The organism is Pseudoalteromonas sp. SG43-8 (genome assembly GCF_014164245.1).
GTDB classification, from domain to species: Bacteria; Pseudomonadota; Gammaproteobacteria; order Enterobacterales; family Alteromonadaceae; genus Pseudoalteromonas; species Pseudoalteromonas distincta.
Window position 1 is genome coordinate 1 of the sequence record NZ_JACJEX010000006.1, and the last position, 57671, is coordinate 57671.

General features: G+C 39.7%; 53 protein-coding genes and 1 tRNA gene (1 of these 54 running past the window's edge). 24 read left to right on the plus strand and 30 right to left on the minus strand.

The window, feature by feature from the left end; translation table 11 throughout:
- Positions 1-294: 294 nt before the first annotated feature.
- A complete protein-coding gene (locus tag H5122_RS12375; RefSeq protein ID WP_182682424.1) occupies positions 295-1440 on the minus strand; it encodes an iron-containing alcohol dehydrogenase in 1146 nt (381 codons plus the stop codon).
- 185 nt (positions 1441-1625) lie between these two features.
- On the opposite strand from H5122_RS12375, the gene H5122_RS12380 reads away from it, so the two are divergent.
- Positions 1626-2522 carry an AraC family transcriptional regulator gene (locus H5122_RS12380; RefSeq protein ID WP_182682423.1) on the plus strand — a complete coding sequence of 299 codons (897 nt, stop codon included), beginning with the start codon at positions 1626-1628 and terminating at the stop codon, positions 2520-2522.
- Between the two features lie 75 nt (positions 2523-2597).
- A complete protein-coding gene (locus tag H5122_RS12385) occupies positions 2598-4202 on the plus strand; it encodes a diguanylate cyclase (RefSeq protein WP_182682422.1) in 1605 nt (534 codons plus the stop codon).
- Between the two features lie 96 nt (positions 4203-4298).
- On the opposite strand, the gene H5122_RS20220 is transcribed toward H5122_RS12385, so the two are convergent.
- The 3 genes from H5122_RS20220 to H5122_RS12395 form a co-directional block, all read right to left on the minus strand.
- Positions 4299-4424 (minus strand): hypothetical protein, encoded by a 126-nt coding sequence (locus tag H5122_RS20220; protein WP_259395781.1) that lies wholly within the window; start codon positions 4422-4424, stop codon positions 4299-4301.
- Positions 4421-4618: a hypothetical protein gene (locus H5122_RS20225; RefSeq protein WP_259395780.1), complete on the minus strand. Its 198-nt coding sequence runs from the start codon at positions 4616-4618 to the stop codon at positions 4421-4423. The genes H5122_RS20220 and H5122_RS20225 overlap by 4 nt, the downstream gene beginning before the upstream one ends.
- A gap of 436 nt (positions 4619-5054) precedes the next feature.
- A complete protein-coding gene (locus tag H5122_RS12395; RefSeq protein ID WP_010554617.1) occupies positions 5055-5474 on the minus strand; it encodes a VOC family protein in 420 nt (139 codons plus the stop codon).
- Positions 5475-5747: 273 nt separating this feature from the next.
- Here H5122_RS12395 and H5122_RS12400 point away from each other — a divergent pair, with 273 nt between their 5' ends.
- From H5122_RS12400 to H5122_RS12425, 6 genes are all read left to right on the plus strand, one after another.
- Entirely contained in the window at positions 5748-6053 is a 306-nt protein-coding gene (locus tag H5122_RS12400; protein ID WP_002962854.1) for a hypothetical protein, read from the plus strand.
- Positions 6050-6439, plus strand: coding sequence for a hypothetical protein (locus H5122_RS12405; RefSeq protein WP_002962855.1), 390 nt, complete (start codon positions 6050-6052; stop codon positions 6437-6439). Before H5122_RS12400 ends, H5122_RS12405 begins: the two co-directional genes overlap by 4 nt.
- A 170-nt stretch (positions 6440-6609) precedes the next feature.
- Complete coding sequence (locus tag H5122_RS12410) at positions 6610-7092, plus strand: DUF3015 domain-containing protein (protein WP_182682421.1); 483 nt, start codon at positions 6610-6612, stop codon at positions 7090-7092.
- Positions 7093-7171: 79 nt separating this feature from the next.
- Positions 7172-9010, plus strand: coding sequence for a DUF4105 domain-containing protein (locus tag H5122_RS12415; RefSeq protein WP_182682420.1), 1839 nt, complete (start codon positions 7172-7174; stop codon positions 9008-9010).
- 206 nt (positions 9011-9216) lie between these two features.
- Positions 9217-9981 (plus strand): ABC transporter substrate-binding protein, encoded by a 765-nt coding sequence (locus H5122_RS12420; protein ID WP_182682419.1) that lies wholly within the window; start codon positions 9217-9219, stop codon positions 9979-9981.
- 252 nt (positions 9982-10233) lie between these two features.
- A complete protein-coding gene (locus H5122_RS12425) occupies positions 10234-11331 on the plus strand; it encodes a polysaccharide lyase family 7 protein (protein ID WP_182682418.1) in 1098 nt (365 codons plus the stop codon).
- On the opposite strand, the gene H5122_RS12430 is transcribed toward H5122_RS12425, so the two are convergent.
- Positions 11332-11733 (minus strand): NUDIX hydrolase, encoded by a 402-nt coding sequence (locus H5122_RS12430; protein ID WP_007378216.1) that lies wholly within the window; start codon positions 11731-11733, stop codon positions 11332-11334.
- A 186-nt stretch (positions 11734-11919) separates the two neighbouring features.
- Between H5122_RS12430 and H5122_RS12435 the strand changes: the two genes are divergently transcribed.
- Positions 11920-13803, plus strand: a complete 1884-nt coding sequence (locus tag H5122_RS12435) for a propionyl-CoA synthetase (protein WP_182682417.1) — start codon at positions 11920-11922, stop codon at positions 13801-13803.
- Between the two features lie 169 nt (positions 13804-13972).
- Complete coding sequence (locus H5122_RS12440; RefSeq protein ID WP_182682416.1) at positions 13973-14830, plus strand: MBL fold metallo-hydrolase; 858 nt, start codon at positions 13973-13975, stop codon at positions 14828-14830.
- Between the two features lie 269 nt (positions 14831-15099).
- On the opposite strand, the gene H5122_RS12445 is transcribed toward H5122_RS12440, so the two are convergent.
- The 7 genes from H5122_RS12445 to H5122_RS12475 all read right to left on the minus strand — a co-directional run bounded on the left by H5122_RS12445 (position 15100) and on the right by H5122_RS12475 (position 23855).
- Positions 15100-15444, minus strand: a complete 345-nt coding sequence (locus tag H5122_RS12445) for a PDZ domain-containing protein (protein ID WP_182682415.1) — start codon at positions 15442-15444, stop codon at positions 15100-15102.
- Between the two features lie 332 nt (positions 15445-15776).
- A complete protein-coding gene (locus tag H5122_RS12450; protein ID WP_182682414.1) occupies positions 15777-15980 on the minus strand; it encodes a hypothetical protein in 204 nt (67 codons plus the stop codon).
- 211 nt (positions 15981-16191) lie between these two features.
- Positions 16192-17484, minus strand: a complete 1293-nt coding sequence (locus tag H5122_RS12455) for a HAMP domain-containing sensor histidine kinase (protein WP_182682413.1) — start codon at positions 17482-17484, stop codon at positions 16192-16194.
- Positions 17481-18164: a response regulator transcription factor gene (locus H5122_RS12460; RefSeq protein ID WP_182682412.1), complete on the minus strand. Its 684-nt coding sequence runs from the start codon at positions 18162-18164 to the stop codon at positions 17481-17483. The genes H5122_RS12455 and H5122_RS12460 overlap by 4 nt, the downstream gene beginning before the upstream one ends.
- On the minus strand, positions 18164-21352 hold the full coding sequence (locus H5122_RS12465) for an efflux RND transporter permease subunit (RefSeq protein ID WP_182682411.1): 3189 nt from the start codon (positions 21350-21352) through the stop codon (positions 18164-18166). The genes H5122_RS12460 and H5122_RS12465 overlap by 1 nt, the downstream gene beginning before the upstream one ends.
- Positions 21352-22497: an efflux RND transporter periplasmic adaptor subunit gene (locus tag H5122_RS12470; RefSeq protein WP_182682410.1), complete on the minus strand. Its 1146-nt coding sequence runs from the start codon at positions 22495-22497 to the stop codon at positions 21352-21354. The genes H5122_RS12465 and H5122_RS12470 overlap by 1 nt, the downstream gene beginning before the upstream one ends.
- Positions 22494-23855: a TolC family protein gene (locus tag H5122_RS12475; RefSeq protein ID WP_182682409.1), complete on the minus strand. Its 1362-nt coding sequence runs from the start codon at positions 23853-23855 to the stop codon at positions 22494-22496. Before H5122_RS12475 ends, H5122_RS12470 begins: the two co-directional genes overlap by 4 nt.
- A gap of 153 nt (positions 23856-24008) precedes the next feature.
- On the opposite strand from H5122_RS12475, the gene H5122_RS12480 reads away from it, so the two are divergent.
- The 4 genes from H5122_RS12480 to H5122_RS12495 all read left to right on the plus strand — a co-directional run bounded on the left by H5122_RS12480 (position 24009) and on the right by H5122_RS12495 (position 31399).
- Positions 24009-24701, plus strand: a complete 693-nt coding sequence (locus tag H5122_RS12480) for a hypothetical protein (protein WP_259395779.1) — start codon at positions 24009-24011, stop codon at positions 24699-24701.
- Positions 24702-24899: 198 nt separating this feature from the next.
- Positions 24900-27644 carry a cadherin-like domain-containing protein gene (locus tag H5122_RS12485; RefSeq protein ID WP_182682407.1) on the plus strand — a complete coding sequence of 915 codons (2745 nt, stop codon included), beginning with the start codon at positions 24900-24902 and terminating at the stop codon, positions 27642-27644.
- 16 nt (positions 27645-27660) lie between these two features.
- On the plus strand, positions 27661-30339 hold the full coding sequence (locus H5122_RS12490) for a TonB-dependent receptor plug domain-containing protein (RefSeq protein WP_182682406.1): 2679 nt from the start codon (positions 27661-27663) through the stop codon (positions 30337-30339).
- Positions 30332-31399: a cytochrome-c peroxidase gene (locus H5122_RS12495; protein WP_182671544.1), complete on the plus strand. Its 1068-nt coding sequence runs from the start codon at positions 30332-30334 to the stop codon at positions 31397-31399. Before H5122_RS12490 ends, H5122_RS12495 begins: the two co-directional genes overlap by 8 nt.
- On the opposite strand, the gene H5122_RS12500 is transcribed toward H5122_RS12495, so the two are convergent.
- Positions 31394-32311, minus strand: coding sequence for a LysR family transcriptional regulator (locus tag H5122_RS12500; RefSeq protein WP_220487786.1), 918 nt, complete (start codon positions 32309-32311; stop codon positions 31394-31396). The genes H5122_RS12495 and H5122_RS12500 overlap by 6 nt on opposite strands.
- Positions 32312-32391: 80 nt before the next feature.
- Here H5122_RS12500 and H5122_RS12505 point away from each other — a divergent pair, with 80 nt between their 5' ends.
- From H5122_RS12505 to H5122_RS12515, 3 genes are all read left to right on the plus strand, one after another.
- Positions 32392-33531, plus strand: a complete 1140-nt coding sequence (locus tag H5122_RS12505) for an alkene reductase (RefSeq protein WP_182682405.1) — start codon at positions 32392-32394, stop codon at positions 33529-33531.
- Positions 33532-33776: 245 nt separating this feature from the next.
- A complete protein-coding gene (locus H5122_RS12510; RefSeq protein WP_182682404.1) occupies positions 33777-34541 on the plus strand; it encodes a DUF6515 family protein in 765 nt (254 codons plus the stop codon).
- Between the two features lie 170 nt (positions 34542-34711).
- The gene (locus H5122_RS12515; protein WP_182682403.1) at positions 34712-35212 is read left to right on the plus strand and encodes an RDD family protein; all 501 of its coding nucleotides are present in this window, start codon (positions 34712-34714) and stop codon (positions 35210-35212) included.
- 80 nt (positions 35213-35292) lie between these two features.
- Here the strand turns inward: H5122_RS12515 and lptG are convergent, their stop codons facing one another.
- Together lptG and lptF are read right to left on the minus strand one after the other, a co-directional pair.
- Positions 35293-36360: an LPS export ABC transporter permease LptG gene (gene lptG / locus H5122_RS12520; protein WP_182682402.1), complete on the minus strand. Its 1068-nt coding sequence runs from the start codon at positions 36358-36360 to the stop codon at positions 35293-35295.
- Entirely contained in the window at positions 36357-37469 is a 1113-nt protein-coding gene (lptF, locus tag H5122_RS12525; protein WP_138489600.1) for an LPS export ABC transporter permease LptF, read from the minus strand. The genes lptG and lptF overlap by 4 nt, the downstream gene beginning before the upstream one ends.
- 309 nt (positions 37470-37778) lie before the next feature.
- Here lptF and pepA point away from each other — a divergent pair, with 309 nt between their 5' ends.
- From pepA to H5122_RS12540, 3 genes are all read left to right on the plus strand, one after another.
- Positions 37779-39290, plus strand: a complete 1512-nt coding sequence (pepA, locus tag H5122_RS12530) for a leucyl aminopeptidase (protein ID WP_024595639.1) — start codon at positions 37779-37781, stop codon at positions 39288-39290.
- 149 nt (positions 39291-39439) lie between these two features.
- Positions 39440-39886, plus strand: a complete 447-nt coding sequence (locus tag H5122_RS12535; RefSeq protein WP_002962020.1) for a DNA polymerase III subunit chi — start codon at positions 39440-39442, stop codon at positions 39884-39886.
- Positions 39887-39939: 53 nt separating this feature from the next.
- Entirely contained in the window at positions 39940-42795 is a 2856-nt protein-coding gene (locus tag H5122_RS12540) for a valine--tRNA ligase (RefSeq protein ID WP_182682401.1), read from the plus strand.
- A 113-nt stretch (positions 42796-42908) separates the two neighbouring features.
- Here H5122_RS12540 and H5122_RS12545 read toward each other — a convergent pair whose 3' ends face one another.
- Positions 42909-44171 (minus strand): outer membrane protein transport protein, encoded by a 1263-nt coding sequence (locus tag H5122_RS12545; RefSeq protein ID WP_182682400.1) that lies wholly within the window; start codon positions 44169-44171, stop codon positions 42909-42911.
- Between the two features lie 283 nt (positions 44172-44454).
- Between H5122_RS12545 and H5122_RS20230 the strand changes: the two genes are divergently transcribed.
- Positions 44455-44778, plus strand: a complete 324-nt coding sequence (locus H5122_RS20230; RefSeq protein ID WP_076914930.1) for a hypothetical protein — start codon at positions 44455-44457, stop codon at positions 44776-44778.
- Here the strand turns inward: H5122_RS20230 and H5122_RS12550 are convergent.
- On the minus strand, positions 44738-45952 hold the full coding sequence (locus tag H5122_RS12550) for an HD-GYP domain-containing protein (RefSeq protein ID WP_182682399.1): 1215 nt from the start codon (positions 45950-45952) through the stop codon (positions 44738-44740). The genes H5122_RS20230 and H5122_RS12550 overlap by 41 nt on opposite strands.
- A gap of 336 nt (positions 45953-46288) precedes the next feature.
- On the opposite strand from H5122_RS12550, the gene H5122_RS12555 reads away from it, so the two are divergent.
- Positions 46289-48052, plus strand: coding sequence for a lysophospholipid acyltransferase family protein (locus H5122_RS12555; RefSeq protein WP_182682398.1), 1764 nt, complete (start codon positions 46289-46291; stop codon positions 48050-48052).
- A 107-nt stretch (positions 48053-48159) separates the two neighbouring features.
- Here the strand turns inward: H5122_RS12555 and H5122_RS12560 are convergent, their stop codons facing one another.
- From H5122_RS12560 to H5122_RS12570, 3 genes are all read right to left on the minus strand, one after another.
- Positions 48160-48864, minus strand: a complete 705-nt coding sequence (locus tag H5122_RS12560; protein WP_182682397.1) for an NRDE family protein — start codon at positions 48862-48864, stop codon at positions 48160-48162.
- A 1-nt stretch (position 48865) separates the two neighbouring features.
- Positions 48866-49399 (minus strand): DinB family protein, encoded by a 534-nt coding sequence (locus H5122_RS12565; RefSeq protein WP_182671535.1) that lies wholly within the window; start codon positions 49397-49399, stop codon positions 48866-48868.
- Between the two features lie 211 nt (positions 49400-49610).
- Positions 49611-49685 (minus strand) — tRNA-Arg (locus H5122_RS12570).
- A gap of 247 nt (positions 49686-49932) precedes the next feature.
- Here H5122_RS12570 and H5122_RS12575 point away from each other — a divergent pair.
- Entirely contained in the window at positions 49933-50115 is a 183-nt protein-coding gene (locus tag H5122_RS12575) for a hypothetical protein (protein ID WP_002963040.1), read from the plus strand.
- Between the two features lie 3 nt (positions 50116-50118).
- Here H5122_RS12575 and H5122_RS12580 read toward each other — a convergent pair whose 3' ends face one another.
- The 3 genes from H5122_RS12580 to H5122_RS12590 form a co-directional block, all read right to left on the minus strand.
- On the minus strand, positions 50119-50925 hold the full coding sequence (locus H5122_RS12580; protein WP_182682396.1) for a phosphotransferase: 807 nt from the start codon (positions 50923-50925) through the stop codon (positions 50119-50121).
- Between the two features lie 3 nt (positions 50926-50928).
- Positions 50929-51546 carry a nicotinamide riboside transporter PnuC gene (pnuC, locus tag H5122_RS12585; protein WP_182673986.1) on the minus strand — a complete coding sequence of 206 codons (618 nt, stop codon included), beginning with the start codon at positions 51544-51546 and terminating at the stop codon, positions 50929-50931.
- Between the two features lie 201 nt (positions 51547-51747).
- A complete protein-coding gene (locus tag H5122_RS12590) occupies positions 51748-51999 on the minus strand; it encodes a hypothetical protein (RefSeq protein WP_002963043.1) in 252 nt (83 codons plus the stop codon).
- Positions 52000-52099: 100 nt separating this feature from the next.
- Between H5122_RS12590 and H5122_RS12595 the strand changes: the two genes are divergently transcribed.
- The gene (locus tag H5122_RS12595; protein ID WP_002963045.1) at positions 52100-52339 is read left to right on the plus strand and encodes a DUF2960 domain-containing protein; all 240 of its coding nucleotides are present in this window, start codon (positions 52100-52102) and stop codon (positions 52337-52339) included.
- Positions 52340-52370: 31 nt separating this feature from the next.
- On the opposite strand, the gene alr is transcribed toward H5122_RS12595, so the two are convergent.
- The 7 genes from alr to rpsR form a co-directional block, all read right to left on the minus strand.
- Complete coding sequence (gene alr / locus H5122_RS12600) at positions 52371-53450, minus strand: alanine racemase (protein ID WP_182682395.1); 1080 nt, start codon at positions 53448-53450, stop codon at positions 52371-52373.
- Complete coding sequence (gene dnaB, locus H5122_RS12605; RefSeq protein WP_002963050.1) at positions 53450-54829, minus strand: replicative DNA helicase; 1380 nt, start codon at positions 54827-54829, stop codon at positions 53450-53452. Before dnaB ends, alr begins: the two co-directional genes overlap by 1 nt.
- Positions 54830-54941: 112 nt before the next feature.
- Positions 54942-55880, minus strand: a complete 939-nt coding sequence (locus H5122_RS12610; protein WP_182682394.1) for a DUF4097 family beta strand repeat-containing protein — start codon at positions 55878-55880, stop codon at positions 54942-54944.
- Between the two features lie 9 nt (positions 55881-55889).
- Positions 55890-56372: a hypothetical protein gene (locus H5122_RS12615; RefSeq protein ID WP_024596807.1), complete on the minus strand. Its 483-nt coding sequence runs from the start codon at positions 56370-56372 to the stop codon at positions 55890-55892.
- Positions 56359-56907 (minus strand): RNA polymerase sigma factor, encoded by a 549-nt coding sequence (locus H5122_RS12620; RefSeq protein WP_002963053.1) that lies wholly within the window; start codon positions 56905-56907, stop codon positions 56359-56361. The genes H5122_RS12615 and H5122_RS12620 overlap by 14 nt, the downstream gene beginning before the upstream one ends.
- A gap of 226 nt (positions 56908-57133) precedes the next feature.
- A complete protein-coding gene (gene rplI / locus H5122_RS12625) occupies positions 57134-57586 on the minus strand; it encodes a 50S ribosomal protein L9 (RefSeq protein ID WP_002962755.1) in 453 nt (150 codons plus the stop codon).
- A gap of 35 nt (positions 57587-57621) precedes the next feature.
- A protein-coding gene (rpsR, locus tag H5122_RS12630; protein ID WP_002962753.1) for a 30S ribosomal protein S18 crosses the window boundary here: on the minus strand, positions 57622-57671 show its 3' end. 178 nt of this gene lie beyond the right edge of the window; the window shows 50 of its 228 coding nt (coding positions 179-228); its start codon lies off the right edge, out of view — the gene reads right to left on this strand; its stop codon occupies positions 57622-57624.

A 57671-nucleotide genomic window follows, 5' to 3' on the forward strand; every position in this document is an offset into this window, starting at 1 on the left:
CGTGTTGATCTTTGTGGATTGAAATTTGTTCAATCTAGGGGCGATTAAATCGCGGCGCGAGGTTTGTAACCTAGTGGGCTAAGTAAAAACCGAGCAACAAAGAGTTAATCGTCCCTAGAAAGAACCCAAAGGGCAGCGCATGTTTGGTCTTTATGCTGCGTTATCGCCTATTCATGGGGAATAACCACACTACATAGGCTCCGCCTTGCCTAAAAACCAAACATACTGCTGCAAATTCACCCACCAAAGATCAACACGCCCTAGTATATTTAAGTAAGCGCTTAGCTTTGAAAATTAAGCAACCGCTTGCTCTAAAATTTCGCGGCTTTCTTTAAGCGTAATAGCTTGGTTTTCACCAAGAGCAACCATGCCGTGAGCTTCAAGTTTGCCAATAATATTGTCAATAGCAGCGGCTTTATCATCGCCATGTTCAGTAAGCTGGGTCGCTACGTCGAGGCTATGGTAAAACGCTTCAATTGCTGCAATTGTTCTCTCTGCTAAGTCTTCAGATTGCTCAAGACCAAATACGTTTTTACCCATTTGCTCAAGCTTTGCTTTTTTAACTGCAAATTGGTTACGTAGTAAAGAAGGCTGAACAATAGCAAGTGAACGTGCATGATCAACACCGTAAGCCGCTGTAAGCTCGTGACCAATCATGTGCGTAGCCCAATCTTGCGATACACCAGAACCAATTAAACCATTAAGTGCTTGGTTAGCAGCCCACATAAGGTTTGCACGCCATGCGTCATCTTGGTTTTCAAAGTTATCGCCTAAAGTTTTAAGCGTTCTTAAAAGTGCTTCAGCGTAACCTTCTTGAACTAATGCTGTTTCAGGGAATGTTAGGTACTGCTCACAGGTGTGAACCCATGCATCTACTAAACCATTCACAAGTTGGCGCTGCGGTAATGTTTTCATTACATCAGGGTCCATAATCGCAAACTTAGGAAGTACTTCTGGTGATGCAAACGGTAGTTTTTGCTTCGTTGCTTCTTTGCTCACAACTGAGTTTTGGTTAGACTCTGAACCCGTTGCAGGCAATGTTAATATTGCACCGATTGGTAATGCACTAGTAATAGTATGCTTACCAGTAGGAATATCCCAACCTTCGCCATCATAAACGGCTGATGCGGCAATGTATTTAACGCCGTCGATCACTGAACCGCCGCCTACGCCTAATACGAAGTCGATATCTTGTTCTTTACAAATTTTTACTGCTTGGTCTAGCACTTCAATTGTTGGGTTAGCGCCAACGCCCGAAAACTCAACCCAGTCAAAGCCTTCAAGTGCTGCTGCAACTTGGTCGTACACGCCGTTCTTTTTAATTGAACCGCCGCCGTACACTACAAGTACTTTTTGATCTTTTGCGATCAAATCAGATAGTGCCGCAATTTGTTGCTGACCGAATTGGATAAGAGTTGGATTTACGTAGCTAAATTTCATTATTTTGCTCCTAGGTGACGGTTAAATACTAAATAGAATGCTTAGTTACTAGCTAAGTCAAATTTCAATGAGTGCATATTAGTAGCAAAACAAACATAAAAAAAGCCCAATAACTCGCAAAAGCTTGCCTAAAACTACCAACGTTGTTATTTTACGCAAAATACACTCAATTAAAGATGCCTTTTATGCCCACCATAGCCAATATGTTGCAACAATACGCCGAGCATAATCAATTACTCAGCTTTGAAGGCACCATGGAAACTATCATTCCAGGCGTGTATTTTCATCGAGCAACTAAAAGCTCGCCGCGCCAGCCGCTTATATATAACTCAGGTATTATTATTGTTGGGCAAGGTCATAAAATAATTCACTTTCCTGAACATCAAATAAAATACGGCGCAGGCGACTACTTAGTCCTTGGTGTACCGGTGCCATTAGAGTGTGAAGCATTTACTGATAACGACTTACCCGTTATGGGCATTGCCATAGATATAAACCCTGCAATGCTACACAAACTCGTTAATCAAATAATGCGGCATAAGCCTCTTTCAGCGTCATCGTCGTCAGCACAAATTGGCGCAGTACAGTCGGCAACTCTAGATACAGCAATGGAGCTCGTTACTCATCGGTTATTAACTGTTTTAAATAACCCCATTGAGGCTGACATTTTTGGCGAGGATATAGTAAAAGAATTGGTATATCGCGTACTTTGTGGTCCACAAGGACATACTTTAATAGGGCTTGCTATGCATGATGGGCATTATGCACGTATCGCCCGTACGCTCTCAACTATGCACAGTAGTTATGCCAATCAAATTACGGTTGAAGGGTTAGCTGAAGATGTAAACATGAGCGTATCGTCGTTTCATCGTGCTTTTAGGCAAGTAACGTTTGAATCCCCTCTACAGTATTTAAAAAAAGTACGCTTAGCTAAGGCTAAAGAACTTATAACTACTAGTGGAAGTAAAGCCAACGAAGCTGCATTAAAGGTTGGTTATACCAGCCCATCGCAATTTAGCCGCGAATTCAAACGCCACTTTAATAAAACACCTAGCGAAGTATTAACTCAATTACATAGTTAATTTAACTAATTAACTAATAGCTAAATAGGTGGGCTCTGCTAGTATAAAAAAATGTAGTTGAGCTTGGAAGTGCTTATGGCTGACAAAAAACATCATAAAAATACAGTTCCTAATATTTTACACGGAGGTGCTAAATACGTATTTCTTTTTTTTATTTACTTAATAGCATTTAATAGCAATGCAGGCGATTTTTGCGATATTACCCCCTTAAATAGTCAGTCCTCTCCATCATCTTTACAACCTAATACAACTTCTGAACTTCAGGCAAAACGCGGTACAAACCAATTTCAGCTAAACTGCTTGTTAAAGCGTGGCGGCGTACTTTCGTTTTTGCGCCCAGGTCTTGATGATTTTACATGGCAGCAAAACGGTGTAATAAAGCAACCATTAAAATCGGCACAAGTGGCATTTTTAATGGACTCAGGAAACTTTACAGCCATTATTACAATTGAGTCAAAACTTAACTATACACCACGCTTTAAGTGGCAAAATACACAAGTTTTTTTTAAAGAAACACAGCAACATAATCTCATTATGGGTGCTTTTTATGGGCTGTGTATCACACTCATTTTTTACGTATTTATAATGGGCTACAGGCTTCACGACAAGATATTTAAGCTATACAGCGCTTATATTTTTTGTATTGGCAGCTTTATTTTGCTTCAAGAAGGCCAACTCTATTTATTTATAACTGACCACGTTTCATCACTCCTATTTGATTTGTACTTACTCAGCATAGGTTTAACAGTACTCAGTGCTACATGGTTTATGTGCGCATTACTTGAACTAAACAACAGATGGCCAAAAACAAGTAAGATTTTAAAAATTATGGCCGGTATTGTTATGTGCTTTTCTTTAATAAAAATATTGTTCAGTAACACTTTGATTTGGCAAGTAGCTGGCAACATCATGGCTTACGGCTCATTAATTATTGTGACTGTTATTTTTGTTTTAGCGGCACAACAGGCTCGCAAAGGAATACGCGAAGCAACGCTTGTTTTTGTAGCATTGAGCTTGGTGCTCGTAAGCATGATATTTAGAGTATTACTTATTAATCAAAGCCCATTTATGCAACGTTACGGATTTATTTTGGCTTTCGCTGTGGAGTCATTTTTACTAGCAGTAGCTGTTTCTAGGCGTATTAGCCGTATGCGAATCGCACAAAAACGCGCTGAAACCGAAGCCGATTACGATCACCTTTGTGGCATTTTAAACCGCCGTGGCTGGGGTAAAAAATCGTCAGAGCTGATTGAGCTGCATGCAAAAAAAGGCGGAGTTTTATGTTTAATGTATATAGATTTAGATGACTTTAAACAGATAAACGACAATTATGGGCATGCCGTAGGCGATGAAGCTTTATGTAAAGTAGCCGCCAGTTTAAAAAGTATTGTACGCACCAGCGATGCAGTCGGCCGCTTAGGCGGCGATGAATTTGTAGTACTTGCCCACTTTTACAGCAAAGCGCAAGTAAGCCCAAAAACACACCATCTAAAAATAGAGTTAGATAAACTCGCCATCACGCATAACGACCAGCCTATTGCTATAAAGGCAAGCATTGGTAGCAGCGTATTTAGTGAGCCTCCTAAAAATATTGACGAAATTTTAAAAGCCGGCGACACCGCTATGTATCATGAAAAACTACAGCGTAAAGTAAAGCCGCTCACTTTAGTTGATGGCTAACTTTAAGTATTTAAAACCGTAGCCGGCTTAGCAAACGGCTTACGGTTTATATAGTGGCTAAAAATAATAGTAAATAACGTTGAGGCTTGTTTGTCACTAAAGGGCAACACTGCCCATTACCGCTAAAATAACCGGAAAGGTAGATGTTAACCCGCTCCACGCAGACCCTATATGCTGTGATATAAACGTAACAAGTACGATACAGCCCGTCACTAATATCATTTTACCAAAAGCTCCCAGCGGGCATTTAATGGCTTTGCATCAACTGATATATTTAGCCTTGTAGAGATAATAGCTAAACCGAGTAAAATACAAAGCGAAATCACCCTCGCCACAATAATATTCACTGGTAAAAATAAAGTAATAACGCTAAATACACACCAAATACTCAACGCTGTAAAAAGCGATTTAAACATTCCAAATCTTCGTGAAACAACCAAGTAACTAAAACAAAATAAGCCTATACCGCTCATACCATAAAGAGAGGCCACCGCTGAGTTAGCTGCAAATAATTTACCTTGTTCTAATGCTATAAAATAAGAAATAGGCCAGAGGTAATAGGCAAGCCAGGAACTATGCCGCTAACAAAACTACCAAAGCGTTTTTGGGCGAATGTTATTAGTAAATAAGCAAAGGTGCAATTATGAGTTTAAGCAGCATGTATAATAACAAAGTATGAGATTTTAAATTAAGTCTACGTGTTTACACCTATATTGTAGAGTGAATAAAAATCATGTATGTAGCGTAATTTTTTTACCTGTAAATATTAACTAATTTATCAAAACACTGATTAATAGTTATAAAAAAACCACTTATTAAAGTGGTTTTTTAGCTTAACTTAAACAACAGCATTTATACTTTTTTAAATAAAACCTCTGGGTTTACCATGGTTTTCATTTCAAGCACATTGCCATTTGGATCTTCAATAAAAAACGTTTCTTGCTCAAACTCATCACCAATAAAACGGCGGTATGGTTTATCTAGGTATTCAATACCCGCATCTTCAATACGTGTTTTTAACCCGTTAAATTCATCTTCAGATAGGTGAATCCCAAAGTGAGGTACTGCCACAGCTCCCATATCAACATCATGGCGAACTGTTGGTAGGCGCTCAACGCTTTGGTGTAAGGTAAGTTCATTGCCCCAAAAATCTATATCTACCCAGCGACCTTCTTCACTATTACCCGTTTTACAGCCTAGTACGTCACAATAAAACGCTTTAGCCACTTTTAAATCGCCAGCCGGAATAGCCAGATGCAAACAGTTAGACATAAATAACCCTTGGTTAACACTTTAATACATTAAATTATCGCCATTATACATAATTTGTGATTTATAGAACATTAACAGCAACGCTATTAAGCATATTTAATACCTAAGAGTCGTTTAAAAAACACGCTTTTTAAATGTGTAATTACTTATAACATTTATTTGTTAGAGAGTATTAGAAAGCGCAAAAGGATTAGTTTAAAATGCGCTGCTATGATTAAATTCTTACTTTTAAAATTCATTACTTTCTTTTTAGGCTTTGTAGCTTGCTTTGCTATGCACACTACTTTTGCACTGCCTTTAGTAATTTCTGCCGCGCTAACGGGGCTTATTGGCTCTTTTATTCCTTTTCCTGCGCGTTATAAAAACCATCCTTATGCTGCAATTTATGCGGGTAGTTTTGCCGGTATGTGTTCAACCCATTTAATTACCAGTTACTGGGAAATTGCTATTATTTCGCTTATTGGCTCAAGTTTGTATGTGCTTACTATGAATATGTTTACAGGCTTTGGTGGCAAACTTGGCAGTGTCGCTTTTGCAAGCGTGGCACTTTTTGTATTAGCTAAAGGAATAGTACTATGAGTATTGAATACCCATTACTTGTACTGCTTGGTGCTTTTTTAACGTTTTACTTAGCTAAACATAGTCGCTTTGATGGTATAAGAGCATCCTCTTCACTTTCTATTATTGCTTACTTAATTTTTAGCGCATTGAATTTAAACCCCGATTTATACGCGATTATATTTTTTGGCGGTACATTTATTGGCATGAGCGCCCCGCATCGTTTTGGTATTTATACCGTAGCAAGCTCATCTGTTTTGTTTTCAATATTATTTGAATTTCTTGTACCAAAACTTGACGGCTACGGTGGTGCACTAGGTATTAGTGCATTTTTATCTGTATGTATTTGCCATACCTGTATTTTGTTAGGTGCCCCAAGAAGTAAAAAACCACCGCCAGTTCAATAAAAAATTATTGAGCTGGTCTAGTTTCTCCCAGCATTCGCTTCAATATAGTAGAGAAATTAGAATGTAAAATATTCATGTTTTAAGCTGTTCTTTTTCTTTGCAAGTCTGTTAGAATCTTTCGCGAACTTTATTTACCCTAAATAAAGACAATCATATATGGATTTATGAAAATGAAAAAACTAATCGCAGTAGCAGCTCTATCTTTACTTCCTTTCTCAAACGCAATGGCTGACCAAGATATTGGTTGTGGTCTTGGTTCTATGTTATTTGCAGGTCAGCAAGGTAAAGGCGTTAAAATTTTAGGCGCTACAACAAACGGTACTTCTGGTAACCAAACTTTTGGTATCACTTTTGGTACTTTAGGTTGTGATGGTACTGGTACAGTAACGTCTTCAGAAAAAATTGCTTTATTCATCGACGGTAACATGGAGCAACTTGCTCGTGATATGTCAAAAGGTGAAGGCGAAACTTTAGCTACTCTAGCTGAAGCTTGGGGTATTGTAGATCAAGATAAAGCAGCATTCAACGCGCTTGCTCAAGCACAGTTTTCTTCAGTATTTACTTCTGAAAACGTAACTTCGCAAACAGTTTTAGAAAACCTAAACACTGTTCTTGCAAGTAACGCACAACTTGCTTCTTATACTCTTTCTTAATCAGCTAAATTAGCCGGTTTTATACGTATAAATAAAGCCGCTGGAGTATTTCTCTAGCGGCTTTTATTGTTTAGTGATTATGAAAAAAATATTCTTTGTTTTATCAATTGCGCTGTTTAGTACTTACGTAAACGCTCAAAGTTTTAAAAATGACACCTTAGCAACCGACCCTTACTGGCTCAAATTAGGTCATTACCGTGGGGCCACATTAGGTGGTTGGAAAAGTGAAGTAGATAGGGCTGAGTTTTTTTTATCTCCTATAGGTAAAACAAGTCCACTGGACGAACTTGAAGCCACTATAGCCGCATTTAGTGGTAAAAATACTGACCCAAAAACAACACAATCTCGCTGTCGGTTTCCAGCACGCTATAAATGGCTAAAAACAAAAATTAAAAATAACTGGCCCGCGCTTAATTGCCCAGAGCTTCAAACGTGGCAAAAAATAATAAACCCAAAAGGGGTTACGTTAGTTTTTCCTACTGCATTTATGAATAGCCCCTCATCAATGTTTGGTCACACCTTACTTCGTATTGATGCAAAAGATCAGACTCGCCATAAAGAGTTGCTCGCATTTGCGGTTAATTTTGCAGCAGAACCAGACGGCTCAGACAATGCAGTTATGTACGCACTAAAAGGCCTGATTGGCAGCTATCCTGGTAAATTTTCGCTTATGCCGTACTATAAAAAAGTACGCGAATATAATGATTTAGAATCTCGTGATATTTGGGAATACAAACTTAATTTATCTGAGCCACAAGTAGAGCTTATTTTATTGCACTTATGGGAGCTACAATCAGCTACATTTGATTACTTTTTTATTGATGAAAACTGCTCTTACCAATTACTTGCATTATTACAACTCGCACAAGAGGACCTTGATTTAACATCGTCATTTAATATGCAAGCTATTCCATCAGATACCGTTGCAGTACTAAGAAATAACAACTTACTACAAACACCTAATTACCGCCCTGCTTTTGGCACTAAGCTATACCATTACTCTACTCAAATGACTAACGAACAACTTGATGATGCAAGAGAGTTAATGCAAGGTGGCTCCCTTAATACTCGTAATTACTCACAGTCGCAATTAGTCGCAATATTAGAAATGGCGTATGAATGGTTAAATTTTGAATTTTACGATAAAGCATTAAAGCGTGAAGAAATTGCCCCGCGACTAACTAAGCTACTACTAATGCGCAGCAAATATAAAGTAGCTTCGCCATTTACTAAGCCAAGTCGTCCTATTGCTTCTCCAGAGCAAGGTCATGGCTCTTCTAAAGTAACGCTTGGAAGAACTGAGTATGCCCATCAAAGTGACTTAACAAGCTTGGCGTATCGCCTTGCATACCATGATTTATTAGATAGCTCAGCTGGATTTATTCCTGGTGCTCAAATTAGCTTTTTTGATATTGAAGGTGCCATAAGCGATAAGGGTAACACGCGACTTGAGCATTTTTATTTATTAGACGCTATGTCACTTGCACCCGATAACCGCGTGTTTGATAGCTGGTCTTGGAACTTTAAAATGGGCTTTGATCGTCAGCCTAATAATAATATTCAACAAGGTCGTTGGTTTGCTAAAGGTGGATACGGAAAATCAATCGGTAACCCAAACACGTTACACGGCTATTTACTTGGCCAAGTTGAATTTAATAATGGTGACATAACAGACAACCTAACAACAGGCATTGGTAGTGAAGCTGGTGCAATATGGCAAATAAATAACAGTCATAAACTCGCTCTTACAGCAAACATAACATGGTTAATAGATGGCCAAGCAGATAAACACAGTGACTTTGCAATAAAGTGGAATTACTCTTTATCACGTAATTTATCTATACGTACTGAGCTTAAAAACCAACATTGGTATACAAGTAGTACATCGGCTAAATTTGCAATTCAATACTACTTTTAATCAATGCATATACCCACAAGCGCTTAATTATTTTTACAGCGCTTGTCGGTATATAAAACTTTACTCAATACACGTTCAATTTTCACGTCTTTAATTATGCAATAGACTCTCTATATACCTATTCATTTACTTATTTTATACATTTGAGTATATATTTCAGACAAGACCCTTTAAACTCAAAGTATTGTAGTTAGAAAGATTCTCTTATGTATCTGCGTGTTGTAGTTATCATTTTCGTTTTTATTTTTTGCAGTAATGTAGGGGCAGTAAGCCCTCTTACTTTTATTGCCGAAGATTTACATCCTTACCATTTTAAAAACAAAAGCGGTGAAGCTGACGGAGCTTCCGTTGATATTGCTAAGGCTGTTTTAAAAGAAGCAAAGCTACAAGCTAAATTTGAAATAATGCCAATGGCACGAGCCTTTCATCAGCTAGCAGCTAATCCAAACACAATTATGCTCTCTTTATTAAAAACTCCCGCTAGGCAAAGTCAGTTTAAATGGTTAGGAGCGGTATATTTTACTGATGCCTACCTAGTTAGTTTAAAAAGCCACAAAGACGAAGTAACTCATTTAAATCATGCAAAATTTTATAAAGTAGGCACTATTCGTGGATATTTGAGTGCCAAATATTTAATAAAAATGGGGTTTGAAGAAGATAAAAATTTAATACTAGCTAGTTATTATCAGCAGGCATGGCAAATGCTTTATAAGGGTAGAACTGACTTTGTCCTTATGAATACACTTACCTTAGATAATGAACTAAAAATGTCAGGGCTCGACCCAGACTTAATAACTAAACGACTTCATTTAGCTGATTTTCCTTCAATACTCTATTTTGCTGCTAATAATCAGATTGACGAACAAACAGCAAACTTAATCTCGCAGGCATTAAAAACTATAAAAGTAAGTGGCGAATACCAAGCCATCTTAAAAAAGTGGCAACTCCCTCTTCCTCCTTCTATAAATTAAACCTATTTAAATAAGTATATTAGCAAACATCAAGCGCTACCAAATATGATGATAAACACCTCTATTTAACAATTTCAAATAACATAATAACGTTAACCAGCCCTATTGGTTAACCAAAAAACCATCATTGAAATAACAATTAATTATAAAAAACTACAAATTGGTAAGTTTTAATTTTTAAATTGGTATGTTAGATTGAGATTAAGCGACACCTGTACCGCGCAATTTTTACTTCATCACACAGAGACAATAATGATAAAAAATACATCCACATTTAAACTTACGGCTTTAGCCGTTATCACACCTCTACTTTTTACGGCTTGTTCAAGTACCCAAAGCACTAATCAGCAAAGCGATGCGCCGGTACCTGCAACAAAGTTTGATTTATCTCACTGGAAAATAAATGTACCAGTAGATTTAAACAACGACGGTAAAATTGATGAAATAGATGTAGAAGAAATTCAGACTTACGCACACCCTGATTTTTTCTATCTTGATGATAAAGGCTACATGGTATTTACCTCCCCTAATAAAGCGCTTACAAGTGCTAACTCTACTAATACCCGTAGTGAACTTAGACAAATGATCCGTGGATCAAATACTAAAATTAAAACTAAACACTCTAAAAACAACTTTGCTTTAGCTGTTCACCCGCTATCTAACCGATTTGGTTCTGTTGGTGGAAAGATGGAAGCAACATTAAAAGTAGATCACGTTGCGCTACGTGCTACCGACCCTGATAAAAAAGCAGCTTACTCGGTTGTTGTAGGGCAAATTCACGCGGGTAAAGATCAGGCACTTATTGATACCAAGCTTGGTTATGGCTGGGGCAATGAGCCACTTAAAATATATTACAAAAAATGGCCAGGGCATAAAACAGGCTCAGTTTTTTGGAACTATGAACGTAACTTAGCTAAAACGAATCCTGACCGTACAGATATTACTTACCCAGTTTGGGGTAATACATGGGAAAACCCTAACGAGCCAGGCGGTGCCGGTATTGCACTAGGTGAAGAATTTAGCTACACGGTAAATGTGTATAAAAATGTTATGCACCTTACATTTAGCGCAGAAGGCAAAGAAGACGTTAACTACTCGATTAACTTAGGTAATAACGTAGACGCTTATGGCAAAGTGGACGAAAAAGATCATCCACATGGCTACGCTGCAGATTGGCATTACTTTAAAGCTGGCGCTTATAACCAATGTAGTACTAAAAGCGCGAAAGGTATTTGGTACCCAGGTTGTTTAGGTACTGGCGATTGGACTACAGATAAACAAAATGGCGATTACGCTCAAGTAAGCTTTAGTAAACTAGAGTTAAGCCCAGCGACACCGCCAACAAAATAACTAGGCTATTACAGCCTCAGATAAGTAATTTTTTAGTGATGTAAACAGTGGCGTTGGTAGATTATTAATATCGCACCAGCGCCACTTTAAACATTTATTAGGCTCTTTAAGCTCAGGCTCTCCGCCTTCAAAATCAGCTTTTACATACAACGTAATATAGTGTTTGTTCTCTGCTGTAAAAATATCATTGGTAAAATCAAGCTTAGTAATTTTACTTACCTTTAAACCTGTTTCTTCAAACACTTCTCGTATTGCACATTGCTCAACACTTTCACCAAACTCTAAATGTCCACCAGGTGTTGCCCATGTATTAGCACCATGCGCGCCAATGCGCTCACCTAGTAAAATTGTGTTTTGGTGCTTTATGATAACCGCTACCCCTACTCTTACTACGTTACTCATATCGTGTTTTCTCTTATTTTTACTGCCCGCCATGCTGAACCACACGCTTTGTATTGTCAATTTTGTATTTTTAAAACCAGTGTGTTGATTAACTTTTAGCCGACCAAGGTCGAATAGCTTGCTTGTTAAAAAAAGCCTACATTTTGTAAGGTCTCTCACACACAAATTTAGCTTTAGGAGCCTTACATGTCAGGCGAATATAAACAGCAATATAATGCCTTTAAACAAAACCCAGCCCAATTTTGGCTCGAACAAAGTAAAAATATTCCATGGTATAAAACCCCCACAAAAGCATACACACAAGACGACGACGGGCTTTACCATTGGTTTAGTGACGGGCAATTAAACACCAGTTTTTTAGCACTAGACCAACACGTTATTGCCGGATTTGGCGAGCAAACAGCACTGATTTACGACTCTCCAGTCACTAATACAAAGCAAACTTATAGCTACTCACAACTACAACAAGAAGTTGCTAAATTTGCAGAAGTAATGCAATCGTTAGGCGTTACAAAAGGCGACCGCGTTGTTATTTATATGCCAATGATCCCACAAGCTGTTATTGGTATGTTGGCGTGCGCTCGCCTTGGTGCTATTCATTCGGTGGTATTTGGTGGGTTTGCTGCACACGAACTGGCTGTACGCATTGATGATGCCAAGCCCAAACTTATACTTAGCGCCTCATGCGGTGTTGAAGTAAACAGCGTTATTGAATACAAACCACTTATTGATAACGCAATAGAATTAGCTGCGCATAAAGTAGAACACTGCGTTATTTATCAGCGTCCACAAGTAACCGCCACTCTTAAGCCTAAACGAGACATAGATTGGACTCAGGCAATGCAAACGGCTGCAAGCGCAGATCCGGTGCCGGTAAATGGAGATGACCCGCTTTATATTTTATATACCTCAGGCACGACAGGCACACCCAAAGGCGTAGTACGCGAAAATGGCGGTCACGCAGTGGCAATGCAATACAGTATGGCAACCGTTTATGGTATGAAGCCCGGCGACGTATTTTGGGCAGCGTCTGACATTGGCTGGGTAGTTGGGCACTCTTATATAGTTTACGCACCGCTAATGTATCGCTGCGCGACCGTATTGTATGAAGGTAAACCCGTTAAAACGCCCGATGCTAGTGCATTTTGGCGCGTGGTAGAAGAATATAAAGTAAATGCATTATTTAGTGCCCCCACCGCCTTTAGAGCAATCAAAAAAGAAGATCCAAATGCCGATGGTTTTAATCAATACGATACCTCAAGCTTAAAACGTTTATTTTTAGCTGGCGAGCGGTTAGACCCTCCCACTTACGAGTGGCTTAAAGAAAAAACCAAACTGCCAGTGCTCGATCATTGGTGGCAAACAGAAACCGGCTGGGCTATTGCTTGTAACCCTGTAGGGCTTGAGTACTTAGCAACAAAACCTGGCAGCTCTACCGTGCCAACTCCAGGTTTTGACGTGCGAATATTAGATATGAATGGCAATGAATGCGCAGCTAACGAGCAAGGCGCTGTGGTAATTAAACTGCCACTTCCACCGGGTTGCCTACCAACTATTTGGCAAGATACCCCGCGCTTTAAAGCAAACTACCTAAATGAATATGAAGGTTATTATTTATCTGGAGATGGTGGTTATATTGATGAAGACGGCTACCTATTTATTATGGGCAGAACCGACGACGTTATAAATGTAGCAGGACATAGGCTTTCTACCGGCGAAATGGAAGAGATAGTAGCCGCGCACCCTGCTGTTGCTGAATGCGCTGTTTTTGGTGTGAACGATCCTCTAAAGGGGCAACTTCCTATGGGAATGATCGTGCTTAAAAATGATTTTATGGGCTCAAGTACCGACGTGGAAGAAGCGCTTGTTTTAAGTGTTCGTAATCAGATTGGTGCTATTGCGTGCCTTAAAAATATAGTTAGCGTAGATAGGTTGCCCAAAACACGCTCGGGTAAAATACTGCGTAAAAATTTGCGCCAATTGGTTGATGGCGAAGAGCTACAAATACCTTCAACCATAGATGATGCCAGTATCTTTGAAGAAATAAACCAACAACTAACACAAAGATAAACCCAACCAACCTATCTAAAGCCATTTTTATAATGGCTTTTTATTTCATCCTTATATTTGATCCTTTTACTTAAGCTTTAATTTAACCAATAGCTGAAATTTTTTACGGCTTAATGCTTTCTTCTTTTAATAGCGTTATTAATTTAATCAATTTAAAAAGGAATGGTGTATGCCCCGCTTGCTACAAAAACTATTAACCACAGCCCTATTGTTTATAGGCTTTGCCACACAAGCCTATGAAATAGAAGACTTAGGAGATGGCTTACACCGCTTTATAGACGACAGACACCGCTCAGTATTTTTAATCACTTCTGAAGGTGCAATTGTTACCGACCCGCTTAATAAAAAAGCCGCCACCTGGTTAAACGAGCAAATTAAAACCCGCTATAACGTACCGGTAAAGTATGTAATTTATAGCCATAATCACAGCGATCATATTTACGGCGCCGAGGTATTTAAAAACCCGCACACCACGTTTGTAGCGCATAAACTCGCTGCGCAAGATATTAAAAACACGCAAATGAAAACAGTAACGCCCAGCCTTACTTTTGATAACGAGCTACTACTTACCCTTGGTGATTCAACAGTAAAGCTTAACTACCATGGTCCAAACGATGGTCGTGGTTCGGTTAGTATATTATTCGAAAAGCAAAAAACGTTATTTGTAGTTGATTGGATTGTTATTGGCAGAATGCCTTGGCAAAAGCTGTGGAGTTACGATATTCAAGGCATGATTAACTCAACCCAAGTGGCACTCAAATATGACTTTGATACTTTTGTAGGCGGACATGCCGATATGGGTAATAAAGCCGATGTAGCACGTTACTTAAGTTATTTAGAGCTTTTGTATAGCCAAGTAACCGCAGGCGTTTTAGCCGGTAATACGCTTGACGAAATTAAACAAAATATAAAGTTAGACCAATTTAGTGACTTTAAACAGTTTGATACATGGTTACCGCTTAACATAGAAGGCGTGTACAAGCGTCTAATGGAAGAGTCAGGCATGGGCTGGCGCAGCGATCTATAAGCTTTAGTCTAATAATCATTGGCATTGCCGTATTTAACGCAATACCAATGTATTCATTAATTAAATAAGGTTATTACTGATCAAACCTTTTTAATCTATCCCAATTACTTTAAGCAGTAACCTACATATAAACCGAGTAAGTAGTACTCCAAAAGCTCGCTAACGTTGCCAACATTTACTGCGTCTAGCTCATTTACACAAAACCACGCTTTGGAAATAACCATGCTTTATAGGCTGGGTATATTTAGGTATTTTAAAATTGATTAGGCTTACCAAGCATTCATAGGTATTTTTAAAGGTACTTGGCTACCATCTTCATTCTCTAAAAGTAATTGTAAAATCTCTCCAGACTCCTTGCGCATTAATTCTTTTGCTTCACTGGCAGGGCAGCCTGGAATTTTACAGCCTTCTATAGAAATGATTTTCTGTCCTGCAATAATCCCTGCTTTTTCAGCGGGTGAATTAGGCTCTACTTTTTCAATAACAAATGATGTTACCGTCGGGCTAAAAAAACCATCAGCGCCAACGTTACCCGAAATTCCAAGTTTCACCTCCTCTGCAGCCAAGGCATTGAAAGAAATAGTTGATATTAAAATAATTATAATTTTGAACATAAAAATAAACACTCCATGTTAGTCAACACTAAATATGTTGGTATCGTTTTTTGTATTGTTTGCTAAATATATGACTATTAATCATTCTCTGGATCATCGCGTTTGTTATATCGCTCTTTGAATGACTCATAGTCTTCGCTTTCAAGTAATAAAACATTTTGTAAAGTATAACTAGCCGCACCGTATATAAAATCAGCTGATACGGAAACACTTTCCCCTATTTCAAAATCAGAACGATTAAATCCGCTAATTTCAGATTTGTTTATAGCAGCACACAACGAAGCTAACTTCTTTGGACCACTATTTATACTTATGCATAACCCAGATATCGGTTAGCCTTGCTGATCAACTTCGGGATATATTAGTACTACCCAGCTATCGTCCCAATTTTCACTAGTCCCATCAACTAGTCGATGAATGTGTAATTTTTTTGCTTCATCTGAACTCAGTACATTTTCAGAAATAATAAGCGATGTGTTTTCAGCACTACATACCCAGAATGGGCAAAGTAATATAAAAACTAAAAATTTCTGCATACATTTCCTAAAATAAAACATTCAATAATCGCAACTAGTTTGTACTGGATTGCCCTGATTACTATATAGCAATTTCCCATTCCCAGTTACACACTCTACTATCGCATGTTATTTAATCAAATATTTAATTTCACATAAAAAAACCGCGCTAACACTTTATAAAAAAGCTTTAGCGCGGTTATCAATACTTCATACCTAATTAACCAAATAATTAACTAAAATCGACCACCACTTCATAACGCCCAGGCATGTCGTTTACTTCGTATACCCAACCGTGTCGTTTTATTATTTTTTCGCTTAACTCTAATCCTAAACCGTAGCCAATATTAGCGGGCTTGTTTGTGTTATTAGCAGTGTGTGGCGTATCAGTTTGTTCGCTGCTATTTACTATAATCACACGGCTGCCCTGCTGAGTAATTCGCACTTGCCCTTGTTGCGTATGCTGATATGCATTACGTATTAAGTTAGTAAGCACAATGTGGCATGCGGTGGCTTCGGTATTAATAGTCGTATTTTGGTTATCGGTATTTATAAGTACATCAACTTGTTTTGAATTGAGTAAATAATCGAGTTCATTACTCAAGGTCGTTATTTTTTCGGCTAGGTTTACAGGCTCTGGTGCACTTTGCTGGTCGTCATTTCGGCTAAGCCACAATAACGTCTCGGTTAAATCGCTCATGGTTAAACCGGCGCGCTCTATTCGCTGCAGTGTAAGTTGCTGTTTATCGCTTAAAGGTGCTTTTTCGCTTAAGCGGTTAAGTAACTCAACGTTGCTACGAATAACCGAAATTGGTGTACGTAACTCGTGGCTCGCATAACTTAAAAAGCGCTGCTCTCGCTCAAGGCTGTCGTGAGCTGAAAGCAAGCTACTGCGTATTAACGTTGCCAAGGTATTTAGTTCGTTATAGGTAAAGTCGGGCGGCGTGTTTTGTAAATTATTTTGATTTAACGACTTAGCCCAACCGCGTAGTGACTCTACTGGCTTAGCTATTTTTTTCATTACCATAAACAAAAAGAAGGTAAATAAAGCAATTGCCGTAACCCCTGTTAACGCTATCCATGCCAACTTTTTTATAGGTTTATCGGGTGAGCTTTGTTTTTTAAGGCGCTCTTTTTCAAGCATAATACGTGATACGTAACGGGGCTCCCCTGCAGGGTTTTGAAAATACGCTACAAAATAGAGGTCTTCCGGCATTGAAAAAAACGATGGTTTTACTTTGCTTTTTTGTAGTACGCCAATCTCTGTAGGCTTTGTAAAGCGTTGCTGAATTTCGCTTGGCATGTCTTCCCAGCGACTCGCTATTTTAAAGCCAATCATTTCTGCAGGTTCACCGTTTTTAACCTCAGTAGATTGCGAAAGCGCATGCATTACGCCATTTAACCCTCGGTCTAAGCCATCAATAAAATAATTAACACTTAAAAACGAAAAACCAATTGCCATTAATGAACTTAAAAGCACCATGGTGGCAAAAAAATACAACCTCAGGCTGGGTCTAATTTTCATGCTTGTGTCCCATTTTTTAATTTTAGCGCAAACCCTACACTGGGTATTGTTTCTAGTACGGCTTGACAATGCGCTTGCTCTAGCTGTTTACGCAAATGATGAATATGCACTTTTAAGCTATTGCTGTCTGGCTGATCGTCTCCCCATATTGCTTGCATAATTACCTGTCGGGTTACCGGTTTTTGCTGCTCTCGTACAAGCACTTCTAATAACTTAAAAGTAATGGGTGATAACTTTAAACTGTGCGCAGCCACTGTTGCTGTATGCGCGGTTAAATTAAGTGTTAAATTAGCAAAGGTAAGTCGCTTAACCTCTCCACTTTTACGCTTTGCTAATACTTGAACCCGCGCTACTAGCTCTTTCATGGCAAATGGTTTTACTAAATAGTCGTCACTACCGGCTGCAAACCCTTCAAGCTTATTGTCGAGGCTATCGCGCGCTGTCAGCATTAATACAGGTATATCAATGCCTTGCTCACGTAAAGTTTTACACATGGTTAAACCGTCCATTTTGGGCATGTTTACATCTAATATAATCATTTGATATTGATTACGTTCTATTAAATTTAAACCCATTACGCCATTGCTTGCATGGTCACACTCTATTGACTCAATTTCGAGATAATCAACAATGGTGGTTGCCAAATCTATGTCGTCTTCAACCAGTAGTACGTTTATCATTAAGAGGCTACTTCCTGCGTTTTATTTTTAGCACCTAGCGATATTAGCACAGCATCAATACCGCGTTTAGCATCGGTTTGAATCATCAATAATGCCGGTATAAGTATTAAGGTAATAACCGTGGCAAACAAAATACCGTAGCCAAGTGATGCCGCAGCAGGAATTAAAAACTGTGCCTGCATTGAGGTTTCGCTAAGTAGCGGCACTAAGCCTGCGTACGTCGTAATTGAGGTAAGTAATACCGCACGTAACCGGCTCGTACACGACTCAACTATGGCATCGTGCGTGCTAATGCCCTCTTCTTTTACTAGTTCGTTAAAGCGTGAAACAAGTAATAAGCTGTCGTTTACAACTACTCCACTGAGCGCCAAAATACCATTTAACGACAATATACTAATGGTTAAGTCGTTCCACCAATGTCCTAAAATAGCGCCCACAATGCCAAACGGAATTGCTACCATAATCAACATAGGTTGAATGTACGATTTAAGCGGAATAGCCAGCAACACGTAAATAACTAATAAAGCCGCTACAAACATAGTGCTCATTGAGCTGGTGGTTTCGCTTTGTTGCTCTGCCTCTCCTGCAAAATACACACTTAAATTAGGAAATTGCTGTGTTAACTCTGGAATTAAGTCGCGCTTTAAATTAGCAACTAACTCGTTTGGAGCAATCACGTTTTTATCTACTTGGGCGCTTAAATAAATTGCACGAAGTCCATCAATGCGGGTTATTTCATCTTGCTGATATTCACTGCTTACTGTGGCTACGTTAACTAAAGGGACAACCGTGCCATCGGGTAGGCGAATACGCGACTGCATTATATCGGCAGGTGTTTTACGAGCATCTTCTGGGTAGCGTACACGTACTTTAACTTCGTCTTTATTACGTTGGTAGCGCTGTACAACTGCACCACCAAAGGCTTGCAGTACTTGCTTTGATAAACTGGCTGTATCCATGCCAAGCGCGCGCCCTTGTGCATTTAGGGTAAATTTAAGCTGTGGCTGACCTGGGTTTAAGTTGTCGTCTATTCCGTTAACGCCTGCGGTATTTTGCAAGCGCTCCTTAAATAGTACGCCAGCCGCCATTACGGTTTCGTCGTCCCACGCTTTAAGTTCAACTTTAAAGTTATCGACCATTTTACGCGTGGCTAATATTTGTAATTTTTTACTGCCCTCAAGGCTACCTGCTACGCGCTGCCATTCTTGAGCAAATTCGCTTGCTGTAAAAGCGCCTTCGTTTAATAGCTCAACGCTTACTTCACCGCTGGTGTCGCTGCTACTAATGACTTGTAGGCTGGTTATTTCGCTTTTGTCAGAGCTCAACTTAGTCATTAAGTTTTGCTCAGCTTGTAATGCACTTTGCTCAAGCGTTAGTAAGTTTGTGTTTGTTTGCCCATAAGCGGCGTCGTTTTGCATAACTAAATCGGCTGTTACAGTGTCGCCTGCAATACTTGGGAAAAAACCAACTTTAACTGTGCCTGTCATCGGCATACCAATAACTAATATAAAAAAGGCGATAAACGCAGCCACTACGGCGTATCTAAAGCGCAGTGAAAATTCAATAACCTTGCAGTAAATGTTTTTGCTAAACCAGCTTAAGCCGCTATCAGCACCATGTTGTATTTTTGACCACAGACCTGCTAAGCCTTTTTTAACTTGGCGTTTAGTACTAATGTGGGCTAAATGCGAGGGTAAAATAAGTTTTGATTCAACAACTGAAAGCAGTAAACAAATGGTCACTACAGTGGCAAATTGAGAGTAAATTTTACCTAAGTTACCTGACACATTCGAAAGCGCCACAAACGCGGCAACGGTGGTTAACACCCCAAATATTGTTGGCACAGCAACTTTCATAGTACCTAAAACTGTATTATTTAATGTATCGCCATGTTTTTTACGTGTGGTGTAAATACTCTCGCCTACAACTACGGCATCGTCTACCACTATGCCCAGCGCCATAATAAAGCCAAAGGTGGTCATTTCATTTATGGTTAGTGCGGTGTAGCCATCGGTCATAAAATAAAGCGTACCAAAAAATACAAATGGCAAGCCACCAGCCACCCATAGCGCTACGCGTACGTTTAAAAATATGGCAAGTATTACAAACACCATAATAATACCGGTCACCGCGTTTTTAGTAAGTAGCGATAAACGCTCGGTGATCATGGTGCTTTTGTCGTGCCAGCTTTCAAGCTCTACGTTTTGAGGTAATAAACCGCTTTCGTGCCATTTATCTATTACGCTATTAGCTTGCTTAACAATGGTAGTTATATCGCTGTTATCGCCCATTAAAATTTCAACGCCTACGGCATTTTGTTGGTTATAACGGCTTAATGAGTTGCTGTCTTCGGCAAATGAGTCGGTAACTGTTGCTACATCGCCTAACTTAATTTGCGTGCCTGATGCGGTTGTTAACAATACAATATTGGCAAAGTCGCGCTGCCAGTAAGCTTGGTCGGCGGCTTTTAAGCGTATAATTTTACTGCTATCGCGCAAACTAGTCGAAAGCGGGCTTGATGACTCATTATTAATGACCTCACTTACATCACTAATAGTTAAGCCATACGCTTGTAATTTACCTTCGTCGATTTCTATGGACATCATCGGGTCGAGCACACCCGATTGCGCTACGTCGCTAATGCCTGATTGCGCTAATAAATCGGCTTTAAGTTTTTCACCCAGGTTTTGTAATGTATGGCGATCTGCATCCCCAAAAAGTTGCAGCGTTAATGCATGATCTTGCCTACGGGCTTTATCAATAACAGGTTGCTCAGCATCTGCCGGAAAGTTATTAATAGCGTCAACTTGGTTTTTAACGTCAACAAGTAACTCATCGAGTGAGTAATCAGTACTTTTTTCAATGCTTACATGGCTGCCGCTAGCATCGGATGTAGAAGTAATACGTTTAATACCCGATACGGTTTCGAGCGCTTCTTCTATTTTTAACGCTATTCCTTCTTCGGCTTGCAATGCATCGCCACTGTCGTAAACCACCGATACCGAAATAGTATCTGGCTCTAAACTAGGAAAAGCCTCTTTACGTAAAGTCGTAAGCGACATAATACCCATTACAATCACACTAACTAACAATAAGTTAGCGGCAACAGAGTTATTTGCAAACCAATTAATAATACCGTGCAGCGGGTTATTATTACTGGGTATTTGAGGTGGTTGATGAGGGCTCATTATTGTATCTCCTCAACTATTGGATTTACTTTCATGTCGTTTAAGTAACTAACAAGTGGGCGCGCCACCACTTTTAGATTTTTAGCACCATCTACTGGCGTAATATATACGTAATCCCCACGCTCAAATACTTTATTAGCGTGTGTGCTTACTAAGCTATTTTGATCATTTACGTACCAAATTAAGCCATCTTGAGATACCGCCGAAGCAGGCAGTTTTATTACGTTACTTAACTGCTTACCGGCAATTTCTACCGCTAAAAATGTGCCTGGCAGTAACGGCGTTGTTTGCTCAAACGGTTTATCTAAGGCAACAATTACGCTGCGTTGACGCGAACTGTCATCAAGGTGTTGCTCAAAACGTGAAATATAACCGTTCCATTTAGTATTAGTGGTTACTTCAGTTAAAATAACATCGCCTGATTTATTATTTGCTAGGTTTTGCCACTGACTTAATGAAAGCGGTACCGTTATTTCTACTTTGTCAGTGCTGTTTAGCGTGGCAAGCGTATCGCCAATACTCACATAAGTACCTAAATCTATATCGCGCGATAAAATAACAGCGTCAAATGGTGCACTTAACTGGGTGTTATTTACATCACGCTGTGCGGTTTTAAGTGCATATTGTGCTTTCTCGAGCGTAGCTTGCGCGGCTTCTAACTGCAGCGTTCTAAATACAAGCGGCGAGCTTGGCGCTTGCGTAACGCCTGAGCGATCCCATTCACGTTTTGCTTGATTACCTAAATCTTGTTCTTCTTGCAGTGCTAGTTTTGCATCAGCCAATGTTGCTTTTGCGCTAGCTAGAGCTTGTAAGTATTCGGTGTCATCAATTTGTGCAAACACCTGCTCTTTAGTTATTAAGTTACCGGTCGCAAATTGCTCGCTCATACTGGTTACTTCGCCTTTAACTTGTGCTTTTAAGCTAAGTGACCAATGCGCTTTAGCTTCACCGTGGCCGCTAACATAAGCCTGATAAGTGCTCGGAGCTGCATTAATCACCGATACATTTGGGGCAATAGCTTTAATAGCGGCAGGTTGTGGACTATTTGCTTTTTCAGCCATTTTTTGACCGTTATACATAATAGCAAGCCCTATACAAACAATAGCAACAAGCGTTACAACAACCGGTGTTGGCGAAATTTTCATGACGATACTCCAAGACCCAAAGCGAGGCCTAAATCTATGCGGTTAGTTAAAAGGGTGTAGTTTATTTGGCTAAGCTGGGCTTGCAGGTCGTATACTTTTTGTTGCACTGTTAGCAAATCTAAAATATCAACCAAACCTTGTTGATACTTACTTTGATAGTTACTAAAGCTGCGTTTAGCGCTAGCAAGTGCATTGCTAATTTGCAGTTGTTGCTCGGTTAATGATTGCTCCTGCCCAAGCGCATTTTCAACTTCGTTTACCGCACTTAGCAGCGTATCTTGGTACTGCCAAAACGCTTGCTCGGCATTTAATTTTGCAATATCAACTTGCGCACGCAGTGCTCCACCTTCAAATAAAGGGGCACTTAAACTGCCTAATAAACTCCACACTGGACTGGTTAATAATGCTTGGCTTGGCGTGCTTGCTAAATCACTCAGTGATGCCGAAAGCGAAATACTCGGTAGTAACTCTTTGTACGATACATCAACCAAGTAATGCTTGGCCTGAATGTTGTAATAGGCACTTTGTAAGTCAGGTCGGCGCGCCAAATCTTGCTCTGGTAATGTACTTAATGGCTCAATAACGCTTGGTAGAGTTAATGTACTTGGCAGGTTTTGAAGTTTATCAGTGCCTACAATTAGCATTAAAGCACGCTTTGCTTTTGCTATTTGTTCTTTGTAATCGGCAATGGTTGCGCGAGTAGATGCCGTGCTAGTACGGGCGGTATCAAGCGCTTCTAAATCACCTAATCCATATTGGTAGCGCTCTACAATACTTTGCTCATTATTTTGTAAAACAACTAAACGTTGCTTCTCTATATCGAGCAAATTTTGCTGCAAAATAATATTTAAATAAGTACGAATAACACTCGCTACTAATGTGTCTTTAGCACCTTGATAAGTAGCTTGGTTACTGGCAATAGTCATATCTTGCGCGGCTACATTGTCAGCAATTTTTTGCCATATATCGGCTTCCCAACTTATACCTACTGATGAGCTATATTGCGTGCCTTCGGTTTCACTGCGCTGCGCGTCAAATCCTGCATCTACACTAAACCACTGACTTGCAGCAGTTACATCACGCTGCGCATAAGCTAGTTTTAATGCAACATGCACTTGATTAAACGATGGGTTATTAGTAACAGCTTGCTCAATAAGCGAATCAAGCCCTTCTATATTCACCAAATCGGTAATGTAATTTACGTGCTGTGCGTTACTTTGCGTGTACTGCCAGTTTGTATGTTGCTTTAGCGACTGCTCAGTACTATTACCTTGATAGCTTGGCTGACTACTGCATGCAGCAAGTGTGCAACTAAGTGCAAGTAAAAAACCGGTTGAGTGCTTTTTAAAATAAACCATTTAACTATGCCTAATTCGTACTATTACACATAGCTTATTAGGTCGAGGGTTAAGAAGGGGTTAAAAGGAGTTAACTTACTTTAGACAAATTAGTATTTGCCTCGCTTAGCCAAATTACGTAGCCTTTGGCAAAAATACTCATTCAAAACCCACATGCAAAAATTAATTTTTACTCTTTTTTTAATATTCCCAGCTTTATTACAGGCTAAAGTCACTTTAAGCGATAAAACGCTTATTTATAGTGGTCAAATCAACAAACAAAATAACAATACAGCAGCTGAGCTGTTAAAAAACAATCCCACAATTAATACCTTTACTATTACCAGCGGCGGCGGAAACATAGCTTTAGGAATGGATTTAGCCGAGCTAATTTTGGCGCATAAATTAACCGTAAATATAAAGCAGTTTTGTTTTTCATCGTGTGCTAATTATGTGTTGCTTGCTGGGCACCCTACTACAATAGAACCTAATGCAATTATCGGTTGGCATGGAGATGCAGCCTCAGCAAAATGGTTAGACAGTGATATTGATGCCATGGTAAAGCATTTAAAAGAGCCGCAAAAAAGCCAAAAGTGGGAAGAATTACGTGCTCATTACGATGAGGTAATTAATAAAGCAAGCCTGCGCGAAAAAGCCCTATACAAAAAATTAAACGTAAATCATGATTTACTCACTGTAGGGTTAAAACCCAATTTACGCAGCGCAGCTATAAAGCAACATGCCCGTGGCTGGACGTATTCACCTAAAGTGCTTAACTATTTTGGAATTAGCAATATTAGCTATAATAATTGGCAACCTCGCTCAGCTAAAAACTTCCCCCTTCTTATTATTGACGATCTTAAATAATTAATTGGTTCCCCTCCATTTAGTAACACTCTCTTATTTGTAATATAAACCCTGTTAAGCGCAGGGTTTTGCTTTTTAGGGACATTTTCAACTTCAATTGAATACTCACTATTTATAATACAAATACAGATTAAACTTTTAAACCTAATTGATATCAGTTATCATTCGTAACATCATTAACTTTTTATTTTAACAATAATGAACAAGCTAATTAAGTTTACCCCAATATTATGCGCCCTTGCTTTAACTGGCTGTGGTGGTGGCTCTGGCAACACAGCCCCGCAGTTTGCACAACCTAATTTAAGCTTTACTGTAAACGAAGACACTCCATTTACTGCTCAAGTAACAGCCACCGACGACGATACCCTTAGCTACACACTTGCTAATGCACCAAGTAACGGCACTATAGCAGTAGAAGCAAATGGTCAATTTACGTATACGCCTTTTAGTAATTATTATGGCGAAGATACCGCGACCATTAGCGCAAGCGATGGCAACTTAACAGCAAATGTTGTAGTACGTTTTAGCGTAGAAAATGTTAATGATGCACCACAGTTACTAACCACTAACGTGTTTGTTACCTCTTCAACCACCACACAAGGGATTATTACTACGCAAGATTTAGATGGTGACACCGTAACTATTAGCTTAATTACACCACCTAGTAATGGCGTAATGAGCATAAATAGCACCACGGGTGAATTTACCTATGAGGCACAAACTCTAAGCAGCATTGATGAGCAATTTGAAATTAGTTACACAGATGGCCTAATTAGCGAGCCATTAACTGCAATTATTTCGTTAAGCCCTTCTTATGTAACTAACGAAGACAAACTTAATTATTACTACAGTTCAAGCCTATCTCACCTAAAACAAGCAGATGAACTAAGCGCAAATATTGCTGACGAACTGTCTCGTTACGATATATACGCAACCCAAGCAGCGGCCTATGCGCGTGCAGGATTTTTAGATACTGCTAACGACTATTTAGCACTTATAAACGAGCAAACGGCGCGTTCTTCGGCACTAAAAGATGTGGCGCAAGCACTTGATGAAATAGGCCAAACAGAGCAAGCAAACGATTACCGCGTCCAAGCGGTAGCGGCCTACAACCAATACTTAGCTGATAAAGGTTTCGATAACATTGCCTCATCAGACGCATCAGCACTTTACTCTTTAGTAAAAAGCTACCTAGACGCCGATCAAGTCTCGCAAGCAAGTAATTTGTTGAATACAATTTCGTTATACGCTGAGCAAGTACGCGAAGACGAATACACATCAAGCTATGGCTACTTTTTAAATAGCGTACGCTTATCAATAGATGATGCCCTACAAAGCTATGCACAAAGCCTAGATGAAAGCGATTTAACTCAAGCCAAATTACTTGCCAATAACTACGCGCAACTTGCGGTAAAAACGGGTTACAGACTTGTACGTAGCGGCGAATACGAAGGCCAACCATACGAGCAATACAAAACGTTGCACGGGGCATGGGCTGCGCAATATCTTTATAGAGCTGGCGAATTTGAAGCAGCAAAAGATTACACTAACCAAGTCCTTGCTATGTATGGCTCTACCGGTTTTGATAGTAACTACGCCTACTCAGCGTCGCCATACAGCGCCGCTACATTAGATAACTACACTTACCCTATTCAATTTTTAGCGGGCTTAATTGAAGGCTTATACCAAAGCGACGAAAACCCAGCAATAACGCTGTCAGACAGCGAAACCGATATAAACAACGCGCAAGAGCAAGTATATGGCTTTAATATAGCTAACCGCCTACTTGCCGGTGAAGATATAACAAGTGCCGCAGCACAAGCTCGCAGCTTTTTTACTGAAAATGGCGATTACAACGAATTTTTTAGAGCGCTAACATCGCTTGATAACGTCCCTGGTACAGGCCTAATTTTAAGTGAGGCCGGCAGAAACGACTTAGCACAGCAAGTATTTACCTATGCGGGCGACTTTTTAGCCTCTGATGAATACATTAGCAAAGAGTCATCAACCACGTTTTTAACCGGTTCCAAGGGCTGTAAATTGTTAGTTGATTTAACTGCGCAGGTCGGTGGCGATACAGCAAATGCCGCTAATAAATGTTTAACCATACTTAATACGCTTAATGATGGCGACATACGCACGCTAAGTAATAGCTCATCAATTACGGCGCATAATCAAGTAATAGTATCGCTAATTGAAGGCGGCTTAGCGGAGCAAGTAGCCGGTGTACACAATCAACTACTTAGCTATATTGCACTAGATGAAGATACCGAAGACAGATTTGAAGCCCGCCTAGAAACCTTAGGTTACTTAGTTAATGCAAACCAAACATCGCTTGCAAGCACCACTTTAAATGATGCAATTACAGAAATAACACCTGCGTTAAATGAGTTAACAAGCGATCAGCTAGAAACTATTTTAGCCGCTGTTAAAGCCGAAGTAATTGGTTTAGAAGAAGCTCAAACAGGTGAATTTTTACGTTATTCTATGCTTTCAAGTATGGGTTCAAACGCAGCGAACATTAGCGACTTTTCAGCAAATTATAGTAATGCAAAAACACAAGCTAGCATGCTTTTAAATACGCTTGAGCCTCTTATTTTGGGCTTTGCCGGTACAATTATTGCCGACAACATGGCAGACTTAGTTAACAGTTTTACGTTAATTAACAACATTAGCAAAGCACAAAGCTTAATTAGTAACGGGGTTAATGGCGAAGCCGATCAGCTTGAGCTTTACATAGGCATGACCAACTTAGTCGCCTCTCGCGATGACTTTAGAGGCATAGCGATAGCAAGCGTAGATACCGACCACGACGGCTTACCTAACTTCTTTTTACCTAACACCAGCGATGAAGACATAGCCTTAGCAGGATTAATTGCCGACCAAGATGCCGATAACGATGGCGTCATTGATAGCGAAGACACTACCCCACTAGGTATTTAAATAAGAGCCGTAATAAATGCAGACACCGACTACCCTCGCGTGTCTGCTTTTGCTTTCTCAGGGTGTATACGCCGCAGAGCAGCAACAGCAGACCGAACCAAAGCCACAGCCATGTAACGAACTTAAAGATGAGCAAAAAGAGCGCTGTGAAGCACTTGAGCATATTGAAGTAAAAGGCCAGTACATAGGCATAGAAGTACCCGAAGTTATTGGGCGTTCTTATTTAAACCGTGATTTCATAAACGCCACACCTAAAGGCAATGGCGATATAAATGAGCTAATTGCATTGCTCCCTGGCGTGCAGCTAAGTAACGAAGCGTACTCTATTGGTAGCTTAGCTGAGATCAGCGCGCCAGAAATATCAATCTCAGGGGCGCAGCCTTGGCAAACAGGGTTTTCGTTAGATGGGTTAAATTACAATAACCGCATAGACCCAGCAAGCAGCAGCCGATTAAGCTCTTCATCAGACGATGTGTCGGGTGGCGTACAAAGTATGAACGTGAACTCCGATATAGTTGAATCAATCACAGTTTACGACCATAACATACCGGCTGAATTTGGTGGTTTTTCGGGTGGTATTGTTGATAGTAAAACCAAAAGCGTATTTGCAAACAACAGCTTTAGTTTTGGCGTGCGGGGGAATCAAAGTAGCTGGGGGAGTTATCATTTTATTGAGGCTGATCAAGACAGTTCACAGCAAAATGTTGACCAAAGTACTCTTGAAGAGCCTAAATACGAAAAAATTAGCTATAACCTGCGTGCTAATAAACAAATTAATGAGCGCCATGGATTAATGATGAGCGTTAATTACTTAACCAGCGACATCAGCGATTTATCGCTAGGGGAAGTAAAAACCCAAAGCAGAACAAACATAAATGCGATTGTGAAGTATGGCTACCGAAATGGCTGGGTAGATGCACTAGATTTAACACTAATGTACTCCCCCTACGAAGTTGATAACTTTATAACGGATGCCAAAGACAGTAACTTTCATTTAGAAGGCGGTGCTATTGGCGCCGTTGCGGCATTGACCGAGCATTTTGACTTTGCATCGTGGCACAGTAATCTTAATTTTAGTATGAGTGACAGCAGCCGTGAAGGCCCAGCGCACTTTTATAGCTGGCTACAAGCAAAAGGGAAAGATTGGGGGCAATACGCCGGCCAAGGCGATGCACAAACACGTTACTCTCGCCAAGGGGGATATGGCGCGCTTGATAATACCCAATACACCACCAGCTGGAAAAACACTCTTGATTTTAAAACGCTGGAGTTTGCTGGCACTGAGCACCGTATAAAAGCCGGTATTGAACTTATTCGCCAAGAAGTAGAACGCGAACGCATACAAAATAGCTACAGCTACGATTCGCCTATTATTTGGTCTAGCGCTAGCACACCTCTTAATTGCAGTGGTTATACGCTTGATTGCCAAGCGCTGCAAACCACTATTTCTATTGACGAACTTGCAGCGCAGCTTGGTGGCGAAATTGATTTTAATAATCAAGCGCACATTAGCGCTTATACAAATAATGTAACCGCAACAGCACAGTATTTTAATGGCCGTTTAGTCACCCCTGCAGAGTATATAAATGTAACACTTAATCGTGCCTCGTTTTATGCTACCGATAGCATCACACTAGGTCAGCTAAGCCTCAATTTAGGTATGCGCTACGAATATGATGACTTTTTAGCAAATCATAATATTGCACCACGTATATCGCTGGGTTACGATGTTTTTAACAACAACCGCACTATTATTAGCGCAGGCGTTAACCGCTATTACGATTCAGCTATTATTGGTTATAAAGTCAAAGAACAGCAGCGTTTTTCATACCGAGAATACCGCCCAATTGAAAACGGTTACCTGCAAGGGTGGTTGCCTTCTAACTATACTGGGGCGTTTAAATACCGCTTTGATGATGTAAACACTCCCTACGATGACGAACTCGCACTAGGTATTGCCCATTCATTTGAAAAAGCAGGTAATGTATCACTTAAGTATGTAAAGCGTAAAAAGCATCAGCAATTTTCTCAGGTTACCGATGAAGAAGCAGGTAGCGATGGATATAAATATATTCGTATGACCAACGAAGGTGATGGTAGCTCAGAGCGCTATTCTATTTCGTGGAGCGCGCAGTTTGGTAGCCATTCATTATGGGCTAACGCCTCATACGCTGAAAACAAAGTCTCTAACGACGACTACAATGCCACTGCTGAAAATACCCCCCTTGACGAACTCGTTTACTACGTAAATGCAAGTGGCAGCGGCGAGCTTGTAACGCTTGGACAACTTGATCAAATTCGTACAAACTTTGGCACTCCGATTACCGGTGCGCTAGGTTGGAATGTTGATTGGAGCAATTCATTAAGCACAGGGCTTAACGTAACCTTCAGTGATAGCTACACCAGCGCAGTGAGCACCGGCGCAAGCGAAAGCATAGGCCTTGAACAGAGCTGTGCGAATTGTCCTGCAGAATCAACACTTGTTGATATATACGAAGAACAAGAAATTCGTGCCAGAACCATGCTAGGCCTTAGCCTGCGCTATAGCCACAACCTAACAAAAACCCAGTCAGTTGAAATAAGAGCAGATATTTCTAACTTGTTGAATGCACGTACTTACACAGTAAACGAAGGCGCATCTGGTATTGAGCCTGGGCGTATGTTTTGGCTAGGAGTTAGCTATAACTATGATTAGGTTATTAAGCATTTTTTTTCTGTGCTCATTTAGCTTAAACGCCACACCAACAAGTAGTCACGATTTACGCTCACTGTATAGCAAAGGCCAAGCACACTGGCCTGCTATTCAAACCAGTGATGGCAGAAGCGTTGAGCCCATGTCGCTTTTGCCTGTAGCCTCGCCAAAACCTGAGCATGTTGCTTTAGGTGACAAGCTCTTTCATGATGTGCAGCTCTCGCGTAATAATACCGTTAGCTGCGCAACCTGCCATGAGCACGACAAAGGCTTTCATGATGGCCGCACAACCGCAGTGGGTATTGATGGGAAAATAGGCACACGCAATACCCCTGCAATTTTTGGTATAGATCAGTGGCAAAGTTTTTTTTGGGATGGTCGCGCTAAAACAGCTGAGCAACAAGCACTTATGCCCATTAGCAACCCAATTGAAATGGACTTAGATCCACAAAAAGCTTTAATGCGGGTCAATAAAGATAAAAGCTATACGGCATTTAATAAAAGTGCTTTTAATTCAAATACGCTCTCTATGGCACAAATGGCAGAAGCCCTCGTTGCATTTGAGCGAACACTCATTGCACCTAATACTCGCTTTAAATCATTTATTAATGAGGTTCAGAGTAATCCAAAAAAAGCGCTTAGACGTTTATCAGATAATGAATTAAACGGATTACATTTATTTAGAACCAAAGCAAAATGTATGACTTGCCACAATGGTGCACTATTAAGTGACAACCAATTTCATGGCACTGGCCTTCATTACTACGGCCGTAGTTTTGAAGATAAAGGGCGGTTTAATTTTACAAATAATCCAAGTGATATAGGGTTATTTAGAACCCCTTCATTACTAGGTTTAACTGAAACATTTCCTTGGATGCACAATGGGCTTTTTGATGACCTACTAGGCATAGTAAACATGTACAACCATGGTGGAGCAAGACCTAAGCCTAGGAAAAGCCAATTAAACGATCCACACTTTCCTAAAACGACGAAACTGTTAAAACCATTAAAACTCACCAAGCAAGAGCGTTTAGATCTTGTTGCATTTTTACGGATTTTATAAGTTTTGTAATTGCTCTATCAACCATTTATGAATAGGGCTGTTATTAGTACGCGGATGCCATGCGGCTATTACTTTAAATGTAGGGGGCAGAGCTTCTATTTTTAGCTGTTTAACTTTGCTGTTAGGTAATAATCTTGATGGGTAAAACGCGAGCATATCGGTTGTATGTAAAATGTCGGGCACCGCAGAAAAACTTGGTACCGACATTACAATATTGCGTTTTAGCCCTTGGCTTTCAAACCACTGATCGTGCGATCCGCGCAAATTTGCACGAGATGGCGACACCACTAGCTGTGGATGCTTTGCAAATTGCGCCAAACTCAAAGGTTCAGTGTAAGTCGTGTTACCTATACCGGTAATACACAAATGCTGTTCTTCAAACAAAGTGATATAAGAAAGGTTGTCGGGTATAAATTCTGGAAAGCTTATCAGCAAATCAAGCTCGCCTGCCGTTATAAGTTGATTAACGTTGTCAGACGCAAAGTCGCGCACAATCAACTTTAAACCCGGTGCTTCGCGGCGGGTAATATTAAATAATTGTGGCAATAAGGCCTGCGTGGCGTAGTCGGTTGCGCTTATGGTAAACACACCTTTATAAGTTTGCGGGCTAAACTGCTCGGGCTCTAGTAACGACTCTAATTGCTTTAAAATATTATTAATAGGTGCCTTGAGTCCTTGCGCTTTAGGAGTAGCAACCATGTTATTGCCTTGGCGTATAAACAAGCGATCGTCAAATAAGTCTCGTAGCTTTCGTAGTTGCTCACTAATGGCTTGTTGCGTTAACCCCATTTTTTTGGCTACTTGCGAAAGATTTTGCAGTTCTAATAAGCTACTGAGTACTCTTAACTGTTTTATATCGAGCCGACTAATACCATTCATAATTGTATGCTGCACAAAAAAGTGTTGTTTCAAATTGTATCCTTAAATCTCTATGCTGCCAATGTTGCTTAACCACTATTTAAGCCTTTGTTTGCTTTATAAGAGAATTTAAAATGAAATCAGATTTAGTTAATACCGCCCCTTTATTCTCATCAATTGAGCTTGGCCCTTTTACACTTAAAAACCGTATTGTGATGCCACCTCTTACTCGCTCTCGCAGCACTCAACCTGGCAATATTCCTAATGAATTAATGGCTGAGTATTATGCGCAGCGGGCATCGGCTGGTTTTATGGTTACCGAAGGCACACAAATAGAACCTCGTGGACAAGGCTACGCTTGGACCCCAGGTATTCACTCGCAAGCACAAATTGAAGGCTGGAAAAAAGTAACACACGCGGTACACGCTAAAGGCGGTGTTATTTTTGCTCAGCTTTGGCATGTAGGGCGCGTATCGCACGCCACACTACAACCAAATTCAGGTAAACCGGTTGGTCCTTCAGACATTGCAGCTGACAATGTAAAAGTATTTATTGAAACCGCACCTGGTGAAGGCGCATTGGCTGACCCAAGTGAGCCTCGTGCGCTAACAACAACTGAAGTTGGCGAACTGGTAAACATGTATGCTCAAGCTGCACGCAATGCTCTAGAAGCTGGCTTTGATGGTGTGGAGCTTCATTGTGCTAACGGCTATTTAGTTAATCAGTTTATTTCTGAGCATACTAATAACCGTGACGATCAATACGGTGGAACGCTTAGTAATCGCCTGCGCTTTTTAAAAGAGATAGTTGAAGCGGTAAGTGACGTTGTAGGCTCTGATCGTTTAGGTGTTCGCTTGGCTCCTTTATTTGAAAGCACAGATGAAACACGAGTGTATTTAGGACTTGTTGAATCAAACCCTCATCACACTTATATCCAGGCCGTTAAAGTGCTTGAGCAAGCAGGTATTGCTTACTTATCGATTGCGGAAGCTGATTGGGATAACGCTCCCGATTTACCACAAGAATTTTATAAAGCAGTCCGAGCTGAATTTTCAGGGCGCATTATTTATGCAGGTAAATACACAGTAGAAAAAGCAGTGCGTATTTTAGGTGAAGGTTACGGTGACTTATTTGCATTTGGTCGCCCATTTATAGCTAACCCTGATTTACCAGAGCGTATAGCAAATAATTGGACGTTTAACGAAGCTGATGCAGCCACTATGTATGGCGGTACTGAAGTAGGTTATAGCGATTATCCTTTTTATCAAAAGTAATTAATCTGCAAAGCCAAGGAAGGCTTAATTACTAATTTCGTATCCATTTTTTGTGATACCACTAATCATTTTGGTGTATCAAAATATTCCTAAAATCGTCAAAAACTAGAGGTTATGTCAAGAACCGTCAGTAAAATGTAAAAAGCTGTAAGCATAACTCCGTTTGCTGTTGTATGTCAGTTAACATTCAGTTTGAGCCGCTAGTATTGAACCCAGTTATGTAAAAACATAAACGAGGCAATACTATGAAACTTACTTTTTTACTACCTGCCCTGCTCGCCATTGGCGCAGTATCAGGCTCTGCGCTTGGAGCACAAAACGAGCGAGAGAATGATAAAAGCTTTAAACGTGACCACGAAAAACGTGTTGAATATAAACGCGATGAACGCCGCCATGAAAAAAAGCAGCGTATTGAGCATAAAAAAGAAAAACGAGAAGACCGTAAGCAAGAAAAACGTAAACTTGCTAAGTACAAACAGGAAAAGCGTGAACTACACCGCTACAACCAGCGAAAATATAACTACTTAACAAGCCATCACAATTCAGTCGCTTACAGACAAAATCGATTTATAAACCATTTACCACGCAATAGCGCATCAATCAGATTTAATGGTATTTCTTTTACATTTAACGACGGCCTTTATTACCGTAAAGCTAAAAGAGGCTACCATGTTGTTAAACCACCTAGAGGCCTGCGTATAAATACGCTACCAAGAAATTACAGGCATTTTAAACACCATAATACGACTTACTACACTTATCAAAATGTGTACTACATTGCAGATAATAATGGTTATACGGTTGTTGATGAGCCATCAACTCGCCTTAATCAGGCAATAAAAGTGGGTAATGTGAATGACTATAACTTGGGCCAAACTTACGATTCATTGCCTCTGGCTGCACAGGCCGTAATAATTAACTCGCAGCAGTATTTTAAATACGGCGATATTTATTTTTTACCGCAAATAAGTGGTGACGACATAAAATACCTTGCCATTAAGCTAGGTTAAACTCGCTATAAATTAAAAGGCCTTACTGTAAATAGTAGGGTCTTTTTCATTCCCCTTCGTAGGTAGTAATTTACAGCAATAAAATCAATTCTCTCTAAACATTAACATGTCTTAGTATTTGTAAGCTTTTTTGTTAAACTAGCTCGCATATTAATAGTGAGAGTGTATTTATGTCGGGTGAGTTTCCACGTGCTGGTTTTTGGCGCCGTTTTGCGTCGTTGGTCTACGATACGTTAGCCATTATTGCGTTTGCGATGTTAACTGTAGTGCTGTATTTATTTGCAGTACAGGGGCTTATTTCTCTCGATGTAATTAGTTTAAATGGCGCAGAGGATGTATCTGCATTTATTCAAAATTCAAATCTTCTTTCGGGTATTCGTACCGCTCTTTTAATTATTGTTAGCTTAGTATTTTTTGGCTACTTTTGGACTAAAAGCGGGCAAACCATTGGCATGCGTGCATGGCGTTTAAAAGTACAAACTCTAGAAGGTAATTTAATTAGCTGGCCACAATCAATTATCCGCAGCGTTAGCGCTTTACTCGGTTTAGGTAATTTGGTGGTGTTAGTCGATTTTAAAAACAAAAAGGCACTACAAGATTACGTCTCTAAAACAGAAGTTATTGCACTTACTAAAGAAGAGAACAGGCGTATTTATAGTGAGCTTGATTAATACCAGCTTTCCAAAACTGGTAATTAAAAAGCAAAAAGGGTGACCACTGGTCACCCTTTTTAATGCTTTGAATAGGTACTCTATACCCGTTTATTCATCAAATATGCCGCAAAGCCTATAAATATAATACTGGGTAATACCGCCCCTATAATGGCAGGTATTTGGTAAACCATAACTACAGGGCCAAATATTTCATTAGTTAAGTGAAACACGATCCCCGTTACAACACCCATAATAATACGTGCGCCCATAGTAACGGTACGCAGTGGGCCAAATATAAACGAGAGCGCCACCAGCAGCATTACCGCTACAGATACAGGCTGCATAAGCTTACGCCACAGTGCAAGCTCGTAGGTACTGGTGTCTTGTTCGTTTTGCTCTAAGTAAGTTAAATACGACCAAAGCCCAGTAAATGAAAGTGACTCTGGTTTTACCGAAACAACCCCTAACTTTTCAGCGGTCAATTGTGAAGGGTAAAACTCTTCTGGTAGTTGCTCTGTTGTGGTTTTTTCGCTCGTAATAATAACCTTATTTACATCACGAAGTAGCCAGCCTTCTTTTCGGCTCAGTGCATCTTTTGCTTTAGTAATTTGGGTAAGCTCTAACGATTTGTCAAAATGGTACATGTGTACCCCGTTGAGCCTGCCGTTTTCGTCAACATCTTCAATATTAATAAAATTGCTGCCGTCTTTAGCCCATACACCTTTTTGTGTGTTAAATACATCGCCGCCATGTATTGCTTGGTTACGCATTTCTTTAGCGTGTAATTGCGCTTCAGGTGCACCCCATTCGCCAAGTGCCATCATGCATACAGCCATAAATATGGCCGTTTTCATCACAGAGCCAATTATTTGTAAGCGCGACATACCAGCCGCTTGCATCACTACCAGCTCACTGTTTGAGGCAAGTGCCCCCAAACCCGTTAGGCCACCAATTAGCGCAGCCATCGGAAAAAACACCACTAAATCGCCAGGTATTGTGTAAAGCGTGTAAAGCATTGCGGTCATTAAATCGTAACTGCCACGCCCTACCGACTTTAGCTGGTCGATAAACTTAATTAAGGTGCTAATACCAACAAGTACCAACAATGCAAAGCCGGTAGTTTGTAAAATACTGCGGCCTAAATACCAATCAAGCGTTTTCATCATGAGCCTAACTCCCGCTTAGTTACAACGGCTTTAAGCCAAGCGCCCAACGGTCGCCCTTTTATAATTAATAACCCACCTATAAATAAGGCACTTAGGTGAATCCACCACAAGCCAATTGAAGGCGGAATTTTTCCATCTTCAACTGCAAATTTAGCGGCATTTAGTAAAATAAAATAGCCTAAGTACAAGCTTATAGCAGGCACTAGTTTTGCAAATTTACCTTGGCGAGGATTAACCACACTTAGCGGTACTGCCAGTAAGGTAAGTAGCGGAATTGATAATGGAATAGCGAGTCGCCACTGCCATTGAGCAATAGATTCTGGTGTATTAATGGCGAGTAATTGATTAGTAGGCACAGCCTCTAATTTACGGCGTTGGTGCTCTATTTCTTGTTCTCGTATTTGTACGCTGTAACCATCAAATTCTGTTAAGTTAAGTGCAGGCGTTGCGCCATCTGTTTCGTAACGTTTACCGTCTGTTAGTACGAGCTGTTGCTCACCATTTACGGCTTCAACCACAACACCTTGCTCTGCATATACTAAGCGCGCTAAGTTGCCTTTTTCGCTATCGGGTAACTGTGCAACAAATACCTTATTGAGCTCTTTGCCACCCTTTTCAATATTATGAATAAACACCACGGCTTTTTCGTTACCGGTTTCTTGGAACCGCCCAGCTCTGAGTGCAGATAACCCCGCATCGGCTTTGGCTTGCTCTTTTAATTGATACTCTTGCTCGCTTGCCCACGGAGCTATATACATAGTCAGTGCTGCGGCTAATATAGCAAGCCCTACACTTGATATAAGGGTTACGCGCACAACATACCATTCACTTACGCCACAGGCTTTAAGTACGGTCATTTCGCTATCGGCGTAAATACGGCTGTAGGCTAAAATAATGCCTAAAAATATACTCAGCGGAAGTATTAGCGAGGCTAGTTGTGGAAGTTTTAGTGCAATCATCGATAGCACTAATTTAGCAGGAATGCTGCCCTCAGAGGCATCACCTAAAATACCAACTAACTTTTGTGACAAAAATATTGTCATCAAAGTTAAAAATACGGCGACCTGCGATTTTAAAACCTCAGCGGTCAAATAACGGAAAATTAGCAATGCTCGCCCCTGTTAAACATGGAATTTCACTACGATAGTGAGAATTGAATAGTAAAATAGCTATTTTACCCAATTAATACCGGCAAATAGGCTATTATTATAAGCCATCAAAATTAATTATCCTACCTAAGTGCACGATATAATGTTGCATTAGTAGCCATTAAGCATATAAAGTTCAATTACACAGTAAGAGTCTAACAAAATCAGCTAAAATAAGAATTATCCTTACATAAGTTACGTAGATAAGACTAGAAAATACTTTTTTAGCCCCAACTTAGTAACTTAAACGACTCAAAACCAGGAGTAACAATGGAATTTAACGTAAAAAGTGGTAGCCCAGAAAAACAGCGCAGCGCATGTATTGTGGTTGGCGTTTACGAGCCACGTAGGTTATCCCCCATTGGTGAACAACTCGATAAAATTAGTGATGGTTATATCTCTAATTTACTTCGCCGTGGCGATTTAGAAGGTAAGCCAGGCCAAGTTTTATTATTGCATCATGTACCTAATGTATTAAGCGAGCGCATATTGCTTGTTGGTTGTGGTAAAGAGCGTGAGCTTGATGATAAGCAATATAAACAAATCATTTCTAAAACTATTAATACCTTAAACGAAACGGGCTCTATGGAAGCAGTCTGCTTTTTAACAGAGCAACACGTTAAAGGTCGCGACACCTACTGGAAAGTACGTCAGGCAGTTGAGACAACGCAAGACTGCTTATATACGTTTAACCAACTGAAAAGTAAAAAAGTAGACCCTCGCCGTCCACTTCGCAAAATGGTGTTTAACGTACCAACACGACGCGAACTAACTATTGGCGAAAGCGCTATTGAGCATGGTTTAGCCATTGCAGCAGGTAGTAAGCTATGTAAAGACGTAGCTAATATGCCACCAAATATTTGTAACCCTGTGTACTTAGGTGAACAAGCACAAGAGCTGGCAACTGATTTTGACAACATTACTGTTGATCTTATTGACGAAAAGCAAATGGCAGAACTTGGTATGAATTCTTACCTAGCTGTTGGCCGAGGTAGTGATAACGAATCGATTATGTCGATTATTAACTACAAAGGCGCCGCTGATGACCAAGCCCCTATTGTACTTGTTGGTAAAGGTCTAACGTTTGATTCAGGCGGTATTTCATTAAAACCAGGCGAAGGCATGGACGAAATGAAATACGACATGGGCGGAGCAGCAGGCGTTATTGGCGCAATGCGTGCACTTGCACAAATGCAATTGCCGATTAACGTTATTGGTGTTTTAGCGGGTTGTGAAAACATGCCCGGCTCAAATGCGTATCGCCCAGGTGATATTTTAACAACAATGTCGGGGCAAACAGTTGAAGTGTTAAACACCGACGCTGAAGGCCGCTTAGTATTATGTGACGCACTAACATATGTTGAACGCTTTAATCCAGATACGGTTATTGACGTAGCAACGCTAACTGGCGCGTGTATTGTAGCCCTTGGCGCGCATGCTACTGGTTTACTATCAAACCATAACCCACTTGCACACGATTTATTAAAAGCGTCTGAGCAAAGTGGCGACCGTGCATGGCAGTTACCGTTATGGGATGACTATCAAGATCAACTAGAAAGCCCATTTGCTGACTTTACGAACTTAGGTGGACGCTCTGCGGGTACTATTACTGCGGCATGTTTTTTATCTAAATTTACTAAAAAGTATAATTGGGCACATTTAGATGTTGCCGGTACAGCGTGGCGCAGTGGCGCTAAAAAAGGCGCAACGGGCCGTCCTGTTCCTATGCTTACTCAGTATTTATTAAACCGAGCGGGTGTAAGCGAAGCTACGCACGATTAATAATCTATTTAGCTACTTATAAGGCGCCATTTGGCGCCTTATTTATTTGTGTATTAATTGAAGCAAACCCCGTTATATGGCAAAATCTGCCTCTTAATTTATGTATATCAATTTGGTATACATTCAATGTCATGGGAAACCCCGATACAATGAACATGAACGCTAAATTTTTCGTTCTAAAGCAACAAGATGAGTCTAAGGCGAAGGCTGACGATCATTTTGCATTGGCAGCTCAAATTGCGGCCGATCAGTATCGAAATGGGCAGCGTGTGTTTATTTGTGTTAACGATAACGAAGCAGCCTGTGCCATTGATGAAATAATTTGGGCATTCGATCCAGATAGTTTTGTGCCACATAATTTACAAGGTGAAGGCCCTAAAGGCGGCGCACCTGTAGAAATTGGTATTACGCCACCTGTTGGCAATCGTAAAGTTTTAATTAACTTGGCTACTCAGTTACCGGATTACATTCGTCGGTTTAACCAAGTTTTTGATTTTGTACCCGTAGAACCAGCTGCTAAGCAAGCAGCCCGCGAGCGTTTTAAAAAGCTACGCCAACTCGGTGCCAATCTCACCACGCAAGATATTAATAGCTAGCCAATCAGGCAAACTAACCAACTAATTTAAGTACTTATTTAAGGTTCTGTGTAATGGATAAAACCTACAATCCGCAAGATATTGAACAGTCGCTATATCAAGACTGGGAACAAAAAGGCTACTTTAAGCCATCTGGCCAAGGCGTACCATATTCAATTATGATCCCGCCGCCAAATGTCACTGGTAGCTTACACATGGGCCACGCCTTCCAAGATACAATAATGGATACCCTAACGCGTTTTAAACGTATGCAAGGTAACAACACATTATGGCAAGTAGGTACTGACCACGCAGGTATTGCAACGCAAATGTTGGTTGAGCGTAAACTGCATGCCGAAGAAGGCAAAACACGCCACGATTTAGGCCGCGAAGATTTTATTAATAAAATCTGGGAATGGAAAAAAGAATCTGGCGGCACTATCACTAAGCAACTTCGTCGCCTTGGCGCATCGGTTGATTGGGATCGTGAACGCTTTACCATGGACGATGGCCTATCTGAAGCCGTTAAAGAAGTGTTTGTACGCCTTCATAAAGAAAACCTAATTTACCGAGGCAAGCGCCTAGTAAACTGGGATCCAAAATTACACACGGCTATTTCTGATCTTGAAGTTGAAAACAAAGACAAGCAAGGCCACATGTGGAATTTACGTTACCCACTAGCTGATGGCGTTACAACACAAGACGGAAAAGACTACATAGTAGTAGCAACAACACGTCCTGAAACCATGCTTGGCGACTCGGGTGTTGCAGTAAATCCTGATGATGAGCGCTACACAGATTTAATCGGTAAAGAGATTTTATTACCCATCGTTAATCGTCGTATTAAAATTGTTGCTGACGAACATGCCGATAAAGATAAAGGCACGGGCTGTGTAAAAATAACCCCAGCGCACGATTTTAACGATAACGAAGTGGGCAAGCGTCATCAAATGCCTATGATCAACATTTTCGATAAAGACGCCGCTATTCTTACCCAAGGTGAAACATACACCTTTGACGGTAAAGAGCTTGAGTTTGATGCACCAATACCTGAGCGCTTGCACGGCCTTGATCGTTTTGCAGCGCGTAAAGCAATTGTGGCAGAATTTGAAGAACTAGGTTTGCTTGAAAAAATTGAAGACCATGGTTTAACGGTTCCTTACGGCGATCGCTCTGGTGTGGTAATTGAGCCACTACTTACCGACCAATGGTATGTACGTGTTGCACCACTTGCTGAACCTGCAAAAGACGCTGTTAAAAACGGCGATATTCAATTTGTACCTAAGCAATACGAAAACATGTACTTCTCGTGGATGAACGACGTACAAGATTGGTGTATTTCACGCCAGCTTTGGTGGGGTCACCGTATTCCAGCTTGGTACGACAGTGAAGGCAATGTATTTGTTGGTCGCGACGAAGCCGAAGTTCGCCGTGAAAACAACATTGCAGATAACGTAACGTTAAGCCAAGACGAAGACGTACTTGATACGTGGTTCTCATCAGCGCTTTGGACTTTCTCTACACAAGGTTGGCCTGAAAATACCGATGATTTAAAAACCTTCCACCCGTCTGACGTGCTGGTAACTGGTTTTGATATTATTTTCTTCTGGGTTGCGCGCATGATTATGATGACGCTGCACTTTGTAAAAGACGAAAATGGCAAACCACAAGTTCCATTTAAAACCGTGTATGTAACGGGTTTAATACGTGATGACAATGGCGATAAAATGTCTAAGTCAAAAGGTAACGTACTTGACCCATTAGACATGATTGACGGCATTGAACTTGAAGACCTAGTACAAAAGCGTACTGGCAATATGATGCAGCCAAAACTTGCCGCTAAAATCGAAAAAGATACGCGTAAAGTATTTGCAGGCGGTATTGAGGCACACGGCACCGACGCCCTTCGCTTTACACTTGCTGCAATGGCATCTACCGGTCGTGATATTAACTGGGACATGAACCGCCTTGAAGGTTACCGTAACTTCTGTAATAAACTATGGAACGCGAGTCGTTACGTATTAATGAATACAGAAGAGCAAGATTGTGGTTTTGCAAACGATGCACAAAAAGAACTTTCATTAGCTGACCGCTGGATCTTAGGCCAATTTGAGTCAACTGTTAAAACGTATACTGAGCACCTAGATAACTACCGTTTTGACCTTGCAGCCAATACGCTTTATGAATTCACTTGGAACCAGTTCTGCGATTGGTACTTAGAGCTCACTAAGCCAGTATTATTCAAAGGTAATGAAGCACAACAACGTGGTACGCGTCACACGCTTATTACCGTACTTGAGAGCCTGCTGCGTTTAATGCACCCAATGATGCCATATATCACAGAAACAATTTGGCAACGTGTTGCACCGCTTGCAGGCCTTGAAACAGCAAACACCAGTATTATGGTTCAGCCGTTCCCTGTATATAATGAAGCAAGCGTTGATGCTAAAGCTATGGATGACTTAGAGTGGGTTAAACAATTCATTTTAGCTATTCGTAATATTCGTGGTGAAATGGATATTAGCCCAAGTAAACCGCTTAGCGTATTACTTGCTAATGCATCAAGCGACGACGTGCGCCGCATTGAAGAAAACAAATCATTTTTAGCATCACTTGCAAAAATTGAAGAGTTTACAATGCTTGAAAACAAAGACGACGCACCTGCATGTGCGACTTCTTATGTTGGAAACCTTGAGATCATGATCCCAATGGCGGGCTTAATTGATGTAGAAGCCGAGCTTTCGCGTATTAATAAGCAACTCGAAAAAGCAGAAAAAGGCCTAGCACAAGTGCAAAACAAACTCGCTAACGAAAAGTTTGTAAACAACGCACCTGAAGCTGTACTTGCTAAAGAAAATGCAAAACTGGCTGAATTTAGCGATGCTAAAACTAAGCTACTTGAGCAAAAAACTAAAATAGAAAGCTTATAATTTTAGTTATTATGCCTATTAACACTATTTAATAGGCATTAAAAAAGCCGCTCACTTTAATTAAAGTGAGCGGCTTTTTTGTGCCCTGTGATTAACCACAAGACACTTCTACATTAAAACTTGTAGTTGTACTGAGCGCCAATAAGTACTGCATTACCTTCTGACTCAAACTCAAATCCATCTTCTTCAAAGTTCTGAGTTTTACCACGGATAATACTTACACCAAGATCAACGTTAGAGCTTTGATCAATTGTGTAGTTACCACCGAATGAGAACCAAAAACGATCTGTATCTGGGATAGAGATCGACAGGTGATCTTGTGATACTGGAGACTGATCAAATGCTACACCAGCACGAAGTAATAAATCTTCGTTATATTGGTAATCTGAACCAACAGCGAAACGGTATGAATCAGAGAAGCTTTCATCTTTATTAAATGCGCTAAACTTATCGCCAGTTGGAGCTGTAACTTGTGCTTCTAATGAATCAAAGCTACTCCAACCTGTCCATAAAATACTGTAATGAAGACCAAGTTTTTCATCTAACTGATGAGAACCTGAAAATTCAGCTATTGCAGGAAGTGTAATATCAACAGATCCTGGAAGCTCAGTTCCAGACAAACCTTGTGGCGTAAAGTCTGTCATAGGTAACTGGTTAGAGTAAGTACCTTCAAATGTAATATCTGTTTCTGTACGATAATTAAAACCAAAACGACTGTTTTCATCTAATTGATACATTAAACCGATGTTCAAAGCATAGCCTGTATCATCACCTTCAAGATTTACAACTTCAGTTTGATCTGGAATAGGCAGCGGAGTTGTTCCTAGGTGACGCACAATAGTTGCATCAGCGTAAATTACATTTAAGCCAATACCATAGCTAAACTTTTCAGTAACTTTATAAGCAACGCTTGCATTTAAGTTAACGGTGAAGATTTCTGTTTTACCAGCAATCTGTCCTGCTGAGTAGTCATCGTCAAAGTCTGTTGATAAACCAAAGTTAGAAAATGCACCAAAACCAAGCGATACTTTATCGTTGTAAGGCATAGTAAAGTAAGCTGCTGGTACCACTGCACTTGGTGCAATGCTATCGTCATCTAATGTAGATTGATCAATACCTGTTGGCGCGCCTTCACCTTCTAAGCTTACATCTGGAATTACACCAATAGCTGCAACACTTAGTTGCTTGTCTTTAAATAAAGTCATTAGTGCAGGGTTACGTGCAACTACAGACGCGTCGTCTGCGATAGATGCTTCACCAGCATATGCACGGCCTAAACCCGATGCATTTTGCTCTGATAATTGAAACGCAGCTGCAAAGCTATCAGCTGAAACAAATGCAAGCGAAGCTGCAATAAGAGTTTTAGAAAATTTCATTGTTGAGTCCTTAACCAAACTGACTGTCTGGGTACTATGTGTGTTGTTATTAGGATTTAAAACGTGATTACACTACCTTAATTTTTTGTAAAAAACTCTATGAATACGTCAAAAGACAGTAAAAAACATGTTATTTAACGACATTTTAACAACTATTTAAAACTCATCGGATGAGAAGTGTGGTATTAGAGTAAACACTCTAAATGTAATTAATTATCATTTAGATTGACTTGAAATTAGTAGCAACTTACACTCATTATAAAATCGCAATGGAAGTAAAACTGTGATCATTTTATTTATTATTACAGGGCTAATATTTTGTGGGGCGAGTGTGTTTTGCTTTTACAAAGCAAACTACTGTGCATGTACTCAAGCAGGACAATGCGATAACCCCGTAAACCATTATTGGCTAGGGGCAATGTTAAATGCGTTGATTTCTTTAGGACTGTGTTGTTTTGCATTGCACGTAGAGTTAGGTACTTTGCTATGGTTAACACTGATGGGAAGTTGTTTTTTGGGTGCGTTTATTTCTGCAAAACAAACTAAAAAAAGGCAATGCAGTAAAACTAGTTCAACAAATGCTCTTTTAGCAGGCGAGACAAATTAATCTGATAATCAAGAGGCTTAACACTTGCTAGTATTTTCAGCTCTTGGGTGTGCTCACTTAAATCTATGTCTTTAGGTGTAACATGATGATTATGCTTAGCATTATAAAATAGCTTAATTTTAGGTTTAATAGGATTTAATACGTTCCCCTCAAGCACTAAGGCTAAACGTTCATTCGTTAATTTTACAATAGTTCCTACCGGATGGACCCCCAAGCATTTTATAAAGCGTTGTACTAGTTCACCATCAAACAAGTGTTTATTGGCTAATAAGTAGCGTAATGCATTAATAGGCTCATCACCCTCTTGGTGCATTCTATCGGCTGTCATAGCATCGTACACATCTACAATTGCCATTATACGCGCCGGGCGACTTAACTTTTCAGCCTGCAGGCCTCGCGGATAACCAGAGCCATCTAAACGCTCATGATGATTTACTATCATATCGAGCATAAGGGGAGTTATACCCTTCTCACCTTTAACTAAACCTAAACCTTGCGCAACATGCTTTTTAATTGCTGCTAGCTCGTTATTACTTAGTTTAGTTGGCTTGGAAAATATACCCTGCGGTAATTTAGCTTGGCCTAAGTCATGAAGTAACGCCCCCATTGCAAGCTCTTGTACAACAGCTTTTTCATACCCTAAGTATTTAGCAAATACAGCAGTAAAAATGGCGCAGTTGATCATATGCCGCCAGTTATAGCTATGTTTGTCTTTTATACGAGTAAGAATAGTCATAGCGTTAGCATTACGAAAGACTGAGCTGACTATCTCGCTGGCAATTTCATCAAGCACTTTTATATTAACACTCAGGCCAGATGTTAAATCGCCATATAATAATTGTAACTTTCGGCCATGCTGATCGTAATTTACAGTCGCTTTAGCAAATTCCTGTTCGATAGAAATAGCTATAGGTGTTTTTTCTACTTTTTTTTGGCTATTAGATGTTTTAGGTGCGCTTTGGGGCTTATATTTGGCAGGAACTGGCGCATCACCTTTAGTAAAATCTATAAGCAGCTCGAACACCCCTTCAGACACTAAACGCTTAATAATAGATTTGTCGCGCACCAAGCCACTGGTCTTAATTTTTATGCTATTGATCCCCTCGTGTTGCTTAGTAACGCTATCAACGTACATACCAGGGGTGAGCTCAGACACAGGCAAAGTAATTAGCATAAAGGTGAGATTTTTTACATTTAAAGTAGATGTACCTTAAATAGCATTAATTAAGCTTAAAAGTCTAGTTTTTGAGTTGTAAGTAGTGATATATAACTACAAAGGATTACTTACTGTATCACTCTTATTAGCTGTAATGGGTAACCTTATTTTATTGATAATTAAAACCCTCTTCTATTTTCTTAATAACCTACAACCATTTAGCACTTAAAAGACTATTTGAGTATTATTTTTACGCTTTTAAACAAACTTAATTAACCTAATTTGAACATAATGTGGTTTTTCCTCGGTCTAAATATACACAACAGCTATAAAAATTTAAGAGCATCAACGTATATGACAAAATTAAACCACCCCGTATCAAACTTAAGTGTAGCGGCAATAAGCACCGTTTCTCCTTTGAGTCATATACTAAAAATAGCCGCTCCGCTGCTCGATAGCCTATTGGGCATCAATAAGCTACGTGATATATACCTCTCTAATAATTTATCGGGTTTAGATAAACAAGAGTTTAGTGAAAAGCTGTTAAATGTATTAGGTATTAATGTGCTTGGTGCACAAGGTGTTATTAACAAAATACCAAAGCATGGTCCTTGCATAGTGGTATGTAATCATCCTTATGGCATGATTGAGGGCGTAATTATTGCAAATTTACTCACCCATTATCGTATCGATACAAAAGTAATGGCTAACGTGGGTTTAAAAATATTTAAAGAAATTAAAGACTATTTTATTTTTGCTAACCCACTAAAACCAAAAGCAGCCATTAATACCGGCGCAATAAAACAGTGTTTTAGTCATGTTAAAAATGATGGCTTACTTGTGGTTTTTCCTGCGGGAAGAGTGTCATTTTTTCAATCAGAAAAACAACGTGTAACTGACGGACAATGGAATCGCTTAGCCGCTCAACTAGCTTTAAAAACACAAGCTCCTTTATTGCCTGTATTTATTAGCGGTCAGAATAGCTCAACCTTTTATAACTTGGGGCGTGTTTACTACCGATTTAGATTATTAATGCTAATACGCGAATTACTTAAAATTCAAAAAAGCTCTATTAGCTTAAGCGCTGGTAATTTACTTACACCCAAATTATTAAATAAGTTTGAAAAAACTGACGACATAAACGCACTTGCGCGCTTGCAATGTTACTTAAACGATGAGCGCTTTGTAACGCCTTGGCAAGAGGATAACCAATCAACACAGCTCAAAGCCATTATGCAGGAAGTTGATAAAACAAAAATGAAAAATGAGCTTGCAAACTTGCCAAGCGAGCAGCATTTAGTCGACTTTAAAGGTTACTCAGTTTATTACGGCTACCAAGAGCAAATACCTAATTGCGTTACTGAAATAACACGCCTCAGAGAAATAACTTTTCGCACATTAAACGAAGGAAGTGGCGAGCCATGCGACACTGATAAGTTTGATGCGACTTACATGCATTTGTTTATTTTTGATCATAAAAATGAAGAAATTATTGGTGCTTATAGAATTGGACAAACCGATTTATTACAAAAAAATAGCGACGTGAGCGCCCTTTATTTATCGCAAATGTTTAACTTTGAACCTTCTTTTATTAATCAGCAACAGCCGTGCTTAGAAATGGGTCGATCGTTTATAGTTCAAAAACATCAGGGCAGTTACCATGGTTTATTACTGCTATTTAAAGGGATTGGTGTATTTATGGCGCAAAATCCACGCTATAGGACTTTATATGGCACGGTTTCATTAAGTAAACTTTATGACCCTCGTTCTGTTGCAATTATTGACCATACAATGGTTAATAATAAACAAGGTGTTAGCGCCAATACGCCTTTTAATAATAAGCTTCACCCAGAATTTGAAGACTTTATTAATGACCACGCGTTAAACATAGGCCATGTATCAGCATTGGTTATGGGAATAGAAGAAGATAAAAAAGACATACCAATTTTATTAAAGCAGTACCACAAGCTAGGCGCTCAATTTCATTGCATGGGCATTGATAGCAACTTTAATCACACGCCAGGATTACTTTTAAGTGTGCACCTACCAAGTGCGCCTGAAAAGCTACTTAAGCTCTACCTTGGTGATAAAAAGGATGATTATATAAATCACTCATAATTTTTACCTGCTGTATTAATATAGCACGTAAAAATTGAGCAAAAAAAGTCGACGTGATTAATTGCGTCGACTTTTTTTAATTATGTAACAGCTATAAGAATATTTAGTTAAGCTGCAGCCACTTTTAAACAACTAATGCTGCTAATGAGCTGAGACTGCTTATCAAAATAATTAAAACGTATAGTGTTACCAACTTTAATATGACTAATACTGACCGTCATTGCATCTTCTCTTAGCATATTTACGCCATATTGCCCTTGTTCGGCTTTACTGTAATGAAACGCTAAAAATTGCTCACTTTCAGGATGTCTTAAATCAATAAGTTGCTTAAATTGATGTTTACGCTTTTGTGTCACCGTTTCAAGCTCAACACCTGATGACGTAGCAAGTGGTTCAACTTGGCAGTGACTTAACTGCTTTGCATCCCACCTAATAAAAACCACGTTATTGTTATTTATCGATAGCCCATCCGGGAAAATACACAACTTAAAAGGCGCGTAGCCCGATAAATCCATGTTTTGTAATTGGGACAATGCAGGGGCTTTATTACTCAGTAAATAAGGGATTAGCAGACCTCTACTATGCTTTACGGCAGTTATATCAAATACACTTTGGTAATCGTTTAATAATGCTAGTGTTTGCCCAAAATGCGATACACCAAGCCAAGTACCTCCTCCTTGCGGATCAATGGGGAAAATTGCATTGCCCTGGTGCTTACTTGGAGCGATTGCCGTTTGTCGTGATTTTTGCTCATCGCGATTAAAAAATAGCTCGTAGCCATCATCAGTTAAAAAGTAACTTAACGTGCACATTTTAGTTTTGCATCGATTTTGGTTGTGCTGGCTGGCTATTTTCTCTTAAAAAAGTAGCTGTACTAGGTGCTAAGCCAAAGCTTTTATCGAGCTGCGACTTTTGAGCAAAAGAAATTTGTGAAATCATCGCGTAATGGTGCACAGCGTGACTGCCTACAAAAATAAGCTCTCGCGCAAGTGATGTTGTTACTGTTTGTACATTTTTGCTTTTAATCGAAACTTCGCTTGAAAGTGATAACGGTTTATTAAAATCATCTGGACTTAGCTGTTCAATCCACGATGCTATCTCGGCAATCTTTTTTATTGCAGCAGTTGGAGAGCTTTCAATATCCCCTCCTCTTAAGCGGCAATCATAATCTACTTTTTGCGTGCTAAAGCCGGTCATTAAAGATTGATAATGATCGATAATATGTCGCATATGAGCACCTGCCGAGCTGATAAAGTTAGGAGTTATGACTTGGGAATAGTCCTCTTTAGTTACACCTTCAAGATAAGCGTGCCCTTGAGCTAGTATCTCTAATTGACTATTTAACATTGAATCGGTCTTCCTCATTTATCACTAAATTTTATATGCAAAAAAGTACAACATGAATTTTGGATGCTAATTTTGCATTGTATAAATAACTAGAAAGCTATTTTTAAAATTAACTTTCAAAGTTTTTGCAGTAAATGTACTTTTAAATATAAGAGTAATTAATAAGAAGCTAGGTAATATAAAGAGGATAATTGATACATATAAAAGCAAATGGCGCTCTCGGTAGGGATCGAACCTACAACTCAGCCTCCGGAGGGCCGCGTGATATCCATTTCACCACGAGAGCACATTTGTTGCCGCCACACCAACTCGCGATATCAGTGCTTTAGCACCCGCAATGATAAAGAGATCTTTAAATAAATACCAGTAAGATCAGCTTATATGCTTATTAATTAAGCTGTTTTAAATAAAACACTTCACAATGACTTAAAAACACGCTATTTATTTATATTCGGTAAAAAGTAGTAACGCTTTAGCAACATTATTACTATGGTTATTGTGATACGAATTGATTTAATACGAGGGAAATAATTATGAGTTTAATGTCTACAGAGCAAACCGCTGAATTTTTAGGTGTAAAAGTTGAGCGTGTAAAGCGTCTTGCTCGCGAGAGTTTACTAATAGCTAAGTCAGAAGACGAAAACGGCGAGCCACAATTTGATGCCGCAGAAGTTGCAAAATATAAAGAATTAGCTGAACGCTTTGGTGGTTTGTAACTTTTATAAAAAAGTATTAGTAACAAGTTTATTTAGCTGCGCACGTAACATTATAGATTTACTAGTTATGCTGCGCTCCTCATACCAAGCAATACATAACACCAAAAAAAACAGCTTATAGTAATTTAGCTTATCTATTGATGGGTAAAACGTGCTTGTTTTATCAACGCTATTTTTATAGTTATTTAACAATGTACTTTCACTGCTCTCATTAAGATTAAAGCTCACTGCAAGAGCTGCCAAATCAAAATATACATCGTTGGTTTGCGCGTACTCAAAATCAATTAAATACATGCCTGAAGCATTCACAATAATATTGTCTTTTACTAAATCGTTATGACAAAAGCCTTCATTAAATTGCATTGCTGCAACGGCTTTGAGTGCCTGTTCTATTTGAGGTTTGTATTGCGTGTATACGCCGGTGCTTTGATAAAAATGCAGCTCTTTAGCTATATCCATTGGCGCAGTAGACACTTTGTAATTGTGCACTTGAGCAAGTTTATTAATAAAGCTAAGCGTTATATCCGATTGCACTGTATTACCTTCAATATAGTTAAATACCGCAAGGCTATTCTTTTTATCGAGCCAAACAGGTGCAGGACATATATTAAACTCACTTAAAAAACGCTGTGCTTCAAGCCCTATGGCTGGCCAATGGCTTTTATAACACTTTAATAAATATCCTTGTTGTTTGGTACGTATTAAAAAATTATCGTTACTAAAACCATTAAGTAGTCGCTCGCTTGAAATAACGCTCGTAGGCTCTATAAACGCCCTACACATTTTTACTAACTGAGTATGCTCAATCATTAATTAAAGCTGTGCTAAAGGCTTAGCTTGGCTTTGTTCGTACTCTTCGTACCAAGTTTTAAAGCCCCACGCTGCCATAATGGTATAAAATATAAATAGCGCAAGCGTTGGGTAATAGCCTTTTTCATAATATAAATACATGGAAGCTGCATCTATTACAATCCAGTACAGCCAGTTTTCGAGGACTTTTTTAGCAACTAAGTAAGTAGTTACTACGGCAAAACACGTTGTAAAACTATCAAGATAAGCAAAATCGGCATGCGTATAGTTTTGCATAACGTAACCAATAGTTATTGCAGCTACGGTTGTTAAACTAATTAAAACAGCATGACGGTTTATCGACCAAGACGTAATATTTAGATTTTCAGCTTTGCCTTTTCGCCATACAACCCACCCATATACAGCCATATACATATAATAAAAATTAAGTAATGACTCCATGAGTAATGCACCATTCCAGTACATTATTGTATAAATGAGCGTGCTAAAAAATGCTGCTGGCCAACACCATAAGCTTTCTTTTATTGCCAATAATAAGTACGCCATCGACAACCCTACCGCAATGTATTCCCAATGCGACATTGCTGTAAAACCGCTTAAGGTTTGTGTTAAAAAGTCCATATTATGCAGTTACCGTTTAGTTGTGCAGATTGTTATACCAATCTGCTTATATACGGGGTCTATTTAACGTTAAGGAAATTACGCTAGAACTAGGCAAAAATTTTTGTATCTAGTTGTTCTAAACAAAAAATTTTTAACGACGTTATAGTGCAATTTAATTCGTTAAATTGATCAAAGATTTATGCAGATTGGTATTATAGATTATTCAGGCGATAAGTCGCCAGAGAGAAACTTACATACAAAAATAGCTTTACCAAATTCTTCATATGAGCGCTTAATTTCGGTATTTAACACCTGCATTACTAAATCATAATCACCAAAAATTTGCGTTGATAGCGTATTAGTAATCACTTTTAAATTTTCGTATTCGTTTAAGCGGTCAATAAAGCCTTTAATAAACGGAATGTAATCTTGGTGAAGTGGATATTTACTGATCTCTACTGATAATTTCATTTTAAACTCTACTTTTTAATTATTTGATTTAAACAAATCATTCAATGCCAGTTCAATACAGTGTAAAATTATACTAACACTCAATTTAACTGAGCTTATTATGGCACGCAGAATAACGTATACATTTAAAAACCAACCGCGCGAAATTAACTTCGCAAAAGATAAATACCACGACATGTATCAAGCTATTGCTGCTGCCGAAGGTATTGATTTAACAAATTACTTAAACATGGTACGCCAAATAGAAATGACCTCAAAAGGGTCTGCTTCTGTTCGTAACTTTCGCGACCAAGAATTTGCCCGTATGGGTTTTAGCGACATTTACTTTATAAAAGAGTAATTATACCTAATTGGTATACGCTAAAAACTAACTATGGCTGATACTCATAACTTACGCGTGGTGTAATATTGCATAATAGCTCGTAAGGGATAGTATCAGCGCACAGTGCAATTTCTTCAACTGGTAGCTCAGGGCCCCACATAGTGACTCTGTCGCCAACTTTAATATTATGCTCATTAACGCCTATATCAACGCTGATCATGTCCATAGCTACGCTTCCTACAATACCATAACGCTGCTCACCAATTATTACCGGTGTCCCCTCTTTAGCATGCCGAGGATAACCATCGCCATAACCCATAGCTACAACAGCTAACTTGGTTGGTTTATCGCTTTTCCAACGACCACCATACCCAACAGCCTCATTAGCAGGTACATCTCGTACTGCAATTACGCGCGTAGTTAAGCGCATAACTGGTTTTAATTTGTGTTGCTGCCCAATACTATTTGCCATTGGCGATACACCATATAACATAAGCCCAGGACGTACCCAATCGCCATGACCGCTTGGCCAGGCAATAATACCAGCAGAATTTGATAAACAATGCGCTTGGTCAATGCCATTCACTAAATTATCAAACAACGTAATTTGCTGAACCGTTTTGGCATTATCAACATCATCAGCACACGAAAAGTGGGTCATTAAATTAACGGTATTTTTAGCGTTAGGTGTTTTTTGTAAGCGGTTATAAAACGCTTCAAACTGCTCTGGCGCAATACCTAATCGATGCATACCTGTATTTACTTTTAACCAGCATGTTATTGGTGCATCTAGCTTTGCTTTTTCAAGCGCCGCTAATTGGTACTCATCGTGAATAATAGTTTGAAAATTGTTGGCGAGCAGAATCGGTAAGTCGGCTTTGTTAAAAAAGCCTTCTAGTAAAACAATTGGCTTTGTTAAGCCCCCAGCTCGAAGGGCAAGCCCTTCATCTATACGTGCCACAGCAAATGCGTCAGCATTATTTAAATGCTGCGCAATCGTTACTAATCCATGCCCGTAAGCATTTGCTTTTAGCACCGCCATCACCTTGCTGTTAGGTGCAAAGCCCTTAACTTGCGCTAAATTATGCGCAAGTGCCGTTAAGTTAATTTCAGCAGTGGCTAAGCGCATTAGTAATCGTCATCTACCGCTGGTCCCGCGTAATTATCAAAGCGAGAAAATTGACCTTGGAACGTTAAACGCACTTTACCAATTGGGCCGTTACGTTGTTTACCTATGATAATTTCAGCAATACCTTTATCAGTACTGTCTTCGTTGTAAACTTCGTCACGGTAAATAAACATGATTAAATCGGCATCCTGCTCTATCGACCCTGACTCACGTAAATCTGAGTTAATTGGGCGCTTATCGGCACGTTGCTCTAGCGTACGGTTTAGCTGCGAAAGCGCAACAACCGGACATTTTAGTTCTTTTGCTAGTGATTTAAGTGAACGCGAAATTTCAGCAATTTCAAGCGTTCGGTTATCAGCAAGGCTAGGTACACGCATTAGCTGCAAGTAATCGACCATGATCATACTAATGCCGCCGTGGTCACGCGCAATACGACGCGCACGAGAGCGAACATCGGTAGGTGTTAAGCCCGAGGCATCATCCACATACATTTTGCCTTTTTCCATCAACAAGCCCATTGTTGATGAAAGTCGCGCCCAATCGTCATCATCCAACTGACCTGTACGTACCTTAGTTTGGTTAATACGGCCAAGAGACGCTAACATCCTCATCATAATTTGTTCTGAAGGCATCTCTAGCGAGTAAATTAGCACGGGTTTGTCTTGAGTCATTGCGGCATGTTCTGCAAGGTTCATCGCAAAAGTGGTTTTACCCATTGAAGGACGCGCTGCCACAATAATTAAGTCAGATGGTTGCAGGCCCGTCGTCATTTTATCAAGATCGGCATAACCTGTACTTACACCCGTTACACCATCTTGTGGCGATTGATAAAGCTCTTCTATTTTATCAACGGTTTTTTCGAGTATGTTATGAATACTTTGCGGGCCTTCCGTACTTTTTGTACGTTGCTCGGCAATTTTAAATACTTTGCTTTCGGCAAAGTCGAGTAAGTCGTGACTAGTACGCCCTTCGGTATTAAAACCCGCTTCGGCTATTTCATTTGCCACGCCAATCATTTCACGTACAACAGCACGCTCACGTACAATGTTTGCGTAGGCATCAATGTTGGCTGCACTTGGCGTATTTTTAGCAATTTCGGCTAAGTAAGCAAAACCACCAATACCTGCAAGTTTATTATTTTTTTCTAAACTTTCAGAAATAGTGATTAAATCTATCGGATCGCCAATCTCAGCAAGTGCCGTCATCGCCTCAAAAATTAACTTGTGCGTGCGGGTATAAAAATCCTGTGATACAACAAGCTCAGCTACGCGGTCAAAAGCTTGGTTATCAAGCATTAAGCCACCTAAAACAGATTGTTCAGCTTCTATTGAATGGGGAGGAACTTTAAGAGTATCGACTTGCTTATCTGGTTTGGCCATAACTTCACAGTAGTAAAATTGAATGGCTCTATTCTATCGACTTGCAGGGGCTGTGCAAATAGAAAAGCAGGAAATCTTTCCTGCTTTTTGTAATCGTGATGGGGAATGAGTGTTATTTGGTACGCAGCTCTATGCGTCCACTAATGGTATCCATTTCAACATTAGCATTACCGCCATTAATGCTAAATTCTAAATCACTGGCTGGGCCATATTTAGCTTTACTGACTTTGTCACTACTGACTTTGTTAATGATTTTACCATTAGCATGGGCTTTAATTTCAAACTTTGCTGATACACTTTGTGGGAAATAAAAGTCGGCATCACCACTTACTGATTCAAAACGTACATCACCGCCTTTTAAAAGCTCGTTAATCTGTACTTCTGCTTCGCCATTGACCGTATTAATACGTAGGTTTTTAATAGCCGATAGCGTAAATTCTATATCGCCATTTACGTTTTCAAGGCGTACATCATTAGCGTTTGAAGTTGATTTAATATCACCATTAACAGCGCTAAAACGCAGCTCACCACTTGATTGCCTATCGTTAATTTCACCATTTACGGTTTCAAACTGAATATTCCCGTTTAAGTTCTCAGCGTTCACATCACCATTTACAGTGGTGAGCTTAATGTTGCCAGTAATATCATCTACCGTAATTTCGCCGTTAACCACATCAACTTCTGCGCCGTTTTTAAGCTCCTTTGCAGTCACCGATACATTAACACCAGCAAACTCTAAACTACTGCTTTTAGGCATAAATATAGTTAAGTTTGAGCCGTCACCACTATTGCCCCAATTTGATTTACGGGGCATTTTTACAATAAACTGTGTTTTATCACCACTTGTTTTAAGCTCATAACCCTGTGCTTTATCATCAAGCTCGCCAGATACTTTAAATTCGTTTTTATCCCAGCCTGTAATATGTATATCACCGCGTTGGTTTTCAATAAAAATAGTGCCGCCACTTGGTACGTCTATTTGCTTATCTATTTTTTCACCCGCAAATGCCGCCAGTGGAAATAAGCTCAGTCCTAATAAAATCGCTTTCATATCGTACTCCTAAATGTGCTGCCAACGTGGCGCGTGCACCTTGTTAATTAAATCAAGTTGTTGTTGATATATTTGCGCTAACATTGTCAGTAGCGCTTGGTTTTGTGGTTCGTTTTCAAGAGCTTGCTTTATTGCTTGCTCAGCTTCTTCAAGTTCTTGTAGTTGCGTTTGCCAGTTAGTGGTTAATGCTTCTTTATTTTCGTATTCAACTAACAAACTATTTTTTTGAGCCGAAAAGTAATCACTTATAGCCACTACGGGCTGTGGTTCAGGTGCTATAACAAATATATTAACAGCAATTAAAGCAGCCACAGTACACGCTGCTATTGCCGTTAGTTTTGGCCAAATAATAGTGCTGTTTGGGTTCTGCTTATTATTAACAATTGCTCGCTCAATCCCCGCCCATAAATCTTTTTGTGGCGTAATTTCTTTATCAAGCGTGTTTAATGACTTGTTTAAGTAGTCGTTAAAGTTTGGTTTACTCATTTTCATACCACTCTTGTAATAACTGCCTAGCACGATGATATTGTGACTTACTTGAACCAACAGCCATACCTAATTGCTCCGCGATTTCCTCGTGCCTGTAACCTTCAATAGCAAATAATACAAATACCATACGTGCGCGCTCAGGAAGCCTTACTATTAACTTATCGAGGCCATTTAAGCCTTTGCAGTCGTTAGCTGATTGCTCATCCATACCGCTGTGTTCAATACTTACTACTTTTTGTAACCAGTTTTTTTGCTTGCGCAGGTAACTTATCGCTACATTACTGGCAACACTATATAGCCAAGTAGAAAACTGCGAACGCCCATCAAACAATGCTATTTTATGCCATACCTGTACAAATACCTCTTGGGCGGCGTCTTCGGCGTGTGCTTGGTCTGCTAATAAGCGTAAACATAAACCGTATACTCGTTTTATATGTAACTCATAAAGCGTTGTGTATGCGCCTTGATCACCCGATTTAACACGCTCAATGAGTGCAGCTTCGCACAAAGGCGTTGGTTCGGGTTTAACGTGTAACATCCGTGATGCCGCCTTTTAATTATTATTGTTGAGTTGCTATTTAAGTGTATTGATAAGTTAGACGTAATGACAGTTCGAAAAGGTTTAAAAGGAATGAAAAAATAATTGAATAAAAAGGGGCTTATGCGAGGTTGTATTAAATTGTGCCCTCAACTAATGAAGTTAGCCAAATTATAGGCACAAAAAAGCCGTGCTAATAGCACGGCTTTTTTAGCTTAATTAAAAATTAAGCTTCAGCGATTACGATTACTTTGATAGTAGCCGTTACGTCTGAGTGAACTGAAATTGATACGTCAAATTCACCAGTCTCACGGATAGTACCTAGAGGCAAACGAACTTCTGACTTAGCAACTTCAACACCAACAGCTGAGATAGCGTCAGCGATGTCACGAGTACCGATTGAACCGAATAACTTACCTTCGTCACCAGCTTTAGATACTAATGTAACTTCTGCTAATGCTTCTAGTTTTTCAGCGCGTGCTTGTGCAGCAACTAACTGTTCAGCGATTTTCGCTTCAAGTTCTGCACGACGAGCGTCAAACGTTTCAATGTTAGCTTTAGTCGCAGGAACTGCCTTACCTTGCGGGAAAAGGAAGTTACGTGCGAAACCAGATTTAACTACAACCTGTTCACCTAGGCTACCTAGGTTAGCGATCTTATCTAGTAGAATAACTTGCATGTTTCTACACCTTTTAAAAACTGTTAATCCGCTGCTTACTTATGTAAGTCAGTGTATGGAAGAAGGGCTAAGTAGCGAGCACGCT

Excerpts from the sequence above, each read along its gene's own strand:
- H5122_RS12375 (WP_182682424.1), bottom strand. The coding sequence starts at position 1,440 with ATGAAATTTAGCTACGTAAATCCAACTCTTATCCAATTCGGTCAGCAA.
- H5122_RS12380 (WP_182682423.1), top strand. The coding sequence starts at position 1,626 with ATGCCCACCATAGCCAATATGTTGCAACAATACGCCGAGCATAATCAA.
- H5122_RS12385 (WP_182682422.1), top strand. The coding sequence starts at position 2,598 with ATGGCTGACAAAAAACATCATAAAAATACAGTTCCTAATATTTTACAC.
- H5122_RS20220 (WP_259395781.1), bottom strand. The coding sequence starts at position 4,424 with ATGATATTAGTGACGGGCTGTATCGTACTTGTTACGTTTATATCACAG.
- H5122_RS20225 (WP_259395780.1), bottom strand. The coding sequence starts at position 4,618 with ATGTTTAAATCGCTTTTTACAGCGTTGAGTATTTGGTGTGTATTTAGC.
- H5122_RS12395 (WP_010554617.1), bottom strand. The coding sequence starts at position 5,474 with ATGTCTAACTGTTTGCATCTGGCTATTCCGGCTGGCGATTTAAAAGTG.
- H5122_RS12400 (WP_002962854.1), top strand. The coding sequence starts at position 5,748 with ATGCACACTACTTTTGCACTGCCTTTAGTAATTTCTGCCGCGCTAACG.
- H5122_RS12405 (WP_002962855.1), top strand. The coding sequence starts at position 6,050 with ATGAGTATTGAATACCCATTACTTGTACTGCTTGGTGCTTTTTTAACG.
- H5122_RS12410 (WP_182682421.1), top strand. The coding sequence starts at position 6,610 with ATGAAAAAACTAATCGCAGTAGCAGCTCTATCTTTACTTCCTTTCTCA.
- H5122_RS12415 (WP_182682420.1), top strand. The coding sequence starts at position 7,172 with ATGAAAAAAATATTCTTTGTTTTATCAATTGCGCTGTTTAGTACTTAC.
- H5122_RS12420 (WP_182682419.1), top strand. The coding sequence starts at position 9,217 with ATGTATCTGCGTGTTGTAGTTATCATTTTCGTTTTTATTTTTTGCAGT.
- H5122_RS12425 (WP_182682418.1), top strand. The coding sequence starts at position 10,234 with ATGATAAAAAATACATCCACATTTAAACTTACGGCTTTAGCCGTTATC.
- H5122_RS12430 (WP_007378216.1), bottom strand. The coding sequence starts at position 11,733 with ATGAGTAACGTAGTAAGAGTAGGGGTAGCGGTTATCATAAAGCACCAA.
- H5122_RS12435 (WP_182682417.1), top strand. The coding sequence starts at position 11,920 with ATGTCAGGCGAATATAAACAGCAATATAATGCCTTTAAACAAAACCCA.
- H5122_RS12440 (WP_182682416.1), top strand. The coding sequence starts at position 13,973 with ATGCCCCGCTTGCTACAAAAACTATTAACCACAGCCCTATTGTTTATA.
- H5122_RS12445 (WP_182682415.1), bottom strand. The coding sequence starts at position 15,444 with ATGTTCAAAATTATAATTATTTTAATATCAACTATTTCTTTCAATGCC.
- H5122_RS12450 (WP_182682414.1), bottom strand. The coding sequence starts at position 15,980 with ATGCAGAAATTTTTAGTTTTTATATTACTTTGCCCATTCTGGGTATGT.
- H5122_RS12455 (WP_182682413.1), bottom strand. The coding sequence starts at position 17,484 with ATGAAAATTAGACCCAGCCTGAGGTTGTATTTTTTTGCCACCATGGTG.
- H5122_RS12460 (WP_182682412.1), bottom strand. The coding sequence starts at position 18,164 with ATGATAAACGTACTACTGGTTGAAGACGACATAGATTTGGCAACCACC.
- H5122_RS12465 (WP_182682411.1), bottom strand. The coding sequence starts at position 21,352 with ATGAGCCCTCATCAACCACCTCAAATACCCAGTAATAATAACCCGCTG.
- H5122_RS12470 (WP_182682410.1), bottom strand. The coding sequence starts at position 22,497 with ATGAAAATTTCGCCAACACCGGTTGTTGTAACGCTTGTTGCTATTGTT.
- H5122_RS12475 (WP_182682409.1), bottom strand. The coding sequence starts at position 23,855 with ATGGTTTATTTTAAAAAGCACTCAACCGGTTTTTTACTTGCACTTAGT.
- H5122_RS12480 (WP_259395779.1), top strand. The coding sequence starts at position 24,009 with ATGCAAAAATTAATTTTTACTCTTTTTTTAATATTCCCAGCTTTATTA.
- H5122_RS12485 (WP_182682407.1), top strand. The coding sequence starts at position 24,900 with ATGAACAAGCTAATTAAGTTTACCCCAATATTATGCGCCCTTGCTTTA.
- H5122_RS12490 (WP_182682406.1), top strand. The coding sequence starts at position 27,661 with ATGCAGACACCGACTACCCTCGCGTGTCTGCTTTTGCTTTCTCAGGGT.
- H5122_RS12495 (WP_182671544.1), top strand. The coding sequence starts at position 30,332 with ATGATTAGGTTATTAAGCATTTTTTTTCTGTGCTCATTTAGCTTAAAC.
- H5122_RS12505 (WP_182682405.1), top strand. The coding sequence starts at position 32,392 with ATGAAATCAGATTTAGTTAATACCGCCCCTTTATTCTCATCAATTGAG.
- H5122_RS12510 (WP_182682404.1), top strand. The coding sequence starts at position 33,777 with ATGAAACTTACTTTTTTACTACCTGCCCTGCTCGCCATTGGCGCAGTA.
- H5122_RS12515 (WP_182682403.1), top strand. The coding sequence starts at position 34,712 with ATGTCGGGTGAGTTTCCACGTGCTGGTTTTTGGCGCCGTTTTGCGTCG.
- lptG (WP_182682402.1), bottom strand. The coding sequence starts at position 36,360 with ATGATGAAAACGCTTGATTGGTATTTAGGCCGCAGTATTTTACAAACT.
- pepA (WP_024595639.1), top strand. The coding sequence starts at position 37,779 with ATGGAATTTAACGTAAAAAGTGGTAGCCCAGAAAAACAGCGCAGCGCA.
- H5122_RS12535 (WP_002962020.1), top strand. The coding sequence starts at position 39,440 with ATGAACATGAACGCTAAATTTTTCGTTCTAAAGCAACAAGATGAGTCT.
- H5122_RS12540 (WP_182682401.1), top strand. The coding sequence starts at position 39,940 with ATGGATAAAACCTACAATCCGCAAGATATTGAACAGTCGCTATATCAA.
- H5122_RS12545 (WP_182682400.1), bottom strand. The coding sequence starts at position 44,171 with ATGAAATTTTCTAAAACTCTTATTGCAGCTTCGCTTGCATTTGTTTCA.
- H5122_RS12550 (WP_182682399.1), bottom strand. The coding sequence starts at position 45,952 with ATGCTAATTACTTTGCCTGTGTCTGAGCTCACCCCTGGTATGTACGTT.
- H5122_RS12555 (WP_182682398.1), top strand. The coding sequence starts at position 46,289 with ATGACAAAATTAAACCACCCCGTATCAAACTTAAGTGTAGCGGCAATA.
- H5122_RS12560 (WP_182682397.1), bottom strand. The coding sequence starts at position 48,864 with ATGTGCACGTTAAGTTACTTTTTAACTGATGATGGCTACGAGCTATTT.
- H5122_RS12565 (WP_182671535.1), bottom strand. The coding sequence starts at position 49,399 with ATGTTAAATAGTCAATTAGAGATACTAGCTCAAGGGCACGCTTATCTT.
- H5122_RS12575 (WP_002963040.1), top strand. The coding sequence starts at position 49,933 with ATGAGTTTAATGTCTACAGAGCAAACCGCTGAATTTTTAGGTGTAAAA.
- H5122_RS12580 (WP_182682396.1), bottom strand. The coding sequence starts at position 50,925 with ATGATTGAGCATACTCAGTTAGTAAAAATGTGTAGGGCGTTTATAGAG.
- pnuC (WP_182673986.1), bottom strand. The coding sequence starts at position 51,546 with ATGGACTTTTTAACACAAACCTTAAGCGGTTTTACAGCAATGTCGCAT.
- H5122_RS12590 (WP_002963043.1), bottom strand. The coding sequence starts at position 51,999 with ATGAAATTATCAGTAGAGATCAGTAAATATCCACTTCACCAAGATTAC.
- H5122_RS12595 (WP_002963045.1), top strand. The coding sequence starts at position 52,100 with ATGGCACGCAGAATAACGTATACATTTAAAAACCAACCGCGCGAAATT.
- alr (WP_182682395.1), bottom strand. The coding sequence starts at position 53,450 with ATGCGCTTAGCCACTGCTGAAATTAACTTAACGGCACTTGCGCATAAT.
- dnaB (WP_002963050.1), bottom strand. The coding sequence starts at position 54,829 with ATGGCCAAACCAGATAAGCAAGTCGATACTCTTAAAGTTCCTCCCCAT.
- H5122_RS12610 (WP_182682394.1), bottom strand. The coding sequence starts at position 55,880 with ATGAAAGCGATTTTATTAGGACTGAGCTTATTTCCACTGGCGGCATTT.
- H5122_RS12615 (WP_024596807.1), bottom strand. The coding sequence starts at position 56,372 with ATGAAAATGAGTAAACCAAACTTTAACGACTACTTAAACAAGTCATTA.
- H5122_RS12620 (WP_002963053.1), bottom strand. The coding sequence starts at position 56,907 with ATGTTACACGTTAAACCCGAACCAACGCCTTTGTGCGAAGCTGCACTC.
- rplI (WP_002962755.1), bottom strand. The coding sequence starts at position 57,586 with ATGCAAGTTATTCTACTAGATAAGATCGCTAACCTAGGTAGCCTAGGT.